The organism is Rothia sp. HMSC073B08 (assembly GCF_001812975.1).
Taxonomy (GTDB): domain Bacteria; phylum Actinomycetota; class Actinomycetes; order Actinomycetales; family Micrococcaceae; genus Rothia; species Rothia mucilaginosa.
Map to the genome: position 1 here is coordinate 3,172 of NZ_KV811076.1, position 45,350 is coordinate 48,521.

Here is a 45,350-nt window from a genome sequence, read left to right on the forward strand (position 1 = left end):
CCCCCCCCCCCCCCCCAGTTACGTAGTAACGTCTGATGGGGAAAGCCCCTCACCGATTTGTTCGGTGAGGGGCTTTCTCGTGTCTTCTAAGTGCTGTCTTCTACGGTGCGTATCTTCTATGCCTGTTTCCCGCTGTTGTGGGTGGCTACCGCCGTTGCAGGTTCAGTTATTCGGACTCCTGCGAGGACTTATCGTGCAGGCCCTGCGGGCGCGGAGTCGGACGCTGCGGCTTGGGCTGAATCAGCTTCGCGTATTCTTCCGGGTCGTCCACGCGCAGACCGTACCGCTGTGCCGGGCGCTTCTGCGTATCTGACTTCTGAGCGGTTGCCTGGTCAGTGCTTGCCTGGTCCTGTTCGGAAGGCTGAGCGGGCTGTGCGGGCTGTGCAGGCTGAGCGGGGGCAACCGGTGCGGGCATGTTCTGCGCCGCGCTCTGAGCCATCGCGTTCTGCGCGGTCGCATCACGCTCGGGAAGGTTCTGGTTCGGCGCCGGCTGGCTACCCGCCTGCGCACGGTACGAGGGTGCCTTCGGGGCGCCGGTCGGAACCGGTGCACCATTCATCGAGACGGTGCTCTGAGCGGCACGCGCCTGCGAAGCTTCCGGGGCAGCCGCCGCACGAGCAGCCGCAACCGCCGCCGAGAAGCGAGGGTGCGCACCCAGCACGCGGCGTGCATCCTGAGCGTACTCCGGCAGAGCGTACATCACGGTACGCGAAGGAATCGCCTCGGTACGCATCGGGTAGCGACCCCCATGGGAGCGACGCAGAACGTACATCTGCCACAGCACAAACACGGCAACCGACAGCGGCACGTACTTGAGTGCTTCAGAGATAAAAGAGTCACCGGCAAGGGTCATCAGCACCGAAAACACCAGGCCAATCACCGCACCCTGAATCGCCGCAGAAATCAGGGCACGACCATAACCGGGCTGCACCGGGTACTCCACCTGGCGGATACCGTCATTGACCAGGTACAGCGCCGTGACCGGATAATCCTGCTCGCTGAGCACATCGAAAGCGGCGAGCGCATCATCGTGACGAACGAAGGAGGCGATCGCCTCACCGGCGGGCAGGGGCTTGCCCTGAGCCTGCGCCAGGCGCGAGGCCAGATATGAAGAAGGCGGGGTCGAGGGAATATTCGGCAGGTTAGAAGTCATGGCTCCTATTCTACCGCCCACCCTAACCCTGGACCCGGTGGGCAGTCAGCTCCTCTACAGGCGTAGCGAACACCTGGTCAATTAGGCTTCTCAAAGTGCGAATCCCCGCGGCGGGGCGTACCCTAGAGAGGTGAGCAATTCGAAGTTCAGCACCCCCAGCAAGATTTACATTGCCCGCCTTTTGGGCCTCGACGTTTTTGACCCCTTCGGTGACCGCCTCGGCCGTCTCCGAGATGTCGTCGTGCTCAAACGCGGCCTGGGCGCTTCCATTGCGGGCGCCCGCCCCGCCAAGGGCAGCGAACCCATTGTTGTCGGCATCATCGTTGAGGTGCTCGGCAAGAAACGCGTGTTCATGCCCATGACCCGTGTGCGAAGTATCGACGCTTCACAGATCATTTCGACCGGCCTGGTGAACCTGCGCCGCTTCGAACAGCGCAACTCTGAGACTCTCATCGTGGGTGAGCTCTTTGACCGCCGCGTGCGTCTGCTCGACGGCAGCGGCGACGCCGTCATTGAGGACGTCGCCATTGAGCAGCGCCGCAACGGCGACTGGGGCGTGACCGAACTGTTCGTTTCCCGCGTCAGCTCCTCCTCCAGCACGTGGCGCCGCCGCTCCAAGGAGACCCTCATCGTCGACTGGGACGAGGCGGTGCTCTCCACCGACGTGGAACCGCAGGCGGCAACCGCGTTCGTCGCTAACCATGAGAACTCCAAGCCCGCCGACCTTGCGGACGCCATCCACGAGATGAGCGATAAGCGCATGGTCGAAATCGCAGCCGAACTGCAGGATGAGCGCCTCGCGGACGTTCTGCAGGAGCTGCCCGCCGAGGACCAGGTGCAGATTCTCTCGCACCTGGACGACGAGCGTGCCGCGCAGGTCCTCGAAGAGATGGAACCGGACGACGCCGCCGACCTGCTCATCGAGCTGGACGACGCCCAGCGCGAGAAGCTGCTCGAGCTCATGGAACCCGACGAAGCAGACGACGTGCGTCGACTGCTCGAATACGACGAGGGTACCGCCGGTTCGCTCATGAACCCGGTGCCGATCATCCTCTCCCCGGAGGCGACCGTCGCGGAGGCGCTCGCGCACATCCGCGCCGAGGAGATCCCTCCGGCGATGGCGGCTGCAGTCATGGTGACCCGCCCGCCCCTGGAAACCCCGACCGGCAAGTACCTGGGTCTGGTGCACATGCAGAAGCTGCTGCGTGTGCCGCCGAGCGAGCCGATTGGTCACATCCTCGATACCGACACTGAGCCTGTCTCTGACCAGGCAAGTTTGGAAGAGCTGGCACGCGTGCTGGCGACCTATGACCTGACCATCGTTCCCATTGTGAACGAATCGCACCGCCTGGTAGGCGCAGTGACCATCGACGACGTGCTCGATGCGCTCCTGCCCGAAGACTGGCGCACTTACGATGATGGAACTCCCGTACGAAAGGTAGGACGACGCTTTGCCTGAATCGAACCGCCGCGACGCAAACCGTACCGAAGAGAACCCCCGCATCGATAAGGCGCGCATCCTCAAGGACCGCCTGGAGAAGAAGTACGCTGAACGCAACCGCGAGCGTGGCGACTCCCGCCCGCAGCGTAGCGACTCACAGCTGAGCACCCCCGGCACCCGCAAGCCGAAGCTGTTCTCGAGCCCCAACCCGGACGCTTTCGGCCGCATGACCGAGGGCTTCGCACGCTACATGGGTACCCCGCAGTTCCTGATGTGGATGACCATTTTCTGTGGCGTGTGGCTGGCGTGGAACTCCCTGGCGCCGGAGGAGATGCAGTTCGACCCGCGTAGCCTGAACTTCACCCTGCTGACCCTGATGCTGTCCCTGCAGGCTTCTTACGCTGCCCCCCTGCTGCTGTTGGCGCAGAACCGTCAGGATGACCGCGACCGCGTGGTGGCGTCCGAGGACCGTAAGCGTGACCAGCAGAACCTGGAGGAGACCCAGTACCTGACCCGCGAGATTGCTTCGCTGCGTATTGCTCTGCGTGAGGTTGCGACCCGTGACTTCGTTCGTAGCGAGCTGCGTGACATTCTTGAGGAACTGCAGAACATTGCGCAGGAGCAGGAGCGTCACGCCGAGCAGCTGCAGGACATCAGTGAGGACATTGAGGACCTGGAGGAGGCTATCGACGATATCGATATCTCCGAGGGGGAGGAAAAGGACGCTGAGGAGCAGGACGCTGAGGGCACCGAGAACGGTACCGAGCAGGCACCTGACAAGGCTGAACGCCCCGCGAAGGACTCCGCGCAGGATCCCCACCGAGGCGATTTGAGTCAGCCTCAGAGCCGCGGATCCCAGCAGGCAGAGCGCGCCCGTGAGGGAGACGCCCGTGACCGCTAATTCGCCCCTGCAGGATGCGCTCTACGCGGCGCTCGCCCGCGTCGAGGATCCCGAACTGCGCCGCCCCATTACGGAGCTGGGCATGGTGGAGACTGCGCTCGTGCATCCTGAACTGGATGAGCACGGTGAGCCGATTCCCGGCCGCCACTGGGCTGAGGTCACGGTGCTACTCACCATTGAGGGTTGCCCGCTGAAGAACACCATCGAGCAGCAGGTTCGTGACGCCGCCGCCACCGTTGAGGGTATTGAGCGTGTGCAGCTGCAGGTGGGTGCGATGAACCCGCAGCAGCGTTCCGCTCTGCGTTCGATGCTCAAGCCGGAGCGTTCCAACCCGTTTACCGCGCCCGGTTCGCTGACCCGCGTGTTCGGTGTGGTGTCCGGTAAGGGTGGTGTGGGTAAGTCCTCCATGACCGCGAATCTTGCCGCCGCGTTCGCTTCGCGCGGGCTTGCGGTGGGAATTATTGACGCGGATGTGCACGGCTTCTCCATTCCGGGTCTGCTGGGTATTACCGACGCCCCGACCCGCCTGGATGACCTGATTCTTCCGCCGACCGTGGACGTTCCCACCCCCGCCCAGCGTTGGGGTGAGCAGAAGGTCAGCGGCGGCTTTATTCGCGTGATTTCTATCGGCATGTTCCTCAAGGGCAACGAGCCGGTGGCGTGGCGCGGCCCCATGCTGCACCGTGCTCTGGAGCAGTTCATCATGGACGTGCACTTCGGCGCCCTGGATGTGCTGCTACTCGATTTGCCGCCTGGCACCGGCGATATTGCCATCTCCATGGCTCAGCTGCTACCGAATGCGGAGCTGGTGCTCATTTCCACCCCGCAGCACGCCGCGGTGGATGTGGCGGAGCGTGCCGGTACCCTGAGCTTGCAGACCGGTCAGAAGGTCGTGGGCGTGGTGGAGAACATGGCTGCCATGACCCTGCCGGACGGTACCGTGCTCGACATGTTCGGTTCTGGCGGCGGTCAGGTGCTCGCTGAGCGTCTTTCGGAGGCGCTCTCCTACCCGGTACCGCTGCTCGGTTCTGTCCCGCTGGATGTGAACCTGCGTACCGGCGGCGACGAGGGCACCCCGGTGGTCTGGAGCCACCCGAACTCCCCCACCGCCGAAGAGATTCAGTCCATCGCCTCGCAGCTGCTGCAGTCGGGCGAGTCGCGGGCGGGTCAGAGCCTGCCGCTCTTCGTCTAGAGATTGAGCATCTAGAAGCTGACGGCCAAAAGCTGATACAGAAAGAACCCCGCACCATCACGGTGCGGGGTTCTTTCATTTCAAAATCTTAGGTGGCGTCCACGTCGAAGGGGGCGTATGCGCCTCGCGGAAGAGCACGGCTCTCCGACTTTTCCTTCTCCTTCAGCAACGCCTCTTCACGTTCCTTCGCCTCACGCTCACGCTCGGCGTCATCCTCAGCGAACGCCTGCTTCACAATCACGCGCGGATCGTACTGGCGGGGGTCGTACTGGCGCCAGTTAATATCTTCCAGGCCCGTCTCGCCCAGGGCTTCCTTGAAGTCATCCTTCGCGTCGAACGCCATGCGGCGCACGGTCTTGACGAATTCACGAATCTGTCGGGCGTATTCGGGCATGCGTTCGGGACCAATCACCACAAACGTGATGATGGCCAAAATAATCAACTCGGTGCCACTAATACCAAACACAGAATATAGATTATCAGTTCCGAGCCAGCACCGCCGAACCCGCGGCGCTTTCTGGACGTGTCTTTAAGCTCTGGACAAGCAGAAGGCGTACGCTACAGCACCGCAGAGGGGCATTGCGCCCACGGCTAAGAACACCACATCAGCGGTTTACGGTGGATAATCTCCGCCGCCGGGTTAAAACGCTGCGGCTCCAACCGCAGGCACGCCCGCCTCCCGAACGCAAAAGACCGCCGGCAGCACACCGGCGCTCTCAAACATCCGTTGGATAGATTCAGCGGTTTACGGTGGATAATCTCCACCGCCGGGTTAAAACGCTGCGGCTCCAGCCGCAGGCACGCCCGCCTCCCGAACGCAAAAGACCGCCGGCAGCGCACCGGCGGTCTCCAGTCACGATATTCGGTTTACGGCGGGTAGTCCCCACCGCCGGGGAGCTGCTTCCAATGCCACAGCCAGCCAACCCAGCCCCACTGCGCACACGCACCCGCCACCAGCAACGCCCAACGATACGCCCGCGAACGGCTCGCCGCCGCCGCCACAATCACCAACGGGAACAACGGCAACAGCAGACGGAACGTCGACGACTGCGGATTCAAAAACAGAATCAAATACGCAAAATAGCTCAGGCACCACAGGTTCAACGGAGCCGCCAAAACCCTACGCACCAGAGGGCTCAAACACAAAGCAATAAAACCCAAAATCAGCACAGTCAGCAACACCGGAGCCACATACCCAAAGTACAGGTACCCCTGTGAAAGCCACGGCTGAATCGGCGCCAAATGGGTACCGCGCCACGCCGTCTCCGTGGCGGTGTACGCATCCACACGGCCCGTAGCCCACCACGCAATCGCAGGCCACACCAGCGCACACGCACACACCACCAAGGCGCTGACCAGCTGCCCCAGATGACGCACAAACGCCGTGCCCATACCCGACTGGCGGCTCGAACGCACCCAGCATGCAAACCACCACAGGCCGGCTGTCGCACCCAGGGGCACACCCACCGGGCGGGACAGGCACGCCAACGCCGCCACAGGAACCAGCAGGCCGTAGCGTCCCTGAACCAGGCACAGCAGCGCGCCGGCAAGGAACACCAGGTTCAGCGACTCCGCATACGGAACCTGAAGCACCGGCGCCACCGGCAAGAACGACACCAACGCCACAGCCCACATGGACAGGGCAGAAGGCGACTCCTCACTTGTGAAACCGGTCGCCTTCAACGACGCCTCAAACAGCAGGTAAATCACCCACGCCGCCGCAAAACCGGCAAGCAGAGCAACCGTCGCCGCCACCGGATAGTACCCGATGCCCGTCGCATGGCTAATAGCACCGGAAAGCTGCGGGAAAATCGGGTAAAAAGCCCACTGATTCTGCTGACCCACACCCGCCGCATTCACCGGTAGCTCACTCGGGTAGCCCTGTACCGCGATCTGCTCATACCAGCCGGCGTCCCAGATGCTAATGAACGACAAATAATCCAGGTGCTGACCCCACGGGCTGCGCAACTGCTGCTGACCGACCACGGCAAACACGATGAAGCCCCACACGCGGGACAGACCGTAAATCAGCAGCACCGACAGCCACGCGGGCAGGGCACGCAGACGCTCCCCCACCCGGTGCAGGCGCTCACCGGCGGCGGTGTACGCCCAGGTCAGAAGCTCATCAAAAGACTCGCTCCGTTCCTCGCCGGAGGCGGGGGTGGCGGCACCCTGCACAGGAGAATACGCGGGGGAATCACTATTACGTTCAGGCGAAACACTCACGGGCGTTAGTTCCCCTCAGCCTGCGGGTTCTTCCGCTTCTCCACAAAGTCATGCGCGCTCAAGGTGCTCTCCGCATCATCAGACAGGGGAACCGCACCGCGGCGAACCGGCTCAGCGGCAGCCACGTTAGCATCAGCAGATTCTGTAGCCGAAGCGGCAGCCTCCGCAGCGGGTGCGTTCTCGAGTGCCTTGTCATCTTCGGGAGCACCGACGAGAGGAGCGATAAAGCCGAAATCCTCCACACGATCAAAGGTGCCCAAACCATCACGGCCCACGCCGCTGAAGAACGCGGCACCGGGCACGGCACGCTCATTGGAGAGCGCCACGACGGAGAGCACCGCGATGCCCGAAATTAGCAGGGCAAGCAGAATCAGAAGAAAGTTCATGTCAATCTCATATCATGCAGGACCGTCAACCCCTGACGGTCACCTAAATTCAAATAGTAGCGCCAGCACCGGCAGAATCAGCGCCGCGGCTAGTCCTCGTCGCGGTCGCTGAGCAGCCAGGCACGCAAATCTGCGTGGCAGCGGGTCAGCTGGCTAAAGCTCACGTGCTCGTTATCGGTGTGAGCCAGCAGAGCGTCACCGGGGCCGAAGTTCACCGCGGGAATACCGATCTCGCTCAGGCGCGCCACGTCCGTCCAACCGTACTTCGGCTGAGGTTCCTGCCCCACAGCCTCAATCAGGGAAGCCGCCAGCGGGGTGTCCAGTCCGGGGCGTGCCGCCGGGGAAAGATCCACAAAGTCCAGCTCGTATCCGGCGAAGACCTCACGCACGTGGGCGATAGCCTCATCTAGGGTCTTATCCGGGGCAAAACGGTAGTTCACGTGCATTGCCGCCACATCAGGAATCACGTTACCGGCAACGCCACCAGAAATCTGCACCGCATTCAGACCCTCACGATAGTCCAGGCCCTCCACCGCGATGGTCTTCGGCTCGTAGGAGGCGAGCGCCGCCAACGCCGGTGCCAGTGCGTGAATTGCGTTCTCGCCGCGCCATGCACGACCCGAGTGGGCGGCAAGGCCGCGGGTGCGCACGAAGAAACGCATGGTGCCGTTGCAGCCGCCCTCAATGGTGCCGTTGGTCGGTTCAAGCAGCACACCGAAGTCTGCGTCAGTGATGAGCTCACCGTGGTTGCGAATCAGGCGTGCCAGCCCGGAGAGCTCGCTGGCGACCTCTTCGTTGTCGTAGAAGATGTAGGTCAGGTTGTAGTCGGTGTCTTGCGCGGTCAGTTCGGCGGCGAGCTTCAGCTGAACCGCCACGCCGCCCTTCATGTCGGTGGCGCCGCGACCGTAGAGCACGTACCCGTCCTCTTCTTCACGCACCGTGGACGGCACGGTACCCGGGGAACCCTCAACGGTGGGCAGGGGCACGGTGTCCAGGTGACCGGCAAGAATAATGCGGGTGCGTTCCCCCTCAGCGCCGGGCAGCGGCGGGAACTCGGTGCGGGCGATAATGGCGTCCCCGTCACGGGTCAGGTGCAGGTGCGGGCAGAACGACAGCGCCATGTGCACGGCGTCAGCAATTGGCTGCTCATTGCCGGAAACCGACTCGTAATCCAGCAGGGCACGGGTCAGCTCGGGCATGGACACGTCCAGGTTCAGGGGCGGCTGCGGTACAGGGTGACGCTCAGAAATATTCGGGGAAACGCTCATCCTTCCACCTTACAGGTTCCCCGGTACACACACCCGCGCCCACAACTTCCATATCGAGCATATGAGACGGTCTTGGAGAGACACCAAGCCCCAAAACTATAATGGAAGGCATGTCTGAAAACACTCCCCGTTACGCCTCCGGCGTTGCACTGGTCAATGTTGTTGTCTCTGGCGAGCACGCCGGCACCGTCCTAGATGCCTGGTTCCCCGCCCCCTCCCTGACCCAGACCCCCGACCTGTCCATCGCGGACGAGCTGGAGGAACTGGTCGCTGAGCACCCGGCGCGCAATGCCCGCACCGAGGTGCGCACCGCCTCCATCAACCTGGATGAGGCGCCCGAAGACGCAGTCGACGCGTACCTGCGTCTGCACCTGCTCTCCTACACTCTGGTCCGCCCCAACGAGCTGAACCTGGACGGCCTGTTCGGCACCCTAGCGAATGTTGCGTGGACCAACCACGGCCCGGTGCTTGCCACCGAGTTCCAGAAGCTGGCGATTGGTCTGCGCAAGCTGGGCCACCTGAGCGTGAGCCACATTGATAAGTTCCCGCGTCTGGTGGATTACGTGGTTCCCGCCGGCGTGCGCATTGGCGACGGTGACCGTCTGCGCCTGGGTGCGCACCTGGCGTCCGGCACGACCGTGATGCATGAGGGCTTCGTGAACTTCAACGCCGGTACCCTGGGCACTTCCATGGTTGAAGGCCGTATTTCTCAGGGTGTTGTGGTGGGCGACGGCTCGGATGTGGGTGGCGGCGCCTCCACGATGGGTACTCTTTCCGGCGGCGGCACTCAGCGCGTGTCTATTGGTGAGCGTTCTCTGCTGGGTGCGGAGTCCGGTATCGGTATTGCCCTGGGTGATGACTGCGTGGTTGAGGCTGGCCTGTACGTGACCGCCGGTTCGCGCGTGAGTGTTCTGCTGCCCGGTCAGGAGGCGCGTGTGGTGAAGGCTGCGGAGCTGTCCGGCGTGTCGAATCTGCTGTTCCGCCGCAATTCGATTAGCGGCGCGATTGAGGTTCTGCCGCGTGCGAAGAACACCGTGGAGCTGAACGAGGCGCTGCACCTGAACTAGTCTGTAGCTGAACTAGCGCTGGTTGCCCTTGCAAACGTTGGGGGTCGGCCCGCGAACTTTAGGGATCGGCTTTAGGGGTCGGGATGTGTGAAGCATCCCGGCCCCTTTTCTGCGCCCGGTGTTCCCTCGTCCGCCGCTCTTACAGGCTGGGCGCGAATCCGCGGCGGCTACGATGACCGTTTTCAGGGCGGGATGCTCGGGCTTTCGCTAGGCTGGTAGTACCGGGTACAGCGCACCCGCCATGACTGACCCCTTGTACAGTTCAGAGAGGAACTCAGATGTCTGAATCAACTAAGTCAGAGTCGACGATGAGCGAAACCTACCGGCACTTTATGCGACTTTTCCCCTACCCGCACGAGCGTATTCCAATGGGCGCTCCTGCCGCTGATGCCATGGCTCGTTACGATGAGTTGGCTCAGCTGGGGCGTGCGGAGGGGTTCGTTCCCTTCTTCCTGAACCTAAACGATACGGTGCTTGAAAGCATGGTCATTGCGGTGTCCCTTGAACACGACATCATTGACGATGTTGAGACTCTGACCCCCGAGCAGGTGAGCGCCTACACTCGTGCCGTCCTGCAGCGTTACCGTACCGCCCGGGGTGGTGCCTCCGCCGAAGAGTATGGCAGCGCAGTCATTGCCCAGCAGCTGCGCCGGGTTGCCGACGATGGCGAAGAGACTCACGAGGACAACCCGGACGACTTCAACCTCAACGAGCTTATTGACGAGTTTATGAGCTCCGATCTTCTGCCCGATGAGGAGCCCGAAGATGACGCCCCGACTCTTTCTGCCCTGCTCTGCTATGAGCTCCTGGATGAAGAAGAGAAAGGCGAGATGCTCCTGCTACAGATTCCGACCGATGACCCCGCCGATATTCCCGCGTACCTGCCCTTCGGCGGCTGGAATGACTGCCCGGACGCTCAAACGCAGCTGGCATTCACCCACTATTGGCGTGAAAAGTACGGTGCCATCCCGGCGGCTCTTGACGGTGCTGACTGCCTGGAGTTTCTGGTGGAACGCCCCGTCACCGACCCGGTCGAGGCGAAGAATCTGGCGGTCGAGCAGTTCGCGTTTTGTTCCGATCTTCCGTTCCAGGTGTTTGAGGATTTTGAGCAGCTGACGGAGTTTATTCACCAGAGCCGCCAGTGGTATTTCTGGTGGGATTAGAGGTCGACTCAGAAATCAGCTAATACGCGGATTCAGGCGCTGGGCAAAGGCGAGTGTCGACACACCTCAATAACGCCTCCCACGTGCTCACATCAGAGTGCACAAGCGCACAGTGTTCCGCAGTACTTACACCGCATGCACGGCTGTACCATTAGATACAGCTCAACAGCTTTTGTCCCCCATCCGGAGCACTTTTTCCGGATATATAAAGCCCGAAAGGACATCATGAAGGTACTCGTTACCGGCGGCGCCGGCTACATCGGCTCCCACACTGTACTTGAACTGCTCAAGGCAGGCCACGACGTCGTCGTCATGGATAACCTCGCGAACTCTTCCGAGGAGTCCCTCAAGCGCGTCGCTGAACTCGCTGGCCGCGCCCCCGAGTTCCACAAGGTTGACCTGCTCGACCTCGAAGGTATGAAGGCTCTCTTCAAGCAGGTTCGCCCCGACGCTGTGATTCACTTTGCGGGTCTGAAGGCTGTGGGCGAGTCCGCTGAGAAGCCGCTGTGGTACTACCAGACCAACGTGGCTGGCACCCTGAACCTGCTGTACGCAATGGACGAGGCTGACTGCCACTCCATCGTGTTCTCCTCCTCCGCTACCGTGTACGGTGAGCCCGAGTCCATGCCTCTGATCGAGAAGATGAACATGGATGCGCAGTCCTGCTACGGCCGCACCAAGGAGCACATCGAGGACATGCTGGTCGACCTGGCTGCTTCTGATTCCAAGTGGAACATTGCTCTGCTGCGTTACTTCAACCCCGTTGGTGCGCACGAGTCCGGCCGTATCGGTGAGGACCCGGCGGGCATCCCGAACAACCTGGTGCCCTTCATTGCGCAGGTTGCTGTGGGTCGCCGCGAGCACCTGAACGTCTTCGGTAACGACTACCCGACCGTTGACGGCACCGGCGTGCGCGACTACATCCACGTGGTTGACCTGGCTGACGGCCACCTGAAGGCGCTGGATTACATTACCCAGCACGGCGGCCTGCACACCTGGAACCTGGGTACCGGTAACGGCTACTCGGTTCTGCAGGTTCTGCACGCGTTCGAGGAGGCGTGCGGTAAGGAGCTGCCGTACAAGATTGTGGATCGTCGCCCCGGTGACGTTGCGGTCTCTTACGCTGATCCTTCCTCTGCTCTGGCGGATCTGGGTTGGAGCGCTAGCCGCGACATTAAGACCATGGTTCGCGACCACTGGAACTGGCAGAAGAACAACCCCAACGGTTACGAAGCCTAAGCTGTTTTAGCCCCTTGTGAGGGGTGTTGAAGAGTGCCCGATAGGTGTTATCTCACCTATCGGGCACTTTTCTGCGCTTTTTTCGAAATTTTTACCAAGTCGTGACTACCTCCCCAAAGGCGTTTGACACCTCGTGAGTACGTAGAAAAAGGGGAGAATATATTCCCTAGTCAGAGCCTTTTGTGAAGATGGGGTATTTTTTACCCATATTTTTACGTCAAAAATACTATAACTATGCATTCGTGCTTAAAAATTCACATTGCTTACACAGTAAAGTGAATATTTTGCAGACAGAAAACCGTATGAGGCGTAAGCTGAAAACTCAGCATACAGACAACCCGCATCATAGACGCACCTCACGTGAAAGGGTTCAAAATGTCCGCACAGGCAGCTCCCGAAGCGCAGAAAAACCTCATCGAAATCGCCAACGTCAACAAGTACTACGGCACCAACCACGTTCTGAAGAACATCAACCTTTCCGTGGGAAAAGGTGAGGTCGTCGTCCTCCTCGGCCCCTCCGGTTCCGGCAAATCCACCCTCTGCCGAACCATCAACCGCCTCGAAACTATCACCAGCGGATCCATCACCATTGACGGACAAGAACTACCCGAAGAAGGCCGCGCACTCGCCAAGCTCCGCGCCGAAGTCGGCATGGTCTTCCAGTCATACAACCTCTTCGCGCACAAGAACATCCTCGATAACGTAACCCTTGGACCCCGCCGAATCCGCAAAATGTCCAAGTCAGAGGCAGAAGCAGAAGCCATGAACCTGCTCGCGAAGGTTGGTGTGGATTCCCAGGTGCACAAAATGCCCGCAGAGCTTTCCGGCGGTCAGCAGCAGCGCGTCGCCATCGCCCGTGCACTCGCCATGAAGCCCAAGGTCATGCTCTTCGACGAACCCACCAGCGCGCTCGACCCCGAAATGGTCAACGAGGTGCTCGACACTATGGTCTCCCTCGCGAGGGAAGGCATGACCATGATCGTGGTGACCCACGAGATGGGTTTTGCCCGCAAGGCGGCAGACCGCATCGTCTTCCTTGCCGACGGCGAAATCATCGAAGAGGCGCACCCGGACGAGTTCTTCACCAACCCGAAGAGCGAGCGCGCCAAGGACTTCCTCTCCAAGATCATCAACCACTAAAGCGGAGGGACCGACATGCAAAAATATTCACGTAGGCTCGCGGCACTCGCCGCAGCAGCTTCCCTCGCTCTGACCGGCGTCCTCGCCGGATGCTCCAGCGCAGACAGCGACCACAAGATCCGCATCGGCATCAAAGTAGACCAGCCCGGCCTCGGTTACCAGGACGGCAACACCTACACCGGTTTCGACGTGGAGGTGGCACGCTACGTCGCCGGCAAGCTCGGCTACTCCGAAGAGCAGATTGAGTTCGTAGAATCCCCCGCCGCTAACCGCGAAAACATGCTCAACACTGGTCAGGTAGACATGATTTTTGCGACCTACTCCATCTCTGAAAGCCGCAAGAAGACCGTGGACTTCGCCGGCCCCTACTACACCGCTGGTCAGGACCTGCTCGTGCGTGCCGATAACACCGACATCAAGGGCCCCGACGACCTCAACGGCAAGAACCTCTGCTCCGTGACCGGCTCCACCAGCGCCCAGAAGGTGCAGGACAAGTTCGCCAAGAACGTGAACCTAGTCAAGCAGAACAGCTACTCCGACTGCGTGGTCGCCCTCAACGGCGGCGTGGTGGACGCCGTCACCACCGACGACATAACCCTCGCCGGTCTGGCAGCCACCAAAGCGAACAAGGGCAAGCTGAAAGTGGTCGGCTCCCCCTTCACGACCGAACGCTACGGCGTGGGCCTGCCCAAGGGCACCGACAAGTGCGAAGCCGTGAACAACGCCATCAACGAGATGGTTGCCGATGGCACCTGGGAGAAACTCATCACCAAGTACACCGAAGGCACCGGCTACCACTACAACACCGAAACCAACCCGCCGCACCTGGGCACCTCCTGCGCCTAGGCCTCTAGAGAGGTTCACGAATGTCATTCTTTGACCAACTCGGCGCCCTCCTGTCCAAGTACGATGTGGTTGGCGCCTTCATGACCAATATTGAGCTGACCCTCTGGGCGGCTATTGGCTCGTTCGTCCTCGGTACCGTGCTGGCGCTCATGCGCATCAGCCCCGTCCCGTCCCTGCGCTGGGTGGGCACCGCCTATGTGCATACTGTCCGTAATACTCCGCTCACCATCATGATGACTTTCGCCATTTTGGGTGTGTGGACGCAGTTCCAGCTCTCCTTCTCGCACGATTTCGACACGAACTTCTTCGTGTACGCGGTCATTGCCCTGTCGATTTACCATTCGGCGTTTATCTGCGAGGCGATCCGTTCGGGTGTGAACACCGTGCCGAAGGGTCAGGCTGAGGCGGCACGCGCTATCGGTCTGGGTTTCTTCGACACCGCCCGCCTGGTGATTTTCCCTCAGGCTCTACGCGGCGCCATTACCCCGCTCGGCAATACTCTGATTGCGTTGACGAAGAACAGCACTGTCGCCTCGGTCGCGTCGGTGGCGGAGGCCTCCGGGCTGATGAAATCCATGATTGAGTTCGACGCGAACATGGTGCTTGCTATCTTCATCATGTTTGCGATGGGCTTTGTCATCATTGTTGTTCCCATTGGTGCGTTGACCACCTGGTCATCCCGTAAGCTGGCGGTGAAGCGATGAAAAACCCTTTTATCAGTAATGACACCCGCGCCGCTTCTTCGGTGCTTTTCGACGAGCCGGGTCCTATCGCGCAGCGTCGTATCCGCATCTTCAACATTGCTGCGGTAGTCCTTTTTGCACTATTTGCGGTGTATGTGCTGACCGTGATGGGTCAGAAGGGGCAGCTGGAGGCAGAAAAGTGGACTGACCTGTTCACCGCCCGCGCCTGGAGCTCCTACTACCTGCCGGGCCTTGCCTCGACCCTGTCGGCGGCAGCGGTTTCGGTGGTTACCTCGGTTGCGTTCGGTGTGGTCTTCGGTATTGCTCGACTCTCCCAGTACCGCGTTATCCGCTGGTTCGGCACCGTGGTGGTAGAGTTCTTCCGCGCCGTGCCGGTGCTGATCATGATGATCTTCTTCTGGCTGTTCTTGGGCAAGTACAGCGGCCTTCCGCCGGCTCAGCTGCCCTTCATCGCCGTGGTGATTGGTCTGACCCTGTACAACGGCTCGGTGATTGCTGAGCTACTGCGTTCGGGCGTGAAGCAACTTCCTCGCGGTCAGGGCGAGGCGGGTCTTGCGATTGGTCTGACCCCGACCCAGACGCTGATTCGGATCCTGCTTCCGCAGGCGTTCACCGCGATGATGCCCTCAATGCTCAGCCAGTTCGTTGTGATTCTGAAGGACACCGCCCTCGGTTACATCATCTCCTACCCCGAGCTGCTCGCTTCGGCGCGCCGCATCGGTTCCGGTGACGGCAACGTGCTGCAGACCCTGATTCTGGCGGCGGCACTCTTCGTGACGGTGAACTTCGTGCTGACGGCTGTAGCAACCGGCATTACGGACAGGCTGGCGTCGCGCACCTCCGCAAAGGTGACCCGAAACCTGATTCCGGACGCTCTGGATAACCCGAACCCGCCGACCGTTCAGATGTTCGTTCTGCCCGGCGACCGCAAGTAACCCTTCTCGTTCGGGCTCCTCAGCCAACGATTATCAGCAGATACGGCAAAGCCCCAGCACTCCCCTTTCGGGAGGGTGCGGGGGCTTTCTGCTATGCGGGCTAGTTAGACCCGTCGGGGCTACTTAGCGGCCGATGCCTTCAGACGCTCAGCAGCCTTCGCCACCGCCTCATCAGAAGCGGTCAGGGCAATACGCACGTAGCCTTCGCCGTCCTCGCCGTAGAACACGCCGGGGCCAGCAATAATACCCAGCTCCGCCAGGCGACCAATGGAATCCCAGGTGGACTCACCGAAAGTGGTCCACAGGTACAGGCCAGCCTCAGAGTCCTCAATGCGGCCACCGGCGGCGGTAATCGCCTCCTCCAGCACCTCGCGGCGGGCACGGTACAGGTCCTTCTGCGCCGCCACGTGCGCCTCATCAGCCAGCGCCACCATCATGACAGCCTGCACGGGGGCGGGCACAATCATGCCGGCGTGCTTGCGGCTATTAATCAGGTTCGGCATCAGCTCGGGGGCACCGGCAATGAACGCGGCACGGTAACCGGCAAGGTTCGACTGCTTCGACAGCGAGTACACGGCAAACAGGCCGGTAAAATCACCATCGCACACACGAGGATCCAGGATGGACGGCACCGACTGACCGCCGCGCGCCTCATCCCAGGCACCCCAACCGAGCTCCGCGTAGCACTCGTCGGACGCCACCACGGCACCGATTTCACGCGCCTGCGCCACAATCTCACGCAGCTGCTCCACGGTACGCACCACACCGTTCGGGTTCGCCGGGGAGTTCACCCAAATCAGCTTCACACGGCTACGGGTGTCAGCGTCCAGCTCATCCAGGCTATCGGCGGGCACGGACTCGGCGCGGGCAAAGCGGGCACCCATATCGTAGGTGGGGTACGCAACGCGCGGGTACACGACCACATCGCCCGGGCCCAGACCCAGCAGGAACGGCAGCCACGCCACGAGCTCCTTCGAACCGACCGTGGGCATGATCGCCTCCGGGCTCAGGCCGGTCACGCCGCGGCGGCGCGCAAACCACTCGGCAATAGCCTCACGCAGGGCGGGGGTGCCGTGGGTGGTCGGGTAGCCGGGTGCATCGGAGGCAGCCGCCAGCGCCTCACGAATGTTCTGCGGGGTCGGGTCGACCGGGGTGCCGATGGACAGGTCCACCGGACCATCCGGGTGGGCGGCCGCGGTTGCGCGGTAGGGGGCGAGCGCCTCCCAGGGGTATTCGGGCAGGTTCAGGCCGTAAGTCATTGTGTCACCTGGTTGCTTGGGAATAGTTTTCGTCATTTTAGTCTAGCGTCCGTGCGCTGGCGTGCCTACAGCAAGAGCCTCCATTCCAGCGCCTAGACGGTGCGTGGGCACCGGGTGCTGTGATGGAGGCTCTTGGCACCCATTAGCGGGTGCGGTCAGTCTATGCGGTTGTCGCTATTATTCGCCGCAGGGATTACTCGCCACGAGGGGGCAGCGCCGCGATGAAGGGCACGTCCTTGCCTGTGGGGCCGAGCTTTGCTGCGCCGCCGGGGGAACCCAGGTCGTCGAAGAAGTCTGCGTTGGCGCTGACGTATTCGCTCCACTCTTCGGGGACGTCGTCTTCGTAGTAGATTGCTTCTACGGGGCAGACGGGCTCGCAGGCGCCGCAGTCCACGCACTCATCCGGGTGGATGTACAGGGTGCGTTCGCCTTCGTAGATGCAGTCGACGGGGCATTCTTCAACGCATGCGCGGTCTTTGACATCCACGCAGGGAAGCGCGATTACGTAGGTCATTGGTGTGCCTTTCTAGAAGCTGTTCGCCCCGTGCCCGCCGGTCTGCGGGTCGTCTGCTGCAGGGCAAAATCTACAGAGTAAACCGCCGAGTAGGTGGTACCCGGCGGGGAAGTCTGTGTATAGTCTATCGCGCACCGGCTGTTTAACCGTATTTTCGTGGCGTATCAGACAGTGGGCTCATGGGTTTGTGGGGGTATTTTTTAGGCTAGGCTGACCTGGTATTTCTTTGCGTTATTGCTAGTCGGCTGGCTTTTAAAAATAGATTAAGCCAAAAATGAAATCTTCGTCACATGAATTTTTTGATGAAGTCGCCGCTATTTCCACCCCGCACAATTCACCGAATAACGCATACATTTTCTTTCCTATTGCCCTCTATCCGGCGGGTTTAGAAGACAGCAGCGGCGCAACACCCAAAACAGCAGGAGGGGCGTCCCGGCTAACCGGAACGCCCCTCCCCTTAGGTTATGACGTAGTGATGAGCCTCAGCCTACTTCTTGGCGCCTACTTCTTGGCGCGAGCACGCTGATGCGCCGCACGCGGCGAGAAATACTGCGCGTCCTTCACGCGAGCGCGAGTGTACACGAGCATGCCCAGCATCGCCGCCACCGGGGCGCCAAACCACCACAGGGCACCGTAGAAACCAATCGCCGAATGGCCCGGGTTCACCAGAACAAACGGCGAATCGGGGCGACCGTAACCGAGTACGTACACGGTCACGAACGCCGCAACAGCCACGACCGCCGCCGCGTAGCCGCGACGCAGCGACAGGGCGCACCACAGGGCGGTAAAGAAAACCGTCAGGTACGCCACCAGCAAGCCGAGGGGCAGGGCGGTATCCCCCGCGTACACGACCCAGGCGTGGTAAATCGACCCGGCAATACCGGCAAAAATACCCAGAATCGAGCCGGTCAGCAGGCTCGACACCAGACCCGCCTCCTGCGGCTTCGGGTGCACGGTTGCGGTCGGGTCACCGTCGAGCACACGGAAAGTCTCCACGGAAGAAATCTTCTGCGGCACCTTATTCGAGTACTCAAAAGTCTTCTCGTCCACCACCGTGATCTGGGTGCGGTGCGCCTCCATTGCCTTGCGCTTGGCGGTGCCGTCACCGTAGATTGCCGCCTGCACGCGCTGATCAGCCGTATCGAACTCACCCTCAATACCCCAGGTGAGAATCGGGCGGTCCTCGTCATCTTCAAGGATCTGCAGGGCACGGTGCACAATCTCGTACACGCGCACGTGGTCGGGGTGGCCGTAGCCGCCGTCCGAATCGTAGGTGATCAGAACATCCGGGGTGAGGGCGCGAATAGCGGCAACCAGCGCCTGAGCTTGCGGCTCCAGCGGCTGCGCGGTCAACGAATCCTCCGCCGCCACCGGGTTGGCGACGGGCTTACCCTCCGGGCCCCACGCCATGCCGGAGTCACGGTACAGAGGCAGCGCGCCCTCCGCGACGGCGGGTTCCTGGCCCAGGAAGAACTGCTTCTTCACGCCCAGCGCCTTGATAGCGCCGGCAAGCTCACCGGTGCGATACTCGCCCAGCGCCTCACCGTTATCACGGCAGCCGGGCTTACCGACCTCCAGGTGATGCAGCTCCTCGGGGATGACCTCACCCAGCTCACCGCGGGTAGCGGTCAGCAGGTACACCTCCGCGCCCTTCTGCGCATAGTACGCCATGGTCGCGCCGGTCGAGGAGGTTTCGTCGTCCGGGTGTGCATGCACGAACAGGATGCGTGCCTTCTTCGCATCGTAGTTATTCGGCAGCAGGTCACGGCGCGAGCCGGGGGCGATGCGCTCACCCTGCGTGGGGTAGCTGGGGGTCGCAGAATCAGGCTGAGTGTTCTCGGTTTCAGACACAGGCTTTCCCTCTCATACGCAGGGTTGGGTTTCTTGGACGGTCAAAGCGCGCCGGCAATTTACATCGTTGAGTGGCAGACATTGAGTAGCGGACAGGTGCCGCCACCGTGCAGGCGCATTATTTTATCTTACACACTCGCATGTACAGCGCGGGGTGTTCAGGCTTTTCGAAAGCAGTTTTAGGCAGAAAGCAGAAGCGCTCCGCTCTCCTTGTTCTTCTCTCCGCCCTACCCCGCCGGTACTTCCCGAACGCGCCTGAGATTTAAACAGAGCCGCCGCTACCTCCTCTTCAGAAGGCAGCGGCGGCTCTTGAACAACGACAGCGCTCGGGCAACGACACCCACTACAGCAGGTGAGTCGCTAACGCGCTATCAGTTCGCGCTGTACTAGTTCGCGCGGGCGCGGCGGCGGAACTCGCGGACACGCTCGTTGGAATCCAGGATGACCTTACGGATACGAATCGCCTCGGGGGTCACCTCAACGCACTCGTCTTCGCGAGCGAACTCCAGGCACTCTTCCAGGGTCAGCTTCTTCGGCGGGGTCAGGTTTTCGAAGTTGTCCGCGGTCGAAGAACGCATGTTGGTCAGCTTCTTTTCCTTGGTGATGTTAACTTCCATGTCGTCTGCACGGGAGTTCATACCAACGATCATGCCCTCGTACACCTCGGAGGTGGGCTCAACGAAGAAGGTGCCGCGCTCCTGCAGGTTAATCATCGCGTAGGGGGTCACCACGCCGGCACGGTCAGCAATCAGCGAACCGTTGGTGCGGTACTCAATGTCGCCAGCCCAGGGCTCGTGCTCAATCGAGTAGGAGGAAGAAATACCGGCACCGCGGGTCTCAGTCAGGAACTGGGTACGGAAACCAATCAGACCACGTGCGGGAACAGCGAACTCCATACGGACCCAACCGGTACCGTGGTTCGACATGTTCTCCATGCGGCCCTTACGCGCAGCCATCAGCTGGGTGACAGCACCCAGGTGCTCCTCGGGCACGTCAATGATCATGTGCTCCATGGGCTCGTAGACCTTGCCGTCGATGGTCTTGGTAACCACCTGGGGCTTACCCACGGTCAGTTCGAAGCCTTCGCGGCGCATCTGCTCCACGAGGATAGCCAGGGCGAGCTCGCCACGGCCCTGAACTTCCCACGCGTCCGGACGCTGGGTGGGCAGAACCTTGATGGACACGTTACCAATCAGCTCGCGGTCCAGGCGGTCCTTCACCTGACGTGCGGTGACCTTTGCACCCTTGACGCGGCCAGCCAGCGGGGAGGTGTTAATACCGATGGTCATGGAGATCGCGGGATCGTCCACCTTGATCAGCGGCAGGGGCTTGGGGTTCTCAGCGTCGGTGAGGGTTTCACCAATGGTGATGTCCTCGATACCAGCCACTGCGACGATCTCACCGGGGCCAGCGGACTCTGCGGGAACACGCTCAAGAGCCTTGGTAGCCAGCAGCTCGGAGATGCGGACGTTCTTGATTTCGCCGTCGTGACGTGCCCACGCAACGGTCTGGCCCTTCTTCAGGGTGCCGTTGAAGATACGGACCAGTGCCAGACGACCCAGGAACGGGGAGGAGTCCAGGTTGGTCACGTGTGCCTGCAGAACCTCGTTGGGGTCGTAGGTGGGGGCGGGCACGTGCTCGATGATGGTCTTGAACAGCGGCTCAAGGTCGTCGTTGTCGGGCAGCTGGCCGTCTGCGGGCTGGTTCAGGGATGCAGCGCCAGCCTTACCGGATGCGTACACCACCGGAACGTTCAGCACAGCGTCCAGGTCCAGGTCGGGAACCTCGTCCGCCAGGTCAGATGCCAGGCCGAGCAGCAGGTCCATGGACTCGCCAACAACCTCGTCGATACGGGAGTCGGGGCGGTCAACCTTGTTCACCACGAGGATCACGGGCAGCTTAGCAGCCAGTGCCTTACGCAGCACGAAGCGGGTCTGGGGCAGCGGACCTTCGGATGCGTCCACGAGCAGCACAACGCCGTCAACCATGGACAGGCCGCGCTCCACCTCGCCACCGAAGTCGGCGTGGCCGGGGGTGTCAATAACGTTAATGGTGATGGTCTCACCGTTGGCGGAAGGGCCGTTGTAGAACACGGTGGTGTTCTTCGCCAGAATGGTGATGCCCTTTTCCTTTTCGAGGTCGCCGGAGTCCATGACTCGGTCTTCAACATCTGCGTGGGCAGAGAAGGCGTGGGTCTGCTGCAGCATCGCGTCGACGATGGTGGTCTTGCCGTGGTCAACGTGTGCCACGATGGCCACATTGCGAAGGTCGGGGCGCGAAGCGGTGTTTTCAGACATGCGTTAAGTTTCTCGCTTAAATCTAGGGGATAGTCTTGCCAACGGGTGCGCTCTAGAAGGCGCGGGGGTCACGGGGCAGTACCTTCAGATAGGTTATCTGGGGGTGTTTGCCGGTTGGAGTGTATGCCGGTGGACCCGCTCTGCGATGAGAGCGTTTCCGGGCACGCCAAAACGGACCCCCCTCCGTTGGGCTTAGCTACCAGTGTATCACTAGGGCTTTTCTGCGAGCCACTCATCAATCATGCGGCGGGCAACGGCGTTCGTGCCGGGCAACTCCAGCTTGGCGGGGTCGTCCTCGTCGCTGTTGCCGCGCTCCTCCGAAATAGCAATCGCCTCACGCAACTCAGCGGCGGTGAACCAGCGGGCGGCACGGATCTCACCATCGTGATGGATGATGGGTTCATTCTCATCCACGCGCACCCGGTAGCAGATCATGAGCGAACGCGGGAAAGGCCACACATCGCTCATACGGTACTCGGTGCTGAGGGCGTGCAGACCGGTTTCTTCGTAGACTTCGCGGGCGATTGCCTCTTCGAGGTTTTCGCCGGGGTCAACGAATCCGGCGATGAGGGCGAAGCGGTTGGGGTGCCACTGGCGGTTATTCGCCAGCAGTACGCGCTCGCCGTCGCGGCTGGTCACCAGCGCCATGACGGCGGGTTCGATGCGGGGGAATACCATCTCGCCGGAGGCGGTGCGGCGGATACCCTTAGAACCGAGGGGCGCCTCCTCGCCGCTGTATGCGGAGTAGCGCATGTCGATGAGGTAGTCGCGGCGTGCCAGGGCGGTGGCGTAGTGGGCGCGGCCTTCCGGGTCGTCGTGGACCGGATAGTAGCGGAAACCACTGGTGGAGGCGCGCACCCGAGGGTCGTTCAGGTCGGCGGCGACCTGCGCGAGGGTTTCATCCTCACAGTAGAGCACGTGCACCTCTGCCTCACTATTCTTCTGGGCGTCAGCACCGTAGGCGGCGGGGCGAATTACACTGCGCGCAAGGATAGCCTCTTCGGTCAGCGGCTCGGCAGTATCGTTACCGGTCAGGTAGTGCAGGGTTCCGTCATCGCTGAGGAGGGTTTCCCCTTCGCGGGAGACGAGCAAGTAGCGCGGTGTGTGAGTGTCAGCGGGTGTGTGTTCAGGTGAAGAAGTCATAGGTTTTACTCTACATCTTGATGTTGTAAGGCCCACAATAGGGTGCCAGGTTTCGATTTTTTCGCCGTATCGTCCCATATCACTCTCGAAAGAGATGACAGAGGCACCTGAAAATAAGAGAATGGAAGCATGACTACTTCTATTGACCCTACGACCACCTCCGCGTGGTCTGCTCTGTCCGCTCACCACAAATCTCTCACCCCGAACCTGCGCGAATGGTTTGCCGCTGACCCGGAACGCGCGCAGAAGCTCAGCTTCACCGCCGACGAACTGCACGTCGACCTGTCCAAGAACCTGATTACCTCCGAAACCCTTGAGCTGCTGGTCAAGCTCGCTGAAGAGGTCAAGCTGGAGCAGGCTCGCGAGGCAATGTTCTCCGGCGAGCACATTAACGTCACCGAGGACCGCGCAGTACTGCACACCGCGCTGCGCCGCCCCGAGGGTTACACCCCCGCGCTGACCGTTGACGGCCAGGACGTAGACGCAGACGTTCACGCCGTGCTGAAGAAGATCTACGCATTCGCTGAGCGCGTGCGTAGCGGCGAGTGGACCGGCATCACCGGCAAGCGCATCGAGACCGTTGTGAACATCGGTATCGGTGGCTCCGACCTGGGCCCGGTCATGGTGTACGAGGCTCTCAAGCCCTACGCAGACGCAGGCATCACCGCACGCTTCATCTCCAACATTGACCCGACCGACGTGGCTGAGAAGGTCTCCGGCCTGGACCCCGAGACCACCCTGTTCATCGTCGCATCCAAGACTTTCGGTACCCTCGAAACCCTCACCAACGCGCGCGTGGCACGCGAGTGGCTGCTGTCCGCACTGGCTGAGGCTGGCGCTCTGGAAGGTAAGGAAGTATCCGAGGCTGTGGCTAAGCACTTCGTGGCTGTCTCCACCGCGCTGGATAAGGTTGCAGCATTCGGCATTGACCCCGAGAACGCTTTCGGCTTCTGGGACTGGGTTGGCGGCCGCTACTCTGTAGACTCCGCGATCGGCACCTCCCTGGCTATCGTTTTCGGCCCGAAGGTTTTCGCTGACTTCCTCGCCGGCTTCCACGCAATGGATGAGCACTTCCGCACCGCTCCCCTGACTCAGAACGTACCCGTTCTCATGGGTCTGCTGAACATCTGGAACGTGAACTTCCTCGGCGCAGAAACCCACGCGGTTCTGCCCTACGACCAGTACCTGCACCGCTTCCCCGCATACCTGCAGCAGCTGACCATGGAGTCCAACGGCAAGTCCGTTCGCGCAGACGGCTCCTTCGTCAACTACGCAACCGGTGAAGTGTTCTGGGGCGAGCCCGGCACCAACGGCCAGCACGCTTTCTACCAGCTGATCCACCAGGGCACCCGCCTGATTCCCGCGGACTTCCTTGCCTTCGCTAACCCGGTCCACCCGACCAAGGACGGCGAGCAGGACGTTCACGAGCTGTTCCTGGCTAACTTCTTCGCACAGTCTCAGGCTCTGGCATTCGGCAAGACCGAGGAAGAGGTTCGCGCAGAGGGCACCGCAGAGCACGTGGTCAACGCACGTATCTTCAGCGGCAACCGCCCCTCCACCTCCATCATGGCGCCGCGCCTGACCCCGCGCGTTCTGGGCTCCCTGATTGCCCTGTACGAGCACATCACCTTCGTTCAGGGTGTTGTTTGGGGTATTGACTCCTTCGACCAGTGGGGTGTTGAGCTCGGTAAGAAGCTGGCGCTGGACCTGGTTCCCGCTATTGAGGGTGACCGCGAGGTTCTGGCTCGTCAGGATTCTTCGACCGCCTCGCTGATTGATTACTACCTGAAGAACCGCACCAAGTAGTAGCTCAAACATAGCCCCGAGGGTTTTATGGCCTGCGGGTATAGGATGCACAAACCGCCGGATAAGCTCCCAGTTAGGGAGGCTATCCGGCGGTTTTGTTATACGGGTTTTAGCTCTATACCGTGCTGCTAGTTCACGGCGGGCAGGGTGTCGGAGGCAACCTCAGCGATAATGCGCACCACGGTGGATTCGGGCAGCTGCGGGATGCCCTGCTCGTCACGGACCACGCCACCGGCGTCACGGTGGGCGGTCATGCCGGTGCCTTCGGTGGCCTCTTCGCCGTCGGCGCAGGTTGCAGGCACGTGCACGAATCCGGCGGGGATGCTCAGCCCCAGGTCGCGGCTGATGCGCTGGCCCTCGTAGAACACGTGATTGCACACGTAGGTTCCGGCGGTGTACGAAATCTCGACCGGCTCCCCCGCCGCACGCAGACGCTCAAAGCTGGCACGCACCGGCAGGGAGGAGAAGTACGCCTCCTGACCGCCCGGAGCGATCGGCTCATCACAGCGCTGGTCGCCGTCGTTATCTTCAATACCGGCGGAGTCCAGGTTGATAGCGACCTGTTCGAGGCTGACCACGTCGCGGCCAACCGCCACACCCAGGCTGATGAGCGCATCGGGCTGCACATCCTGCAGGGCGGCGCGCAGGGCGGTGCTGGAACCGTCGTAGCTAACGGGCAGCTCCCGAGTGATGACATTCAGGTCCGGGCGCATCCGGGCCAGCAGACGCTGAGCACCTTCGGCGAGCGCTACGGTGGGGTTCACGGGCACGCCGGGGAACGGGCCGAAGAAGGTCAGCAGCAGGGTGCGTGCCTGGTTGGGGGTGGTTGCCATAGTCAATCTCGTTTTCTGCGTTAGTTTTATTCAGCAGTGTTCTTTTCGGCGGCGCGGCGCTCTAGGTCCTTGGCGAGCGCCTCCAGTAGCTCTTCGGGGGTGGTGACGATGATGAGCTCGTCTAGGTAGCGTTCGTTGAGCAGGCCGGTGGACGCCATGTAGTGCATCGCGTCGATGAGCTTGTCCCAGTAGCCGTTGACGTTCAGCAGGGCGACCGGCTTGGAGTGAATATCGAGGAACTGCCAGCTGAAAACTTCAAAGAACTCTTCGAGGGTGCCGGGGCCGCCGGGCATGGCGACGAACGCGTCAGCCTTCTCAATCATGGCGATTTTGCGCTGGTGCATGGTGTCCACAATGTCGAGGGTGGTCTGGCCGGGGTACACGCCCTCCAGGCCGACCAGCTTGTGGGTGACCACGCCGTAGACCACGCCGCCGGCGTCCAGAGTTGCGCCCGCGACGGTGCCCATGAGGCCGGTGCGGCCACCTCCGTACACCACGCCAATATTGTTCTGGGCGCAGAGGGTGCCGAGCTCCTGGGCGCGGGTGGTGAAGAGCGGGTCGTTGCCGGAGCGTGCGCCGCAGTAGACGGCGAGGTTGTAGTCAGTCTTCTTCATGGTTCTCCTTGGGGTGTATGTGGGTTTCCGGGGTGGAGCGCCTCTATGCGTTCTACCCGCGATAGATGTTGCTGTGTTGAGGGTACCGGATGCACCTGTGTACCTCATGTGTGCCGCCCGCCGGTTCAGGGGGCCCGTCAGGGGCGGGGGTTACGGTAGCGGGGTGCGTGCCAGCAGCGGGAAAATCTGCTCGGTATTCAGCGGTGCCTGCGATGCAGAATCGAAGGGGCTGCTCATGGCAGGGTTGACCCAGCGCAGCTCAGCGATTTCTGCCTGCGGCACCAGAGAAGCCAATAGCTCGTGTTGTTCGTCGGTGGGTGCGTATTCGTAGGTTTCGGCGCGTACCGTAAAGCCTGCCTCGTTCAGTGCCGCCGCTTCCAGGAGTCCGCGATGGTGCATCCGGGCGGGGTCGGGGGTAAGCCCGATTTCTTCGTTCACTTCGCGGCAGGCGGTCTGTAGCGGGGTCTCCCCCGGTTCGGGTTTACCGCCGGGCATCATGAACCCATCACTGCCCCGTTTGCGCACGGTGAGTACGAGCCCGTCCCGGTTGCGGATTGCTACAGCGCACACGTTCACGACGCGGTGCGTGCTGTCGATGGCGCTGTGCTCAGTAGCGCTGGGTTCGGCGGGCGGGGCGGGCGGGGCTGCTTCTACTCGGTTCTGCGGGTTCTTCTGCGTGGGCATCTTTCTACCCTAGCATTTCCGTATCCTCCAGCCGGCGCTGTGCGTGTTTGTCTTATTCATCCGCCCTGTAGGCATTGGTTTTACGTAATATTTCGGCGAGTTATCTTATGTCCGGTTCATGCGTTTAGGTGCGTGTTACGGTGTAATTAACCGCGATGTCGCGGTACCGTATACGCACTCGACTTGGCGCGATACAGGAAGAGTGCGGATCACTCAATCACCCATGTAGAAGGAACTTCATGATGGCTAACTCTTCCCACGCCCGCCGCTACGGTAGCGCCGGCGCTTCTGTTCTTCTTGCCGCATCCTTGAGCTTGTGCGCTCTGCCTTCTGTTGCAGCGGCTGATACCCCGAATCCGGATAACCCGCCGGTTATTACGGTCTACAACTACAAGGTTGAGACTAATACCCGTGAGTTGAAGACTGCCCTGCGTCTGAACAAGATTACGTTCAAGGCGTCGAAACTGCCCGCGAAAACTACCGCTTTCGCCCCGGCATTGCACGAGGCAAACCATAGGGGTTTCCCGTTTCTGAACCCGATTCAGACGGTGCGCGTTGAGGGCCCGTTCAAGGACGGCACGGCGACTGCGACCCATTACGTTCCCGGTAGCCTGATTGACCCGGCGAAGAACTACAGCTTCGTCGCTAATATCATCGTTGATGGTTACGGGGGCGGTCAGGTTCTGCGCATGGACGTTGTGAAGGATAGCGCCGCACCGGTTCTGCACGTGGATTCGCCGCGTCTGAACACCAAAGGTGAGACCGTGTTGAAGGTGCGCGGTACCGGCTACACCGGTGAGGCGACCCCGCACGGTGTGCGCGTGGTGGTGTCTGATACGAATGTGTGGGTTCCCGGCCGTTTTCCTCAGCAGGGTATGCGTTTCGTGGCTGAGGTGACCGTACCTGCTTCGCAGATTCACAACGGTGCTTTTGAGACGGAGGTGAAGGTCCCGGCGGATGTTGCGGCGACGCTGAATACCTCTCACAAGTACATTGCGGGCACCATGGCTGCCGGAGTTGAGGGTGCTGAGTACGGTTCGTTTGATGCTCAGAAGCCTCTTGAGCTTTTCGCGCAGGAGCCCGTGGTTTCTGCGGTTCCGACCTATGCCCCGACCGTGGCACCTCTGCCGGAAGCAACCGTTGGCGTGAACCCAACCGATGCACCCACCGTTGCACCGCTACCGGAGGCAACCGTTGGTGTAAACCCGACCGATGCGCCCACCGTTGCACCTCTGCCCGAGGCAACCATTGGTGTTAACCCGACCGACGCACCCACCGTAGCACCCCTGCCGGAAGCAACCGTAGGGGTGAATCCCACCGATGCGCCGACCGTGGCGCCGCTACCGGAGGCAACCATTGGTGTGAACCCCACCGACGCACCGACCGTAGCGCCGCTGCCGGAGGCAACCGTAGGCGTGAACCCGACCGACGCGCCCACCGTGGCGCCGCTACCGGAGGCAACCGTAGGCGTGAACCCGACCGATGCGCCGACGGTTCCTGCACTGCCCGAAGCAACCGTTGGAGTGAACCCCACCGACGCGCCCACCGTCCCGGCACTGCCTGAGGCAACCGTAGGCGTGAATCCCACTGATGCCCCGACGGTTCCTGCACTGCCCGAAGCAACCGTTGGAGTGAACCCCACCGACGCGCCCACCGTCCCGGCACTGCCTGAGGCAACCGTAGGTGTGAATCCCACTGATGCCCCGACGGTTCCCGCTCTGCCGGAAGCAACCGTAGGTGTGAATCCCACCGACGCACCCACCGTCCCGGCACTGCCTGAAGCTCCGATGCCTGCCAATAAGGCACCCGCGGCAGATCAGGCACCGGTTGCCGATAAGACCCCGAACGCTGACAAGCTGGAGGACGCAACCGTGGCGCATCCCAAGAGCAAGCCCTCTCAGGAGGCTCCGGTAACCGCCGCCCGCTCGGCACAGGACACTCTGGCAAAGGACAGTCTCGCTAAGGAGAGCAGTCCCAAGAAGGCTACCCTGGCGAGCACCGGTGCATCCGGCGTTGGCGTGATTGTTGGCATTGGTGTTGCTGCAATCTGTGCTGGTCTGGGTTTGAGCGTTCTGCGCTCGCGCCGCCGCTCCTAAGAGTTGCGGGGCGCATAGTCTAGCCCGCCCGGTGTAAACCGCGCATAGCAAAGAGCCGCCGGTTCCCCCATTCAGGGGGAACCGGCGGCTCTTCACGTATCAGCTAATTCAGCCCGCAGAGTCTATCAGCTGGCGCAATCGTTCGCGTTACTTCGAAGCCTTAACCTCGATGCCGCTCACGTCAATCTGTTCCAGCGGAATCAGGCGGTCACGAGTGACCACGCGGTGCACCAGCCAGACCACGATAATCACGGGCAGACCAATGTAGGAGCTGAGCACGCCAGCCCAGTCACCGCTCAGGAACGCCTCGTAGTTCTGGCCGCCAATAACGACCAGGCACATGAGGAAGGCGATAATCGGGCCCGCGGGGAAGAACGGCGCCACGTAGGGCAGGTCCTTCAGGCTATTGCCCTGCTTCAGGTACGCGCGGCGGAAACGGTAGTGAGCTACGGCAATACCCACCCAGGTGATGAAGCCAGCCAGACCGGACACGTTCACCAGCCACAGGTACGCACCATCCGGCGAGAGCAGTGCGGCAATGAAGCCGACCGCGCCGATAGCTGCGGTAGCCAGCAGCGCGTTCATGGGCACGCCGCCGGAGTTGATGCGGGTGAACATCTTCGGCGCCTTACCCTCCTGGGCGAGCGCGAAGAGCATACGAGCCGAAACGTACAGGCCCGAGTTACCGGCAGAAAGCACTGCGGAGAGGATCACGGCGTTCATGATGGCTGCCGCGAAGGCGATGCCCGCACGCTCGAAGATGAGGGTGAACGGGGAGATGTTGATGTTACCGTCCGCTGCGGTGAGCAGGTTCGGGTCGGAGTAAGGAATCAGGAAGCCGATGACGACCATCGCACCAATGTAGAAGAGCATGATGCGCCAGAACACGCTGGTCAGCGCGCGGGGCACGTCGCGGCGGGGGTTCTCAGATTCACCAGCTGCCACACCGATCATTTCGGTGCCCTGGAAGGAGAAGCCTGCCACCATGAAGATGGCGAGTACGGCGGGTGCGCCGCCGACGAAGGGTGCCTCACCGACGGTCCAGTTGGAGACACCCGGGGAGCTACCGCCCAGGATGCCGAAGATCATGGCGATACCTGCGATGAGGAAGACGACCACGGTAACGACCTTGATGGTGGCGAGCCAGAATTCGCTTTCACCGTAGGAGCGTGCCGAGAGGGCGTTGATGCCGGTCAGCAGCACGAGGAATCCTGCCGCCCACACCCAGGATGGGATATCCGGGAACCAGTACCTCATCACCTCGCCGACGGCGACGAGTTCGGCGGCGACGGTAATCGCCCAGTTGAACCAGTAGTTCCAACCCATGGCGAAGCCGAAGGACGGGGACACGTAGCGTGCCGCGTAGGTCTGGAATGCGCCGGGGACGGGCAGGTGCGCAGCCATCTCGCCGAGGGACTGCATGAGGAAGAGCACCATGATGCCGATGAGGGCGTAGGCGAGGATTGCGCCGCCGGGGCCTGCGGTGGAGATGGTCTTACCGGAGGCGACGAAGAGGCCGGTGCCGATTGCGCCGCCGATTGCAATCATCTGCATGTGGCGGGCGGAGAGGCCTCGCTTCAGTTCACCCTCTGCGGGGGTGGCTTCCGATGCAGCGCCGGAAGTCTCTGTAGGCTGTGCCATGTCAGGTCTTCTTTCTGAGGCTATTGCTTCGTGCGTTTGCTAGCGGTCTAGTCTGGTGTCCAGTCTAGTCCTGCTGCGGGTGGTGCCGCCGAAGGTTTGTGCCTGGGTCAAGAAATTCTTCAATCTTAAGGATTTCTTACGTACCGTAAGTTTTCCTAATCTGAGGGTCAATCCTACTCGCTTTTGAGGCTCTTTTCCACCCAAAACCACAAAAACACAGAAAAACCCTCCCGCACCGCTCATATATAAGCGGTACGGGAGGGTTCCCTATCAGGCTAATTCACCCGATCTATTTAGCTCACCCGGCTTTAGTCAGCCAGGTTGTGGAAGGACACCTTCGTGGGGTGCTCCACGGTGCGGGAGACGGTGCAGTCCTTCTGCTCGCTGAGCTGAATCAGACGGTCCACCATCTTCTGCGCCTTGGCGCCCTGCTCGTCCTCGGGGAAGCGCACATCGAAGTCCACCTCAACGTCGTCGAGGCGCACCGCGCCGTCTTCGGTCTGCTTCAGCGCCGAGGCGAGCACCTCGAACACCTCGGGGGTGGAGCGGCGGGAGGTGCCCGCGTCCACGTCCACGGAGGAGCAGCCGGCAATTGCGGCGAGCAGCAGCTCGACGGGGGTCAGCAGGCCCTCACCCACACCGAAGTCGAGGGTTGCGCCGTTGGCACCGTAGGCACGGTAGCGCAGACGGTCGATGCGCTCGATCTTGGTCTGGCGGTAGTTGTCGAGTTCGCGGCGTTCCTGCTGGCGCGAGTACACCTTCTTCTGCTCTTCAGCAGTCTGCACGGTGTTGTTCTGCTCAGCGTTGTTCTGCTCGGCGTTGTTCTGTTCAGCCATTGAGGTTCCTTTCGGGTTGTCTGCACGGTCGCTAGGTTATTCAGCGCCGCGTTGTTTAGCGTCATTCACTATAAGCGTGTTTCTCATTATTTTATTCCCGGACTCTTTTTCTCGTCGGTCAACCGCTTGCTCCTATACACTGGAAAACCGCGGCGGAGCTTCGAAGTCCCTCACGCACACAGTAGATTTTTTGAAGAGCACAACATACACAAGGAACTCTTTTATGGCACAGACCCCCGACACTGGGCGTCCCGGCGCTGAGCGTACGAGCACGCAGAGTGATTTCCGCTTGGCTGTTGCGGATTCTTCCGTGGTGATGCTCGGTATCGCTGTGCTGGGTTTGGGTTTGGGCATTATCCTCAACGCGCACGGCCTGCCCATCTGGACTGCACCGCTGCTATCCGCCCTAGTTTTTGCCGGTTCGGTGGAGTTCCTCATGGTGGGCATGGTCAGCGGCGGCACGCCCCTAGCGTCGATTGCGTTGACGGTGTTCCTGGTGAATGCACGCCACCTGGTGTACGGTCTTTCCTACCCGTTGCACAGCGTGAAGGGTTTCTGGGCTAAGGCTTTGGCGGTTCACACTCTGTGCGATGAAGCGTTTGCTCTCAACTCCGGTCCCGATCGTAATGAGCGTTCGGGGGCGCGCATTCTGTGGGTGAACGTGCTGATTTACGTGTCGTGGGTTCTGAGTGTAGTCCTCGGGTACGTGCTGGGCGCGAGCTTCCTCAACGATCTGAAGGGTGTGGATTTCGTGATGGTGGCTATCTTCACGGTTCTTGCGATGGACGGCTACCGCGCTAACCCGGATCGTGTGACGGTGCTCTTTGTGGCGGTTTCGGCTGCGGTTGCGCTGATTTTTGCGCCGTCCTCGTTCTTGGTGGTGGCTCTGGGTTCGTATGTGGTGCTGCTGCTGGCGCGTTTCCCGGTGGCGAAGCGCCGCGGTACTCTGCCGCATCGTGCTGTGCTTGAGGTAGCGGCTGAGACTGAAAGCGCCGCTACCGCTGATGCTCCCGCTTCCACACAGCGGTAAGAACGTTACATACGTGTTCAAAACCGGTTAGGATAGATGAGCGGAGCTTAGCTCTCCCCTCTTTCTATTTCTAGGATTACTAAGATGCCTCCCGCGCGAACCTGCGCGGAGGCTCCCAGAGGTGAAGGTACACCATGACTCAGATGAAAGACACCGCTAAGGAAACTAGCGACGCAGAACGCTGTGCCGCCCCGGAGTAACACCGCACCGGGAGCGGCATCACCCGAGGTCACACACGAGAACTACTGTCGCGCGCAACTACCCGCGCTGAACTATCCACGCAGAAAACTCGTGCAGGAGGAACAACCCTCCGCCTCCATGTTTCGCGGCTTTCATCAACTCACGTACCTACCGCACTACTTAGCCCCCAGCCTCTTCTTCGGTTGGGCTCTCCCTACCCTTTTTCGCGGATGCTTTCACGGCTTCACCCGCGCCCCTCTTTCGGGGACTCTTCCCCCCCCCTTTCGGGGCACTCTTTCGGAGTCTTTCGCTGAGTATGTGCAGAAAGAGAAAATCTTCATGAACAGTGAAGTGACCACCGGCTATATTCTTGCCGCAATTCTTGTGGCTGCAGGTATTACGTTCCTGCTTCGTTTGCTTCCCTTCGGCCTGAAGAAGGCTCTGGCTGGCTCCGAACTTTTGGATGCGCTCAGCCATTGGATTCCGCTCGGCGCAGTCGCACTGCTTGCCATCTATGCGGTGGCGAAGATTAATTATTCTTCATTCGCTACAGCGGCACCGTACCTGGCGGGTCTGGTGGTGACCGTGGGGGCGCACCTGTGGCGTAAGAATATGGTGCTGAGCATGGTGGCGGGTACCGTCACCTGCGTTGTGCTGGCTAACTGGGTTTTCTAGGGGGTCATGATGAGCATTTCTAAGAACTCTGTTTCTTCCGCTACTGCTTCCCCCGCTGCTTCTTCTCAGCCTGCACCGCAGCAGGCTAGCCAGCCCGCGCCCCATCAGGCTTCTCCCGAGCAGGTGGAGCAGGTCATTGCTTCTGCGCTTCCGCTAACCGGCATGATTCCCGTGGTGGAGGCTCCCGCCTCCCCCGATGCACGGGGGCCTCAGCAGCCGCGCGAGAGCGGCTTCGCCGAGGCGATGCGCGTTGCCGGCGTGATTATGCTGGGCCTGTTCTTTGTCGGCATTGGTCTGGGCGTGCTGGTGCACAGTTACGGTCTGCCGTTCTGGGTGGCGCCCCTGCTGCCGCTCCTGGTGTTTGCCGGTTCGGTCGAGTTCGTGCTGATTGACATGATCTCGAATCATGCGTCGCTGTTCTCTATCGCGGTGATGACTCTGCTCATTAATTCCCGCCACCTCATGTACGGTCTGTCCTACCCGATTGAGCGGGTGCGTGGCGGCTTGGCGAAGTTCTACACCGTGTACACGCTCATTGATGAGGCGTATGCACTGAATACGGGCCCGGACCGCCATAAGCTGCGTGCCTCCCGCATCCTGTGGATTCACGCGGGCCTGCATTTGAGCGTCCTAGCGAGCGCAACGCTCGGCTACGTACTAGGTGCAAGCTTCTTGAGTGAGCTCAAGGGCGTGGATTTTGTGATGACTTCACTATTCGCGGTGCTCGCTATCGATGCGTATCGCAGTTCTAAGGACCGCACGACTGCCGCTATTGCGGGTGTGTCTGCGGCGGTTGGTTTGTTGGTGGCGCCGCAGTCGATGCTGCTGATTTCGATGGTGGTGTACATTCTGCTGCTGGTGTCGCGTTTTGTGGTGGCTAAGCGCCGCGGCACCCTGCCGGAGCATATGCTGGTCGCGGATGAGGAGCCCGCCGAAACTGCCGAAGCCGCCGACACTCCCGCTCATCCCGGCGACTCTGCACACTAAGTCTGAATCCCGCGCTAAGTCTAAATCGCGCACTAAGTCTGGATATAGTAAAGCGCCCCGCCCACCCGAAATACCGGGTGGGCGGGGCGTTATGCTGTCGCCAGCCGCATGTGTGGTTGAACCCATGCGCTGTAGACGTTCAGTATCTGCTGTGCTGTGTACCGCCAAGTGTCCCTGACGGAAGTACTATGCGGGTGCCGGCGTTACGTCCGGCTCCCGTACTAAGCTTACTTGATAGCTGCCAGGGCTGCTTCGTAGTTGGGCTCGTTGGTGGTTTCGGGAACCAGCTCGGTGTAGACAACCTCACCGGCGGGGTTCACGACGACCACAGAGCGTGCCAGCAGACCCGCCAGGGGGCCGTCAATCAGCTTCACGCCGAAGTCCTCACCGAAGGAGGAGCGGAAAGCGGAGGAGGTGACGACGTTTTCAATGCCCTCGGCTGCGCAGAAGCGGCCGATTGCGAAGGGCAGGTCGTTGGAGACGCACAGCACGACGGTGTTCTCCAGGCCTGCAGCCTGCTTGTTGAAAGTGCGGACGCTGGTTGCGCAAACACTGGTGTCGACGGAGGGGAAGATGTTCAGCACCAGGTTCTTACCTGCGAAGTCTGCGGAGGAGATCTCGGAGAGATCAGCCGCGAGAACCGAGAATTCGGGCAGCTTTGCGCCGACTGCGGGCAGGTCGCCGTTGGTGTGGATTACGAGTTCGTTCTGTAGAGTTACTTCAGCCATGCCTTCATTGTCCCCCGGATAGGGCGGGTGTGCAAGGGGACACAGGCACTAGCGGGCAGAGTTTCCGCATAGCTGATTTTCTGCTACGTTGCTTCGCTTCTTCTGGCTCTGCTGTAGCGGCTGTCTAGCGGTAATCCCGGTCTGTGACTCTACGGTAATGAACGGCGCTGACCGTGCGCACCACGTGCCCGCCTCTTTTTCCCTATACTGGACGAGTTCACTATTCGCTTCATGACCAGCACCGATGCGCGCTGCCACGCATCTTCAGGAGTATCCATGTCTTCTATTCGCCGCCGTTTCACCGGCCGTACCGCTTTGGCTCTACCCGCGTTGGGCGCCGCTCTAGCTCTTGTTGTCACTTCCTGCTCGGCAAGCACTGATTCTGCTGTTTCGGGTACCGTAGTGTCTTCTTCTGGCAGCGCTTCTGCTTCCGCGAGCGCGACCTCCACTCAGGCACTGTTCCCCACCCCGTCGGCGAGCCCTAGCGCTACCCCGAGCGCATCCGCGAGTGCCACCCCGAGTGCTTCGTCGCCTGCTCCGGCTCCGTCGGTGGTGACGATTACGGTTCATGCTGAGCCGACCGCATCCGAGTCGAAGACCTCTGAGTCAAAGTCGGATTCCAAGTCTGAGTCGAAGAAGGACTCCACCTGCGCGTCTGATTCTGCATCGACCGTGGTGTCTAAGGCTCTGCGCGAGTTGAAGAATAAGAGCAAGTGGGATCAGTGGACGAACGTTTCGGCAAGCTACGAGGGTTACGACCCCTGTGCTGAGCTGTCGTGGATTGACGCGATTCCGGGTTCTTCCCCGTCTTCGTGCTGCACCGCGGCGATGGTGCACCACATTCTGCTGTTCCACCGCGGCAAGTTCATTGGTACCGCAACCTATGAGCCGTACTCGTTCTCCCCGGTGATTACCCGCACCTCTGACAGCTCGATTCGTGTGACCTACCGTTACATGAAGGAAGACGAGAAGGTACACAACGCGAGCGGTCGCACGACCGCTGAGTTCACCTGGAGCTCTTCGCAGAACAAGGTTGTGATGACCGGTGAGGTTCCGCCGAGCGAGTAGCCGGTTCACCTTATAGGCTACGTGTTTGATGCCCAGGAGGTTGGGCATACGAGAAACCCGCCGTCTCGCATATGGTGCATATGTGAGACGGCGGGTTTTCGTTGCTTAAGGATATGTAGAGTGCCCGAGGGCTAGCTGTTTAGGCAACGAACTTCTTGTAGCCGAAGTATGCAGCGCCTGCCAGGATAGCGATGAACAGAATCTTCTTCATGATGTACTCCTTTGATTGTTCTGAAGGGCACCCGGTGTTTTACTCCGTCTGGCGACTCACCTAAAGGTGAGGGCAGACGGGGCGTCATCCGCACGTGGTGCCGTTGCTCCCTATCTTACCTGCTTTTGAACAACGTTTTCTGTTTGACGTGCCAAGTCCGCATTTTAGACAGTCAAACACGCAGCGGTTCAGCGTGCCCTGAGCCAAGGGATACGCCTCTGACGGGCGCATAATGGGAGCATGAGTATTTTTAAGAAGAAAGAGTACAGCGCTGAGCGCTCGGCTACTCGCATGGCTCGTGCCCTCGCTGTGATGGGTGCGCTGCACTTCATCATCCCGGATCCCTTCGACTCGATTGTGCCGAAGTACCTGCCGGGTCCTGCCCACGCGTACACTCACGGTTCGGGTGTAGCTGAGCTGGGCACCGCTGCCCTGCTGGCTAATGATAAGACCCGCCGCGCTGGTAGTCTGCTTGCGGCTCTGCTGTTTGTTGCAGTGTTCCCCGCGAACATTCAGATGGCTCTGGATGCGCGTAACCAGTCCACTCAGCGTAAGGCTATTGCGTACGGTCGTCTGCCCCTGCAGCTGCCGATGATTTGTAGCGCTCTGAAGATTTGGCGTAAGTCGAAGTAGTCAATACATTCACCATTCGATACATTCGACACTCATCTCAATGATGAGAAAAGCACCTTAGTGTTTTAGAGATAAAACACTAAGGTGCTTTTAGCTTAATAAAAGCTCTTATAAGCTCTTCTTACATCATATTTACGTATAATTGAAAACAACATATTATCTGCCACAGTGGCAGATATATAAACCCAAGGAGATTACAATGGGTACTTTTATTGGCACCATTTTTACCGGCGCAATTATTGGTGCACTTGCACGCTTCTTTATGCGAGGCCGCCAGAATATTTCGATTCTTTGGACCATTATCTGCGGTGCTGTCGGCGCAGCTATCGGTACCTGGGCAGCGACCCAGCTGGGTGTTGCAGACACTAGCGGCATTGACTGGATTCGCTGGATTATCTCAATTATTGCTGCAATGCTGACCATTTCCCTGTACATGGGCTTGACCGGTAAAAAGTAAAGAAATATTTGTCAATTTCTTTTAAAACCTAAGCAATTTTTATAAAGCAAAAAGGCGGCACCTCCCCTAGCGTGAGCTAGTGCGGGAGGTGCCGCCTTTTCTGCGCCTCGCACGAGGCGTTTTATGCCTTCTTGACGACGGAGGACTTCAGGTACATCTGGCCTGCGCCGGGGACCTTCGCCTCAATGTCGTGGCCGTTGACGGGGGATTCGAGCAGGCGGATGCCGCGCACCTTGGTGCCTGCCTTGATGTCTGCGCCGCCCTTGACCTTCAGGCCCTTGACGATGGTGACGGAGTCGCCGTCGACGAGCTCGTTACCGACGGAGTCAAGAACCTTGGAGCCTGCTTCTTCTTCGGTTTCGCCGGCTGCGGTGCGTTCCCATTCGTGGCCGCACATGGGGCATGCCCAGAGTTCGCCCATTTCGTAGGTGTAGTTTTCGTTGCATTCGGGGCAGGCGGGTGCTTCGATTTCGTTGAGGTTTTCGCTCATGGTTCCTTCTTCGATCTGTGCGGATGCGCCGCTCCCCTACGCCTAAGTACCACTGCGTTGGGCGGTGGTGCTGCGGCGTGTGGGCGCGCGTCAGCGAGGGCGGGGTGCGACGGTGGAGGGTGCGAGGGTTCTCGCGTTCGTGCTGACTATACCATTTGGCAGGTGTGAACCGCATGTGCGGGGCTGGTTTTTGCCGGTCTTTTGGGGCGGGTGCGGGGCGTGAATGGAGCCGAAAATAAAATTTGCATGGTTTGTGCGTAATATTTGCGAAAATTCGGGTTTTTGCTCGCTATGCAGAAGATAAGGTGTGTAAAGTATCTAGGGCATTTGTACGTTTTTGAGTGAAAGGCACGGCTTCATGAAGCTTTCTGCACGTAACCAGTTCGCTGGCAAGGTTGTTGAGATTACTGAGGGTGCGACTAACGGCATCGTTAAGATTGAGATTGCTCCGGAGGTTGTTATCTCCGCTTCGATTACTAACGAGTCCATTAAGGAACTGGGCCTGAAGGTTGGCGAGACTGCATACGCAGTGATCAAGGCGTCCAACGTGATGGTTGGTGCTGACCACTAATCCCGGTCGATAAGGCTTATACCCGGCGGCTGCCTCTTGTGGCGCGCGAGGGTTAATAGGGCGGAGCCCCGCACTGTGTGTACAGTGCGGGGCTCCGTTGCTATGTTTTTATCGCTTAGACGTTGAAGCGGAACTCCACCACGTTTCACACGAGACGAACGTCACAACCCCACAGAGGGGAGCAACGGCGAGGGCAGGTTCCGCCCCTGTGAGGGCATCCGCAAAGTCATGGAATACGGCGACGCTCGCGCCGCGAGGTTGTCGCGTAAGATCACGAAGGACTAGAAGAACAAGCGCGGCGAGATGGAGGGCGGCACGGTCACGACGACGACGTTTCTCGTGCACTTGCCGCGCACGATGTACGTCGAGCAGCCCGACTTCTATCCGGCGATCAATCCACGCACCGGCAAGCGCCGCATCGACCCCGAGACGGGCGAACCTGTGAGCCGTTCGCGGTGGGTCGCACGAGACAAGGATGAGGCTGAGGAGTACTTCTCGGCAGTTCTTGAGTACCTGGGTGAGAACGTCGTTCCCGGAGGCATGAACGGCATCCCCGGGGTGTCCGTCTAGTATTCAGAGAACGCCCCGCACATGCACGTGCTCGCGGACACGTTTGGCGACGACCCGAAACGACCGGGGATGCTCCATCAAGACTGGTCGCGCGCCTACTCTGAGCATCGCGACGTACGCGACGAGGAGGGTCGCCGAGTACCGGGTTGAGAGAAGATACGAGACCTTCACGTAGGTCTGCGTGAGAACCTCATCGCCAACGGGGTTCGAGGTCGAACGCGAGTCTTCCAAGCGCTCGCTTGAGAACCTCGCCAAGGCGGAGTACGTCGCCTCGATGCAGGCGCTCGATACTGCCGAGGAGACCCTCGCTAGGGTCGCTGCATTGGAGCCCGAGGCACGCGCCGAGGTGGAGCGTCTCCTTGCGGGCGCACGCGAGAAGTCGCGAGGGTTGGTGATCGACGCGGAGCTGGAGGGCGAGGAAATCATCACTCACGCCGAGCTCGATGCGACGACCTCACGGTGGCCGCACATTCACATGCTGAGAACATCGCCGCGTCTGCGCGCGAACAGGGCAAGCAAGAAGGCCGTGAGGAGGGCAAGAAGGAGGTCGCCAATGAGCTCGCCCGCGCCAGCGCCTTGGCGACTGAGGCCGAGCAGCATCTCGCAGCTATCAAGAGCTCGAAGCCACTCTCAGGCGAGCAGGCTCGGGCGCTCTATTCCGAGGGCGTTCGTGTGCTCGCTGAGAGCGTCTCGACGAGGGTCGAGGACGCTGCCGTTCGGAGTGTCATCGACTCGGTTTAGAACGCGCACGTGAACTTCACCGAGTCTGACAAGTTCGCCGACTTCGCGAAGGCGGTGACGGCTGGCAGAGAGCAGCAGCGAGAGCGCACTCTCAACAGACAGCAGCGTAGTCAGCGCGTGATCGAGCAGCGGCTCAACAAGGCCAGCACGACCACCAAGAGTACGACTCATGACTGCGATAGCAGCAACGACTCATTTGAGATGGGGTAAGAGCAATGTTGTTTCGATTGGCGAATGGAAAGATCATTGAAGTTCATCACGGACCGATTGATCCGAAGCTCGCAACGGCGAAGAAACGTGAACGTGAAACTAAGAGCACGAATGATCGTAAGGTGACGAGCACACAACCAACACAGCGTGATGATGCTCAGAAGGCGTAGGAGAGAACGAGAACCCCCGAGACGACTGAGGTCACCTCGGGGGTTTTCGTTCGTTGTAGGGGCTCCTGAGGGCGTCAGGGTTGGTCTGAGATGTGCAGACGCTTTCCGAGCGCCTTGGCTACCTTTTCCAGCGTCCCGGTGGAGATGTTGACACCAGTCTCGACACGAGCGATAGTCGGACGTGAGACCTGAGCACGGTTGGCCAGCTCGGTCTGGCTCCAGCCGAGGGCACGGCGAGCGACGCGGATGTCCTGACCGATACCGTGCGCTGGATTCGGTACACGACTCATGACAGGCTCCCAAGGACGGGTGTAATGGCACGCTCAACACGCACACGCAGGGCGTGTCCATAGGCGCTCATGCCCTCCCAGTCCACCACGTCCTCGCCCTCAGCATTGGTGATGACGGGAACCATGATGCGAGTTCTTCCAAGTCTGCGCATATTTGCGATATTCCCGTACGAAAACTTTCCAAAGGTCTGCAACCGCACACAGCCAGCAAGGAACATCAATGCGGATTCTGAAGCATCGGCGTATCTTGGTTCCAACGCAGTCACATTATTGGAACCCCAAAAGGGAACAGGTTGGTATGTGCAATATCCGACTCCTCCAGCCCCAGTATTAACCATGGCTAACCATTTCCCGGGAAACAGTGGTTGCTCATCAACAAACCCCACCTGGCTGTTGTGGCGTGAAGCCGCAACAACATATGGAGTCTTGCCACTATCACTTCGGATCGCCTGCTTGCCACGGTGTTGAATGAACAATTCATCTATCAGCATTGGCTCGAACCTCAGCTCCGGGAGGGTGTCGTCGTCAGCGAGGCGAGTCTCGCGAGCGCTGTGTGTCTGTGTGACAACCTGGTCCAGCAGCTCTGCGCCGAGACGGTCCATGCCGTCCCAGTCGGCCTCGATAGTGCCATCAGCGGCGGTGAGAGCAGGAACCATAATGCGGGTCTTCTTCAAGCGTCCAAGAGTGGCGCCGTTACCGCCCCAAGAGAACTTTCCCATCTGCTCCTGTATCAGTGAGGAGAGAACGAGCGCATTGCTCTCGTTGAGTCGCACATGACGAAGAACCTGGATGTTCTGGCTCGTGTAGAACGGAACCGGTTGGTAACCAATCGTCTGAGTGTCAAGCCCAATCGTCATGGCGTTCCCGGCCTCAGGTGCCTTATCTTGGCGCGGGCAGAAGCTATCGACTCCGTTGCTTGCCTTAGTTCGAGAGACGAACGGAAATACGGGCACTCCGGAGAGACAGAGCTTGCTCTTGTCGTACCACGCCTTCGAAGCCGTCATCGACTCGAAGACGTCAGTGATGAGCATCGGCTGAAAGTCGAGGGTTTCGAGGACGCTCATTCCTTGCCCTCCTCATCGCTGGTGACACTCATAGACGGCGTGATGAGGTCGCCGAGCCCGTGGGCATGCATGTCAACCTGCCAGGTCACATAGTCAGCAACCGTACTCATGAAGTCCTCGTAGGTCGGTGGCACATCGTTGAAGTAGAAGTAACTGTGCTGCCATTCATCCTCGGCGGTGACTTCGGATCGGACGATGAAGCTCGTGTCGTCCTGGGCGTCACCGCGCAGAACCTCCAGGAGGTGCTTGCGGCGCGAGGCGACCGTACCGTCGTCCACGAGGCCACGGTGCGGGGCGACTACCCAGCCGTCCTTCTCGAAGTTCACGAAGCGAACCTTCTGGTCCTCGCGGTGTTTGCGCCCGGCTGTGAAGATCGCGATGACCGTGTGAGGGGTGTGCCCAGAATTGGTGAAGGTCATCGGGTTCATCGTGATGACGGTTTCGAGCGTGTGATGCTCCAGGATGTACCGCTTGCGAGCCTTATCCTCCTTAGTCTTGCCGACCATCGCGGACTGAGGCACAATCACGGCGAGCTTGCCGCCAGGGTTGAGGAACTCCAGCGCACGCTCGATGAAGGCAAGCTCGGAGAGGTTGCGGGTGTTCTTGTCCTTGGCCTGCGAGTAGGGCGGGTTGAGGAGCACCTTGGTGAAGCCGTGTCCGAGGGCGATTGTGCCGTCGGACAGCTTCATATCCCCGCGCATTTCTGCCATTGGAGCCTCGAAGATCGAGTCGCGACGGAAGTTCGCTTTGCCATCGCCTCGCAGGATCATGTTCGTGGTACCGATTGCGAAGAGCTTGTCCTGGAGCTCAATGCCGTAGAGGCGGTTCTTGCGGATGTCCTCACACATGGCCGCGTTGTCGCCCGCGTCGTCGAACATTCGCTGCATGGCAGCGATAAGGAAGGACGCGGTGCCTGCGGTAGGGTCGAGAACGTAATCGGTGGCGTTCACGTCGATCAACTCAGCCATGAGCGTCGTGATATGCTCGGGCGTGAGCACGATGCCGAGGCCCGATCCGTCGCCTCCACCGTACGAGATGAACTCGTGGTAGAAGTTGCCGAGCACATCGAAGGTAGTCATCGAGGGGTCAGTGACGACGTGGTACACGTCGTTCTTCAGGATGCGGGTCATCCACTTGAGAGGTGACTCGCCAAGGTCTCGGTGGGAGCGGTTGAGCTGCGGTGCCTGCTTGATGAAGGAGAACTGGTCAAGGAGCGTGCCGATCTTCGCCTGAGGCATGAGCGCTTCGGACTTCATGTACTGCTCGGCAGCGTCGTAGATGATGCGCCCATCCCACACCTGGTAGTTGTTACCGGGCGAAATGCTCTGGAGGCGGTCGAGGTTGAAATAGGGGTTCTTGAGCGCCAGGAGAATCGCCGAGACAAGCGGTGCTTTTCGGTCATTTTCGACCGATCCATAGTTGCGCATTCCTTCATGCAGGCGCTCTGCTGCTGCACGAACATCGTCGAGTTGAACCTCTGCGCGCGGGCGCTGTCCGAGAACCTGAACGGCGTAGTACTCGCCAATCTCCTTCTCGGAGAACACGTCGAGGTTGTCGAGGTCGTCAAGGTGCTTGACAAAGCCAGGGGCCAGGTAGGACACGGCGATCTCATGGTGGACTTCGCCACCGCCGACACCCACGGCGAAGACACCCTTGTCGAACGGGATGCCGTTGGCGAGCATCGTCTTCGCGTAGTGGATTGCACCATTGAGCGCGTAGTCAGCACGGTAGGGATGCTCGGTGACCGGGTCACCATCGACGAGGTAGCGCGTACGCTGCACGTCCTTCTTGTCCTCGACCACGACGACGAAACCATCTGAGACGAAGACGAACTCGGGCTTGCCCTCAGCATTGGCCGAGGCAGACTTCGACCCACCCTTGAGGGCGTCTCGCTTCCACTGGGGGCCACCGTCCTGTTCCCAGGGGCGATTAAAACCAATTTCGCGTAGCATGTCACGGACGATCTGGTCCGTCGCCCTCTCGTTCGCCATGTTCATCCTCTCTCTGGCAGGCCGTTTCTACCTCAGATTGTATTAGATATGTTGCATTGAGAACAGTCAGACACGGCAACAAAAGGCGGGTTTTGCCTGAAAAACGCCCCCCTAGAGGTCGGTGTGACCTCCAGGGGGTTCAGATGTGCGTTCAGTGGGCACGGAAGATGAAGACACCGCCGTCAGGGACGTTGGCGATGGCATAGTCGAATCATTCATCGCACTACCAGGCGTCGATGTCGAAGTAGCTGTGTAGGTGCTCGGGAATCTCGTCCCAGATGCACATCTCCTCGGCGAGGTGGGCAGAGTAGTCGTTCTCCGAGTCCCAGAAGCCGCAGTAGCGATCCTCGAAGTCAGACGCACACGGCAGGCCGTCCACATCAGCCACGTAGCAGCCAGTCTCCACCCATGCCAGCAGGACACCCCACTGCACCTCCCCCACCTCCTCGTAGAGGTCACCCCACGAGGCAGCAGTAGACGGCGACATCTCGCCGGTGCCGCTCAGGAAGCCGGTGAGGTCGAAGCACCATAGTTCTTCGTGAGAGGTGGGGGCGTTGGATGTCCTCAGGGATGAGGTCGGCGTCTCCGTTGGCTGTTACGAGAAACAGACCTCGGGACTCCGTGCGATCAATCCAATCCTCCAGCTCCCGAGGCTGGCGTATGAGGCGGTCAAGGTCATAACAGACAATCGCATTGAGGAGCTGGGCCTGAAGGTTGGCGAGACCGCTTACGCAGTGATCAAGGCTTCCAACGTGATGGTTGGTTCTGACCACTAATCCCGGTCAATATGGTTTAAACTCGGGCGGCTGCCTGTTGCGGCGCGCGAGGGTTAATAGGGCGGAGCCCCGCACTGTACGTTCACAGCGCGGGGCTCCACCTTTATGTTTTTATCGCTTAGACGTTGAAGCGGAACTCCACCACGTCACGGCGTATATCAATGTTTCGGAGGAAGCGACATTTTACGAGGAGAGGTCTCCTTCCACGGCCCAATTTCCGTGGCTGCCTTTTCCAGTCCTTCCCCGTAGGTTTCCCACAATTCAGGACACTTTTCACTAATCCATGCGAAACCCTGACGGACATCGACGTCATCAATCCCCCAGCCCCCTATACGGTCTGATTCAGGTACTGATTCAATTGCGACAGCTAGATTTTGAATCATCCGCATCGCTAGATGACTATCAGCATCGGCAACCCATCCAACCGCTCTGATGAGCCAGGCTGCTGTAGCAGTAACACTGTCGGTCGAGCCCTTAATTTCCCACCGGTCAAACGAGCGCAGGACATCTCGATGCAGCAGATAGGCGAGAGCATCCGCGATGTCTCTCTTCAGCTCATCCACCTCATCCGCTTCCGACCCCGGGCCTTGGCGCCCCATTTCCAAGTCTTTGACCGCGAGAAGGGCACCTGTCAGAACATTCAGCTTAAGACCACCGGGAGCCCGAGAATCAATCCGCTCGACCGCGTCAAGAAGAGGACTCGCTACCTGGGGAAGAGCAGTAACCAGCTCCCGGTAGAAGGAGTGGCCTGGACGTTGCTTTTCTGCAGTCGGTCCCGTAACAAGTTCGACGATACGTGAAACTTCAACCTTAGATCCCTGTCTTGTTACTTCCGCAATGAATTGGAGCAATCCAGGATAAGGCGGGTACCCATCACTTTCTGCATAACGACGTTCAAGTCCGTCAACATAATTACTCACAGTGGCATCAGTCAGGTTATCTTGCACTTTCACACCGGTGGACGTTCCCGGAAGTGCAAGAGCAGGATTGGCGCGAAGATGATTGAGGAGGAAATCCCAATCCGCTCCCTCATACTCACGAATCTCCTTCCACAGTAGCGCCAGATGTGTGGGGTCTGAGGCTTGAGGAACAATCCCCAGCAGCGCATCGCGTCGCTGGAGCTGAGAAACCGACGTTAGATTAGCGAGGATTTTGGCTTGCAACTCGCTGTCACGTTTTACTTGTTTCGCTCCTGCCCTCCATAACACAATGGGGATGAGTGCAGTAGCCACAAAGGATGCTAAACCGGCTCTTCCGAGTTGAGTGTGGGTGA

Annotated in this window: 45 protein-coding genes and 1 pseudogene; 23 read left to right on the forward strand and 23 right to left on the reverse strand. The window is 60.2% G+C overall.

The genetic code is table 11. From position 1 onward, the window contains the following. Window positions 1-166: 166 nt before the first annotated feature. Window positions 167-1,153 carry a hypothetical protein gene (locus tag HMPREF2884_RS05605; RefSeq protein WP_070616224.1) on the reverse strand — a complete coding sequence of 329 codons (987 nt, stop codon included), beginning with the start codon at window positions 1,151-1,153 and terminating at the stop codon, window positions 167-169. Between the two features lie 130 nt (window positions 1,154-1,283). On the opposite strand from HMPREF2884_RS05605, the gene HMPREF2884_RS05610 reads away from it, so the two are divergent. Genes HMPREF2884_RS05610 through HMPREF2884_RS05620 form a run of 3 tightly spaced genes read left to right on the forward strand, consistent with a single transcriptional unit; the run spans window position 1,284 to window position 4,687 of the window. After that, window positions 1,284-2,612, forward strand: a complete 1,329-nt coding sequence (locus HMPREF2884_RS05610) for a magnesium transporter MgtE N-terminal domain-containing protein (RefSeq protein WP_005508498.1) — start codon at window positions 1,284-1,286, stop codon at window positions 2,610-2,612. Continuing rightward, window positions 2,605-3,495, forward strand: coding sequence for a DUF1003 domain-containing protein (locus HMPREF2884_RS05615; RefSeq protein ID WP_070616225.1), 891 nt, complete (start codon window positions 2,605-2,607; stop codon window positions 3,493-3,495). The genes HMPREF2884_RS05610 and HMPREF2884_RS05615 overlap by 8 nt, the downstream gene beginning before the upstream one ends. Then, on the forward strand, window positions 3,485-4,687 hold the full coding sequence (locus tag HMPREF2884_RS05620; RefSeq protein ID WP_070616226.1) for a P-loop NTPase: 1,203 nt from the start codon (window positions 3,485-3,487) through the stop codon (window positions 4,685-4,687). Before HMPREF2884_RS05615 ends, HMPREF2884_RS05620 begins: the two co-directional genes overlap by 11 nt. A gap of 88 nt (window positions 4,688-4,775) precedes the next feature. On the opposite strand, the gene HMPREF2884_RS05625 is transcribed toward HMPREF2884_RS05620, so the two are convergent. The 4 genes from HMPREF2884_RS05625 to dapE form a co-directional block, all read right to left on the reverse strand. Continuing rightward, window positions 4,776-5,153 carry a twin-arginine translocase TatA/TatE family subunit gene (locus HMPREF2884_RS05625; RefSeq protein ID WP_005505243.1) on the reverse strand — a complete coding sequence of 126 codons (378 nt, stop codon included), beginning with the start codon at window positions 5,151-5,153 and terminating at the stop codon, window positions 4,776-4,778. A 401-nt stretch (window positions 5,154-5,554) separates the two neighbouring features. Further along, window positions 5,555-6,913: a hypothetical protein gene (locus HMPREF2884_RS05630; protein WP_070616227.1), complete on the reverse strand. Its 1,359-nt coding sequence runs from the start codon at window positions 6,911-6,913 to the stop codon at window positions 5,555-5,557. A 5-nt stretch (window positions 6,914-6,918) separates the two neighbouring features. Then, on the reverse strand, window positions 6,919-7,299 hold the full coding sequence (locus HMPREF2884_RS05635; protein WP_070616228.1) for a taurine ABC transporter substrate-binding protein: 381 nt from the start codon (window positions 7,297-7,299) through the stop codon (window positions 6,919-6,921). Window positions 7,300-7,388: 89 nt separating this feature from the next. Then, window positions 7,389-8,567 carry a succinyl-diaminopimelate desuccinylase gene (dapE, locus tag HMPREF2884_RS05640; protein WP_070616229.1) on the reverse strand — a complete coding sequence of 393 codons (1,179 nt, stop codon included), beginning with the start codon at window positions 8,565-8,567 and terminating at the stop codon, window positions 7,389-7,391. Window positions 8,568-8,668: 101 nt separating this feature from the next. Between dapE and dapD the strand changes: the two genes are divergently transcribed. The 7 genes from dapD to HMPREF2884_RS05675 all read left to right on the forward strand — a co-directional run bounded on the left by dapD (window position 8,669) and on the right by HMPREF2884_RS05675 (window position 15,661). Continuing rightward, on the forward strand, window positions 8,669-9,634 hold the full coding sequence (gene dapD, locus HMPREF2884_RS05645; RefSeq protein ID WP_070616230.1) for a 2,3,4,5-tetrahydropyridine-2,6-dicarboxylate N-succinyltransferase: 966 nt from the start codon (window positions 8,669-8,671) through the stop codon (window positions 9,632-9,634). Between the two features lie 278 nt (window positions 9,635-9,912). Beyond that, the gene (locus HMPREF2884_RS05650; RefSeq protein ID WP_070616231.1) at window positions 9,913-10,797 is read left to right on the forward strand and encodes a DUF4253 domain-containing protein; all 885 of its coding nucleotides are present in this window, start codon (window positions 9,913-9,915) and stop codon (window positions 10,795-10,797) included. Window positions 10,798-11,022: 225 nt separating this feature from the next. Beyond that, window positions 11,023-12,036 (forward strand): UDP-glucose 4-epimerase GalE, encoded by a 1,014-nt coding sequence (galE, locus tag HMPREF2884_RS05655; protein ID WP_049341848.1) that lies wholly within the window; start codon window positions 11,023-11,025, stop codon window positions 12,034-12,036. A 375-nt stretch (window positions 12,037-12,411) separates the two neighbouring features. Beyond that, window positions 12,412-13,176, forward strand: coding sequence for an amino acid ABC transporter ATP-binding protein (locus tag HMPREF2884_RS05660; RefSeq protein ID WP_049337287.1), 765 nt, complete (start codon window positions 12,412-12,414; stop codon window positions 13,174-13,176). Window positions 13,177-13,191: 15 nt separating this feature from the next. Then, entirely contained in the window at window positions 13,192-14,022 is an 831-nt protein-coding gene (locus tag HMPREF2884_RS05665) for a glutamate ABC transporter substrate-binding protein (protein ID WP_005508488.1), read from the forward strand. A gap of 20 nt (window positions 14,023-14,042) precedes the next feature. Beyond that, the gene (locus HMPREF2884_RS05670) at window positions 14,043-14,726 is read left to right on the forward strand and encodes an amino acid ABC transporter permease (RefSeq protein ID WP_060824495.1); all 684 of its coding nucleotides are present in this window, start codon (window positions 14,043-14,045) and stop codon (window positions 14,724-14,726) included. Further along, on the forward strand, window positions 14,723-15,661 hold the full coding sequence (locus tag HMPREF2884_RS05675; RefSeq protein ID WP_005508486.1) for an amino acid ABC transporter permease: 939 nt from the start codon (window positions 14,723-14,725) through the stop codon (window positions 15,659-15,661). The genes HMPREF2884_RS05670 and HMPREF2884_RS05675 overlap by 4 nt, the downstream gene beginning before the upstream one ends. Window positions 15,662-15,780: 119 nt before the next feature. Here HMPREF2884_RS05675 and dapC read toward each other — a convergent pair whose 3' ends face one another. The 5 genes from dapC to HMPREF2884_RS05700 form a co-directional block, all read right to left on the reverse strand. Beyond that, entirely contained in the window at window positions 15,781-16,920 is a 1,140-nt protein-coding gene (gene dapC, locus HMPREF2884_RS05680; RefSeq protein WP_070616232.1) for a succinyldiaminopimelate transaminase, read from the reverse strand. Between the two features lie 193 nt (window positions 16,921-17,113). Further along, on the reverse strand, window positions 17,114-17,434 hold the full coding sequence (fdxA, locus tag HMPREF2884_RS05685) for a ferredoxin (protein ID WP_005505213.1): 321 nt from the start codon (window positions 17,432-17,434) through the stop codon (window positions 17,114-17,116). A gap of 501 nt (window positions 17,435-17,935) precedes the next feature. After that, complete coding sequence (locus tag HMPREF2884_RS05690; RefSeq protein ID WP_070616233.1) at window positions 17,936-19,285, reverse strand: PIG-L family deacetylase; 1,350 nt, start codon at window positions 19,283-19,285, stop codon at window positions 17,936-17,938. Window positions 19,286-19,671: 386 nt separating this feature from the next. Continuing rightward, a complete protein-coding gene (gene typA / locus HMPREF2884_RS05695) occupies window positions 19,672-21,582 on the reverse strand; it encodes a translational GTPase TypA (RefSeq protein ID WP_060824490.1) in 1,911 nt (636 codons plus the stop codon). Between the two features lie 210 nt (window positions 21,583-21,792). Continuing rightward, a complete protein-coding gene (locus tag HMPREF2884_RS05700; RefSeq protein ID WP_070616234.1) occupies window positions 21,793-22,725 on the reverse strand; it encodes an NAD(+) diphosphatase in 933 nt (310 codons plus the stop codon). A 129-nt stretch (window positions 22,726-22,854) separates the two neighbouring features. On the opposite strand from HMPREF2884_RS05700, the gene pgi reads away from it, so the two are divergent. Further along, window positions 22,855-24,531 carry a glucose-6-phosphate isomerase gene (gene pgi, locus HMPREF2884_RS05705; protein ID WP_070616235.1) on the forward strand — a complete coding sequence of 559 codons (1,677 nt, stop codon included), beginning with the start codon at window positions 22,855-22,857 and terminating at the stop codon, window positions 24,529-24,531. 128 nt (window positions 24,532-24,659) lie between these two features. Here pgi and HMPREF2884_RS05710 read toward each other — a convergent pair whose 3' ends face one another. The 3 genes from HMPREF2884_RS05710 to HMPREF2884_RS05720 all read right to left on the reverse strand — a co-directional run bounded on the left by HMPREF2884_RS05710 (window position 24,660) and on the right by HMPREF2884_RS05720 (window position 26,662). Continuing rightward, window positions 24,660-25,364 carry a pyroglutamyl-peptidase I gene (locus HMPREF2884_RS05710; RefSeq protein WP_070616236.1) on the reverse strand — a complete coding sequence of 235 codons (705 nt, stop codon included), beginning with the start codon at window positions 25,362-25,364 and terminating at the stop codon, window positions 24,660-24,662. A 26-nt stretch (window positions 25,365-25,390) separates the two neighbouring features. Further along, entirely contained in the window at window positions 25,391-25,978 is a 588-nt protein-coding gene (locus tag HMPREF2884_RS05715) for an LOG family protein (RefSeq protein WP_070616237.1), read from the reverse strand. Window positions 25,979-26,128: 150 nt separating this feature from the next. Beyond that, a complete protein-coding gene (locus HMPREF2884_RS05720) occupies window positions 26,129-26,662 on the reverse strand; it encodes an NUDIX hydrolase (protein ID WP_210398945.1) in 534 nt (177 codons plus the stop codon). A 239-nt stretch (window positions 26,663-26,901) separates the two neighbouring features. Between HMPREF2884_RS05720 and HMPREF2884_RS05725 the strand changes: the two genes are divergently transcribed. Further along, a complete protein-coding gene (locus HMPREF2884_RS05725) occupies window positions 26,902-28,758 on the forward strand; it encodes a hypothetical protein (RefSeq protein WP_070616238.1) in 1,857 nt (618 codons plus the stop codon). A gap of 147 nt (window positions 28,759-28,905) precedes the next feature. Here HMPREF2884_RS05725 and HMPREF2884_RS05730 read toward each other — a convergent pair whose 3' ends face one another. Further along, window positions 28,906-30,399: an amino acid permease gene (locus HMPREF2884_RS05730; RefSeq protein ID WP_070616239.1), complete on the reverse strand. Its 1,494-nt coding sequence runs from the start codon at window positions 30,397-30,399 to the stop codon at window positions 28,906-28,908. A 308-nt stretch (window positions 30,400-30,707) separates the two neighbouring features. Further along, entirely contained in the window at window positions 30,708-31,235 is a 528-nt protein-coding gene (locus HMPREF2884_RS05735; protein ID WP_210398946.1) for an OsmC family protein, read from the reverse strand. A gap of 223 nt (window positions 31,236-31,458) precedes the next feature. On the opposite strand from HMPREF2884_RS05735, the gene HMPREF2884_RS05740 reads away from it, so the two are divergent. The 3 genes from HMPREF2884_RS05740 to HMPREF2884_RS05750 all read left to right on the forward strand — a co-directional run bounded on the left by HMPREF2884_RS05740 (window position 31,459) and on the right by HMPREF2884_RS05750 (window position 34,107). Then, complete coding sequence (locus HMPREF2884_RS05740) at window positions 31,459-32,265, forward strand: AzlC family ABC transporter permease (RefSeq protein ID WP_070616240.1); 807 nt, start codon at window positions 31,459-31,461, stop codon at window positions 32,263-32,265. Between the two features lie 519 nt (window positions 32,266-32,784). Continuing rightward, the gene (locus HMPREF2884_RS05745; protein ID WP_044142340.1) at window positions 32,785-33,120 is read left to right on the forward strand and encodes a branched-chain amino acid transporter permease; all 336 of its coding nucleotides are present in this window, start codon (window positions 32,785-32,787) and stop codon (window positions 33,118-33,120) included. 9 nt (window positions 33,121-33,129) lie between these two features. Next, complete coding sequence (locus HMPREF2884_RS05750; protein WP_070616247.1) at window positions 33,130-34,107, forward strand: AzlC family ABC transporter permease; 978 nt, start codon at window positions 33,130-33,132, stop codon at window positions 34,105-34,107. A 227-nt stretch (window positions 34,108-34,334) separates the two neighbouring features. Here the strand turns inward: HMPREF2884_RS05750 and tpx are convergent, their stop codons facing one another. Beyond that, on the reverse strand, window positions 34,335-34,835 hold the full coding sequence (gene tpx, locus HMPREF2884_RS05755; protein ID WP_012903128.1) for a thiol peroxidase: 501 nt from the start codon (window positions 34,833-34,835) through the stop codon (window positions 34,335-34,337). 276 nt (window positions 34,836-35,111) lie between these two features. On the opposite strand from tpx, the gene HMPREF2884_RS05760 reads away from it, so the two are divergent. From HMPREF2884_RS05760 to HMPREF2884_RS05770, 3 genes are all read left to right on the forward strand, one after another. Beyond that, window positions 35,112-35,903, forward strand: coding sequence for an LppP/LprE family lipoprotein (locus HMPREF2884_RS05760; protein ID WP_070616241.1), 792 nt, complete (start codon window positions 35,112-35,114; stop codon window positions 35,901-35,903). Between the two features lie 451 nt (window positions 35,904-36,354). Further along, on the forward strand, window positions 36,355-36,747 hold the full coding sequence (locus HMPREF2884_RS05765) for a DoxX family protein (protein ID WP_070616242.1): 393 nt from the start codon (window positions 36,355-36,357) through the stop codon (window positions 36,745-36,747). Window positions 36,748-36,946: 199 nt separating this feature from the next. Further along, on the forward strand, window positions 36,947-37,204 hold the full coding sequence (locus tag HMPREF2884_RS05770; protein ID WP_049349354.1) for a GlsB/YeaQ/YmgE family stress response membrane protein: 258 nt from the start codon (window positions 36,947-36,949) through the stop codon (window positions 37,202-37,204). A 121-nt stretch (window positions 37,205-37,325) separates the two neighbouring features. Here the strand turns inward: HMPREF2884_RS05770 and HMPREF2884_RS05775 are convergent, their stop codons facing one another. Beyond that, on the reverse strand, window positions 37,326-37,694 hold the full coding sequence (locus HMPREF2884_RS05775) for a zinc ribbon domain-containing protein YjdM (RefSeq protein ID WP_049327608.1): 369 nt from the start codon (window positions 37,692-37,694) through the stop codon (window positions 37,326-37,328). A gap of 358 nt (window positions 37,695-38,052) precedes the next feature. Between HMPREF2884_RS05775 and HMPREF2884_RS05780 the strand changes: the two genes are divergently transcribed. The 4 genes from HMPREF2884_RS05780 (at window position 38,053) to HMPREF2884_RS05800 (ending at window position 39,786) form a co-directional block, all read left to right on the forward strand. Next, window positions 38,053-38,265, forward strand: coding sequence for a TOBE domain-containing protein (locus HMPREF2884_RS05780; RefSeq protein WP_005505155.1), 213 nt, complete (start codon window positions 38,053-38,055; stop codon window positions 38,263-38,265). A gap of 339 nt (window positions 38,266-38,604) precedes the next feature. Further along, window positions 38,605-38,835, forward strand: coding sequence for a hypothetical protein (locus HMPREF2884_RS05785; RefSeq protein WP_141753503.1), 231 nt, complete (start codon window positions 38,605-38,607; stop codon window positions 38,833-38,835). A 459-nt stretch (window positions 38,836-39,294) separates the two neighbouring features. After that, window positions 39,295-39,576 carry a hypothetical protein gene (locus HMPREF2884_RS05795; RefSeq protein ID WP_070616243.1) on the forward strand — a complete coding sequence of 94 codons (282 nt, stop codon included), beginning with the start codon at window positions 39,295-39,297 and terminating at the stop codon, window positions 39,574-39,576. 9 nt (window positions 39,577-39,585) lie between these two features. Then, on the forward strand, window positions 39,586-39,786 hold the full coding sequence (locus tag HMPREF2884_RS05800; protein WP_044145762.1) for a hypothetical protein: 201 nt from the start codon (window positions 39,586-39,588) through the stop codon (window positions 39,784-39,786). A gap of 244 nt (window positions 39,787-40,030) precedes the next feature. Here HMPREF2884_RS05800 and HMPREF2884_RS05805 read toward each other — a convergent pair whose 3' ends face one another. The 5 genes from HMPREF2884_RS05805 to HMPREF2884_RS09355 all read right to left on the reverse strand — a co-directional run bounded on the left by HMPREF2884_RS05805 (window position 40,031) and on the right by HMPREF2884_RS09355 (window position 43,990). After that, a complete protein-coding gene (locus tag HMPREF2884_RS05805) occupies window positions 40,031-40,246 on the reverse strand; it encodes a helix-turn-helix domain-containing protein (RefSeq protein WP_005505150.1) in 216 nt (71 codons plus the stop codon). After that, complete coding sequence (locus HMPREF2884_RS05810; RefSeq protein ID WP_070616244.1) at window positions 40,243-41,310, reverse strand: restriction endonuclease subunit S; 1,068 nt, start codon at window positions 41,308-41,310, stop codon at window positions 40,243-40,245. Before HMPREF2884_RS05810 ends, HMPREF2884_RS05805 begins: the two co-directional genes overlap by 4 nt. Beyond that, complete coding sequence (locus tag HMPREF2884_RS05815) at window positions 41,307-43,301, reverse strand: HsdM family class I SAM-dependent methyltransferase (RefSeq protein ID WP_005505140.1); 1,995 nt, start codon at window positions 43,299-43,301, stop codon at window positions 41,307-41,309. Before HMPREF2884_RS05815 ends, HMPREF2884_RS05810 begins: the two co-directional genes overlap by 4 nt. 223 nt (window positions 43,302-43,524) lie before the next feature. Next, entirely contained in the window at window positions 43,525-43,869 is a 345-nt protein-coding gene (locus HMPREF2884_RS05820) for an antirestriction protein ArdA (RefSeq protein WP_080562534.1), read from the reverse strand. Further along, a complete protein-coding gene (locus tag HMPREF2884_RS09355) occupies window positions 43,757-43,990 on the reverse strand; it encodes a recombinase family protein (RefSeq protein WP_141753505.1) in 234 nt (77 codons plus the stop codon). Before HMPREF2884_RS09355 ends, HMPREF2884_RS05820 begins: the two co-directional genes overlap by 113 nt. Between HMPREF2884_RS09355 and HMPREF2884_RS09495 the strand changes: the two are divergent. Next, window positions 43,979-44,077 (forward strand): annotated as a pseudogene (locus HMPREF2884_RS09495) (TOBE domain-containing protein); the annotation flags it as partial. The gene HMPREF2884_RS09355 and the pseudogene HMPREF2884_RS09495 overlap by 12 nt on opposite strands. Window positions 44,078-44,235: 158 nt before the next feature. On the opposite strand, the gene HMPREF2884_RS05830 reads toward HMPREF2884_RS09495, so the two are convergent. Beyond that, the gene (locus HMPREF2884_RS05830; protein WP_070616245.1) at window positions 44,236-45,309 is read right to left on the reverse strand and encodes a hypothetical protein; all 1,074 of its coding nucleotides are present in this window, start codon (window positions 45,307-45,309) and stop codon (window positions 44,236-44,238) included. Window positions 45,310-45,350 lie beyond the last annotated feature (41 nt).

Excerpts from the sequence above, each read along its gene's own strand:
- HMPREF2884_RS05605 (WP_070616224.1), bottom strand. The coding sequence starts at position 1,153 with ATGACTTCTAACCTGCCGAATATTCCCTCGACCCCGCCTTCTTCATAT.
- HMPREF2884_RS05635 (WP_070616228.1), bottom strand. The coding sequence starts at position 7,299 with ATGAACTTTCTTCTGATTCTGCTTGCCCTGCTAATTTCGGGCATCGCG.
- dapE (WP_070616229.1), bottom strand. The coding sequence starts at position 8,567 with ATGAGCGTTTCCCCGAATATTTCTGAGCGTCACCCTGTACCGCAGCCG.
- dapD (WP_070616230.1), top strand. The coding sequence starts at position 8,669 with ATGGAAGGCATGTCTGAAAACACTCCCCGTTACGCCTCCGGCGTTGCA.
- HMPREF2884_RS05650 (WP_070616231.1), top strand. The coding sequence starts at position 9,913 with ATGTCTGAATCAACTAAGTCAGAGTCGACGATGAGCGAAACCTACCGG.
- galE (WP_049341848.1), top strand. The coding sequence starts at position 11,023 with ATGAAGGTACTCGTTACCGGCGGCGCCGGCTACATCGGCTCCCACACT.
- HMPREF2884_RS05660 (WP_049337287.1), top strand. The coding sequence starts at position 12,412 with ATGTCCGCACAGGCAGCTCCCGAAGCGCAGAAAAACCTCATCGAAATC.
- HMPREF2884_RS05665 (WP_005508488.1), top strand. The coding sequence starts at position 13,192 with ATGCAAAAATATTCACGTAGGCTCGCGGCACTCGCCGCAGCAGCTTCC.
- HMPREF2884_RS05670 (WP_060824495.1), top strand. The coding sequence starts at position 14,043 with ATGTCATTCTTTGACCAACTCGGCGCCCTCCTGTCCAAGTACGATGTG.
- HMPREF2884_RS05675 (WP_005508486.1), top strand. The coding sequence starts at position 14,723 with ATGAAAAACCCTTTTATCAGTAATGACACCCGCGCCGCTTCTTCGGTG.
- dapC (WP_070616232.1), bottom strand. The coding sequence starts at position 16,920 with ATGACTTACGGCCTGAACCTGCCCGAATACCCCTGGGAGGCGCTCGCC.
- fdxA (WP_005505213.1), bottom strand. The coding sequence starts at position 17,434 with ATGACCTACGTAATCGCGCTTCCCTGCGTGGATGTCAAAGACCGCGCA.
- typA (WP_060824490.1), bottom strand. The coding sequence starts at position 21,582 with ATGTCTGAAAACACCGCTTCGCGCCCCGACCTTCGCAATGTGGCCATC.
- HMPREF2884_RS05700 (WP_070616234.1), bottom strand. The coding sequence starts at position 22,725 with ATGACTTCTTCACCTGAACACACACCCGCTGACACTCACACACCGCGC.
- pgi (WP_070616235.1), top strand. The coding sequence starts at position 22,855 with ATGACTACTTCTATTGACCCTACGACCACCTCCGCGTGGTCTGCTCTG.
- HMPREF2884_RS05710 (WP_070616236.1), bottom strand. The coding sequence starts at position 25,364 with ATGGCAACCACCCCCAACCAGGCACGCACCCTGCTGCTGACCTTCTTC.
- HMPREF2884_RS05715 (WP_070616237.1), bottom strand. The coding sequence starts at position 25,978 with ATGAAGAAGACTGACTACAACCTCGCCGTCTACTGCGGCGCACGCTCC.
- HMPREF2884_RS05720 (WP_210398945.1), bottom strand. The coding sequence starts at position 26,662 with ATGCCCACGCAGAAGAACCCGCAGAACCGAGTAGAAGCAGCCCCGCCC.
- HMPREF2884_RS05725 (WP_070616238.1), top strand. The coding sequence starts at position 26,902 with ATGATGGCTAACTCTTCCCACGCCCGCCGCTACGGTAGCGCCGGCGCT.
- HMPREF2884_RS05730 (WP_070616239.1), bottom strand. The coding sequence starts at position 30,399 with ATGGCACAGCCTACAGAGACTTCCGGCGCTGCATCGGAAGCCACCCCC.
- HMPREF2884_RS05735 (WP_210398946.1), bottom strand. The coding sequence starts at position 31,235 with ATGGCTGAACAGAACAACGCCGAGCAGAACAACGCTGAGCAGAACAAC.
- HMPREF2884_RS05740 (WP_070616240.1), top strand. The coding sequence starts at position 31,459 with ATGGCACAGACCCCCGACACTGGGCGTCCCGGCGCTGAGCGTACGAGC.
- HMPREF2884_RS05745 (WP_044142340.1), top strand. The coding sequence starts at position 32,785 with ATGAACAGTGAAGTGACCACCGGCTATATTCTTGCCGCAATTCTTGTG.
- HMPREF2884_RS05750 (WP_070616247.1), top strand. The coding sequence starts at position 33,130 with ATGAGCATTTCTAAGAACTCTGTTTCTTCCGCTACTGCTTCCCCCGCT.
- tpx (WP_012903128.1), bottom strand. The coding sequence starts at position 34,835 with ATGGCTGAAGTAACTCTACAGAACGAACTCGTAATCCACACCAACGGC.
- HMPREF2884_RS05760 (WP_070616241.1), top strand. The coding sequence starts at position 35,112 with ATGTCTTCTATTCGCCGCCGTTTCACCGGCCGTACCGCTTTGGCTCTA.
- HMPREF2884_RS05765 (WP_070616242.1), top strand. The coding sequence starts at position 36,355 with ATGAGTATTTTTAAGAAGAAAGAGTACAGCGCTGAGCGCTCGGCTACT.
- HMPREF2884_RS05770 (WP_049349354.1), top strand. The coding sequence starts at position 36,947 with ATGGGTACTTTTATTGGCACCATTTTTACCGGCGCAATTATTGGTGCA.
- HMPREF2884_RS05775 (WP_049327608.1), bottom strand. The coding sequence starts at position 37,694 with ATGAGCGAAAACCTCAACGAAATCGAAGCACCCGCCTGCCCCGAATGC.
- HMPREF2884_RS05780 (WP_005505155.1), top strand. The coding sequence starts at position 38,053 with ATGAAGCTTTCTGCACGTAACCAGTTCGCTGGCAAGGTTGTTGAGATT.
- HMPREF2884_RS05805 (WP_005505150.1), bottom strand. The coding sequence starts at position 40,246 with ATGAGTCGTGTACCGAATCCAGCGCACGGTATCGGTCAGGACATCCGC.
- HMPREF2884_RS05810 (WP_070616244.1), bottom strand. The coding sequence starts at position 41,310 with ATGAGCGTCCTCGAAACCCTCGACTTTCAGCCGATGCTCATCACTGAC.
- HMPREF2884_RS05815 (WP_005505140.1), bottom strand. The coding sequence starts at position 43,301 with ATGGCGAACGAGAGGGCGACGGACCAGATCGTCCGTGACATGCTACGC.